General features: G+C 47.5%; 66 protein-coding genes and 4 pseudogenes (2 of these 70 running past the window's edge). 50 read left to right on the top strand and 20 right to left on the bottom strand.

Features of this window, described 5'->3' with window-relative positions; genetic code table 11:
• The 31 genes and pseudogenes from CXB77_RS10005 to CXB77_RS24620 form a co-directional block, all read left to right on the top strand.
• A protein-coding gene (locus tag CXB77_RS10005) for a beta strand repeat-containing protein (RefSeq protein ID WP_105073767.1) crosses the window boundary here: on the top strand, window positions 1-1,973 show its 3' portion. Its footprint begins 811 nt before the window's first position; 1,973 of the gene's 2,784 nt are visible here — the last part of the coding sequence; the start codon falls outside the window, past its left edge; it ends in the stop codon at window positions 1,971-1,973.
• Window positions 1,933-2,616 (top strand): hypothetical protein, encoded by a 684-nt coding sequence (locus CXB77_RS10010; protein WP_105073768.1) that lies wholly within the window; start codon window positions 1,933-1,935, stop codon window positions 2,614-2,616. Before CXB77_RS10005 ends, CXB77_RS10010 begins: the two co-directional genes overlap by 41 nt.
• Entirely contained in the window at window positions 2,544-3,461 is a 918-nt protein-coding gene (locus CXB77_RS10015; protein WP_146108786.1) for a hypothetical protein, read from the top strand. Before CXB77_RS10010 ends, CXB77_RS10015 begins: the two co-directional genes overlap by 73 nt.
• Window positions 3,462-3,588: 127 nt before the next feature.
• A complete protein-coding gene (locus CXB77_RS10020) occupies window positions 3,589-3,873 on the top strand; it encodes a hypothetical protein (RefSeq protein ID WP_105073770.1) in 285 nt (94 codons plus the stop codon).
• 161 nt (window positions 3,874-4,034) lie between these two features.
• On the top strand, window positions 4,035-4,319 hold the full coding sequence (locus CXB77_RS10025) for a virulence factor (protein WP_105073771.1): 285 nt from the start codon (window positions 4,035-4,037) through the stop codon (window positions 4,317-4,319).
• A 139-nt stretch (window positions 4,320-4,458) separates the two neighbouring features.
• The gene (locus CXB77_RS10030; protein ID WP_105073772.1) at window positions 4,459-4,686 is read left to right on the top strand and encodes a hypothetical protein; all 228 of its coding nucleotides are present in this window, start codon (window positions 4,459-4,461) and stop codon (window positions 4,684-4,686) included.
• The gene (locus tag CXB77_RS10035) at window positions 4,683-4,907 is read left to right on the top strand and encodes a hypothetical protein (RefSeq protein WP_105073773.1); all 225 of its coding nucleotides are present in this window, start codon (window positions 4,683-4,685) and stop codon (window positions 4,905-4,907) included. The genes CXB77_RS10030 and CXB77_RS10035 overlap by 4 nt, the downstream gene beginning before the upstream one ends.
• 162 nt (window positions 4,908-5,069) lie before the next feature.
• On the top strand, window positions 5,070-5,603 hold the full coding sequence (locus tag CXB77_RS10040; RefSeq protein WP_105073774.1) for a hypothetical protein: 534 nt from the start codon (window positions 5,070-5,072) through the stop codon (window positions 5,601-5,603).
• 491 nt (window positions 5,604-6,094) lie between these two features.
• Window positions 6,095-6,229, top strand: coding sequence for a BrnT family toxin (locus tag CXB77_RS20325; RefSeq protein WP_197711036.1), 135 nt, complete (start codon window positions 6,095-6,097; stop codon window positions 6,227-6,229).
• 9 nt (window positions 6,230-6,238) lie between these two features.
• On the top strand, window positions 6,239-6,370 hold the full coding sequence (locus CXB77_RS23795) for a BrnT family toxin (protein WP_347338117.1): 132 nt from the start codon (window positions 6,239-6,241) through the stop codon (window positions 6,368-6,370).
• Window positions 6,354-6,587, top strand: a complete 234-nt coding sequence (locus CXB77_RS10050; RefSeq protein ID WP_105073775.1) for a BrnA antitoxin family protein — start codon at window positions 6,354-6,356, stop codon at window positions 6,585-6,587. Before CXB77_RS23795 ends, CXB77_RS10050 begins: the two co-directional genes overlap by 17 nt.
• Before the next feature lie 176 nt (window positions 6,588-6,763).
• The gene (locus CXB77_RS10055) at window positions 6,764-7,102 is read left to right on the top strand and encodes a type II toxin-antitoxin system RelE/ParE family toxin (protein WP_105073776.1); all 339 of its coding nucleotides are present in this window, start codon (window positions 6,764-6,766) and stop codon (window positions 7,100-7,102) included.
• Window positions 7,099-7,290, top strand: a complete 192-nt coding sequence (locus CXB77_RS10060) for a hypothetical protein (protein ID WP_105073777.1) — start codon at window positions 7,099-7,101, stop codon at window positions 7,288-7,290. The genes CXB77_RS10055 and CXB77_RS10060 overlap by 4 nt, the downstream gene beginning before the upstream one ends.
• A gap of 122 nt (window positions 7,291-7,412) precedes the next feature.
• Window positions 7,413-7,673 (top strand): hypothetical protein, encoded by a 261-nt coding sequence (locus CXB77_RS10065; protein WP_197711051.1) that lies wholly within the window; start codon window positions 7,413-7,415, stop codon window positions 7,671-7,673.
• Window positions 7,670-7,885, top strand: coding sequence for a DUF2283 domain-containing protein (locus CXB77_RS10070; RefSeq protein WP_105073778.1), 216 nt, complete (start codon window positions 7,670-7,672; stop codon window positions 7,883-7,885). Before CXB77_RS10065 ends, CXB77_RS10070 begins: the two co-directional genes overlap by 4 nt.
• Window positions 7,886-8,227: 342 nt before the next feature.
• Window positions 8,228-8,593 carry an endonuclease domain-containing protein gene (locus tag CXB77_RS10075; RefSeq protein WP_105073779.1) on the top strand — a complete coding sequence of 122 codons (366 nt, stop codon included), beginning with the start codon at window positions 8,228-8,230 and terminating at the stop codon, window positions 8,591-8,593.
• Between the two features lie 204 nt (window positions 8,594-8,797).
• Complete coding sequence (locus CXB77_RS10080; protein ID WP_105073780.1) at window positions 8,798-9,028, top strand: DUF4160 domain-containing protein; 231 nt, start codon at window positions 8,798-8,800, stop codon at window positions 9,026-9,028.
• Window positions 9,009-9,248 carry a DUF2442 domain-containing protein gene (locus tag CXB77_RS10085; protein ID WP_105073781.1) on the top strand — a complete coding sequence of 80 codons (240 nt, stop codon included), beginning with the start codon at window positions 9,009-9,011 and terminating at the stop codon, window positions 9,246-9,248. Before CXB77_RS10080 ends, CXB77_RS10085 begins: the two co-directional genes overlap by 20 nt.
• A gap of 144 nt (window positions 9,249-9,392) precedes the next feature.
• On the top strand, window positions 9,393-9,935 hold the full coding sequence (locus CXB77_RS10090) for a hypothetical protein (RefSeq protein WP_105073782.1): 543 nt from the start codon (window positions 9,393-9,395) through the stop codon (window positions 9,933-9,935).
• A gap of 146 nt (window positions 9,936-10,081) precedes the next feature.
• Window positions 10,082-10,336 carry a type II toxin-antitoxin system HicA family toxin gene (locus CXB77_RS10095; protein ID WP_105073783.1) on the top strand — a complete coding sequence of 85 codons (255 nt, stop codon included), beginning with the start codon at window positions 10,082-10,084 and terminating at the stop codon, window positions 10,334-10,336.
• Window positions 10,333-10,554, top strand: coding sequence for a type II toxin-antitoxin system HicB family antitoxin (locus CXB77_RS21800; RefSeq protein WP_242445615.1), 222 nt, complete (start codon window positions 10,333-10,335; stop codon window positions 10,552-10,554). Before CXB77_RS10095 ends, CXB77_RS21800 begins: the two co-directional genes overlap by 4 nt.
• Before the next feature lie 134 nt (window positions 10,555-10,688).
• Window positions 10,689-10,958: a DUF4160 domain-containing protein gene (locus CXB77_RS10105; RefSeq protein WP_105073784.1), complete on the top strand. Its 270-nt coding sequence runs from the start codon at window positions 10,689-10,691 to the stop codon at window positions 10,956-10,958.
• 84 nt (window positions 10,959-11,042) lie between these two features.
• Window positions 11,043-11,255 (top strand): annotated as a pseudogene (locus tag CXB77_RS10110) (hypothetical protein); the annotation flags it as partial.
• 107 nt (window positions 11,256-11,362) lie between these two features.
• Window positions 11,363-11,635, top strand: coding sequence for a DUF4160 domain-containing protein (locus CXB77_RS10115; RefSeq protein ID WP_172452627.1), 273 nt, complete (start codon window positions 11,363-11,365; stop codon window positions 11,633-11,635).
• Complete coding sequence (locus CXB77_RS10120) at window positions 11,632-11,898, top strand: DUF2442 domain-containing protein (RefSeq protein ID WP_105073786.1); 267 nt, start codon at window positions 11,632-11,634, stop codon at window positions 11,896-11,898. The genes CXB77_RS10115 and CXB77_RS10120 overlap by 4 nt, the downstream gene beginning before the upstream one ends.
• Before the next feature lie 287 nt (window positions 11,899-12,185).
• Entirely contained in the window at window positions 12,186-12,383 is a 198-nt protein-coding gene (locus CXB77_RS10130) for a DUF2283 domain-containing protein (protein WP_105073788.1), read from the top strand.
• A gap of 177 nt (window positions 12,384-12,560) precedes the next feature.
• Window positions 12,561-12,653, top strand: coding sequence for a DUF4160 domain-containing protein (locus tag CXB77_RS21805; RefSeq protein WP_277949398.1), 93 nt, complete (start codon window positions 12,561-12,563; stop codon window positions 12,651-12,653).
• Window positions 12,654-12,716: 63 nt separating this feature from the next.
• A complete protein-coding gene (locus CXB77_RS10135; RefSeq protein WP_105073789.1) occupies window positions 12,717-13,703 on the top strand; it encodes an IS5 family transposase in 987 nt (328 codons plus the stop codon).
• 140 nt (window positions 13,704-13,843) lie between these two features.
• Entirely contained in the window at window positions 13,844-14,044 is a 201-nt protein-coding gene (locus CXB77_RS10140; protein ID WP_105073790.1) for a DUF4160 domain-containing protein, read from the top strand.
• Between the two features lie 12 nt (window positions 14,045-14,056).
• Window positions 14,057-14,287: a DUF2442 domain-containing protein gene (locus CXB77_RS10145; RefSeq protein WP_105073791.1), complete on the top strand. Its 231-nt coding sequence runs from the start codon at window positions 14,057-14,059 to the stop codon at window positions 14,285-14,287.
• Window positions 14,288-14,442: 155 nt separating this feature from the next.
• Entirely contained in the window at window positions 14,443-14,766 is a 324-nt protein-coding gene (locus CXB77_RS24620) for an endonuclease domain-containing protein (protein ID WP_105073792.1), read from the top strand.
• On the opposite strand, the pseudogene CXB77_RS10155 reads toward CXB77_RS24620, so the two are convergent.
• The 5 genes and pseudogenes from CXB77_RS10155 to CXB77_RS10170 form a co-directional block, all read right to left on the bottom strand.
• Window positions 14,699-15,438 (bottom strand): annotated as a pseudogene (locus CXB77_RS10155) (IS1 family transposase). The gene CXB77_RS24620 and the pseudogene CXB77_RS10155 sit on opposite strands and share 68 nt — an antisense overlap.
• A 60-nt stretch (window positions 15,439-15,498) precedes the next feature.
• Complete coding sequence (locus CXB77_RS19240; protein WP_146108788.1) at window positions 15,499-15,771, bottom strand: lamin tail domain-containing protein; 273 nt, start codon at window positions 15,769-15,771, stop codon at window positions 15,499-15,501.
• Between the two features lie 45 nt (window positions 15,772-15,816).
• Window positions 15,817-17,058 (bottom strand): flavodoxin-dependent (E)-4-hydroxy-3-methylbut-2-enyl-diphosphate synthase, encoded by a 1,242-nt coding sequence (ispG, locus tag CXB77_RS10160; protein WP_105073793.1) that lies wholly within the window; start codon window positions 17,056-17,058, stop codon window positions 15,817-15,819.
• A gap of 160 nt (window positions 17,059-17,218) precedes the next feature.
• Window positions 17,219-18,883: a DNA methyltransferase gene (locus CXB77_RS10165; protein ID WP_105073794.1), complete on the bottom strand. Its 1,665-nt coding sequence runs from the start codon at window positions 18,881-18,883 to the stop codon at window positions 17,219-17,221.
• Window positions 18,884-19,026: 143 nt separating this feature from the next.
• On the bottom strand, window positions 19,027-19,881 hold the full coding sequence (locus CXB77_RS10170) for a DUF4743 domain-containing protein (RefSeq protein WP_105073795.1): 855 nt from the start codon (window positions 19,879-19,881) through the stop codon (window positions 19,027-19,029).
• Between the two features lie 110 nt (window positions 19,882-19,991).
• Here CXB77_RS10170 and ilvD point away from each other — a divergent pair, with 110 nt between their 5' ends.
• Both ilvD and lon read left to right on the top strand, forming a co-directional pair.
• Window positions 19,992-21,842: a dihydroxy-acid dehydratase gene (ilvD, locus tag CXB77_RS10175; protein WP_105073796.1), complete on the top strand. Its 1,851-nt coding sequence runs from the start codon at window positions 19,992-19,994 to the stop codon at window positions 21,840-21,842.
• 80 nt (window positions 21,843-21,922) lie between these two features.
• Window positions 21,923-24,307 carry an endopeptidase La gene (gene lon, locus CXB77_RS10180; RefSeq protein WP_105073797.1) on the top strand — a complete coding sequence of 795 codons (2,385 nt, stop codon included), beginning with the start codon at window positions 21,923-21,925 and terminating at the stop codon, window positions 24,305-24,307.
• A 155-nt stretch (window positions 24,308-24,462) separates the two neighbouring features.
• Here the strand turns inward: lon and CXB77_RS10185 are convergent, their stop codons facing one another.
• Window positions 24,463-27,444: a class I SAM-dependent DNA methyltransferase gene (locus CXB77_RS10185; protein ID WP_105073798.1), complete on the bottom strand. Its 2,982-nt coding sequence runs from the start codon at window positions 27,442-27,444 to the stop codon at window positions 24,463-24,465.
• Window positions 27,445-27,665: 221 nt separating this feature from the next.
• On the opposite strand from CXB77_RS10185, the gene CXB77_RS21810 reads away from it, so the two are divergent.
• Window positions 27,666-27,830, top strand: coding sequence for a hypothetical protein (locus CXB77_RS21810; RefSeq protein WP_242445618.1), 165 nt, complete (start codon window positions 27,666-27,668; stop codon window positions 27,828-27,830).
• 262 nt (window positions 27,831-28,092) lie between these two features.
• Here CXB77_RS21810 and CXB77_RS10195 read toward each other — a convergent pair whose 3' ends face one another.
• Window positions 28,093-28,941, bottom strand: a complete 849-nt coding sequence (locus CXB77_RS10195) for a phage antirepressor N-terminal domain-containing protein (protein ID WP_105073799.1) — start codon at window positions 28,939-28,941, stop codon at window positions 28,093-28,095.
• Between the two features lie 282 nt (window positions 28,942-29,223).
• Window positions 29,224-32,205, bottom strand: coding sequence for a class I SAM-dependent DNA methyltransferase (locus CXB77_RS10200; RefSeq protein WP_105073800.1), 2,982 nt, complete (start codon window positions 32,203-32,205; stop codon window positions 29,224-29,226).
• A 168-nt stretch (window positions 32,206-32,373) separates the two neighbouring features.
• Here CXB77_RS10200 and CXB77_RS10205 point away from each other — a divergent pair, with 168 nt between their 5' ends.
• Window positions 32,374-33,453: an alkene reductase gene (locus tag CXB77_RS10205; protein ID WP_172452628.1), complete on the top strand. Its 1,080-nt coding sequence runs from the start codon at window positions 32,374-32,376 to the stop codon at window positions 33,451-33,453.
• Window positions 33,454-33,482: 29 nt separating this feature from the next.
• Window positions 33,483-34,166, top strand: coding sequence for an N-acetylmuramate alpha-1-phosphate uridylyltransferase MurU (gene murU / locus CXB77_RS10210; protein WP_105073802.1), 684 nt, complete (start codon window positions 33,483-33,485; stop codon window positions 34,164-34,166).
• A gap of 39 nt (window positions 34,167-34,205) precedes the next feature.
• On the opposite strand, the gene CXB77_RS10215 is transcribed toward murU, so the two are convergent.
• Window positions 34,206-35,636, bottom strand: coding sequence for a BCD family MFS transporter (locus CXB77_RS10215; RefSeq protein WP_105073803.1), 1,431 nt, complete (start codon window positions 35,634-35,636; stop codon window positions 34,206-34,208).
• Window positions 35,637-35,779: 143 nt separating this feature from the next.
• Between CXB77_RS10215 and CXB77_RS10220 the strand changes: the two genes are divergently transcribed.
• The 10 genes from CXB77_RS10220 (at window position 35,780) to CXB77_RS10265 (ending at window position 45,411) form a co-directional block, all read left to right on the top strand.
• Window positions 35,780-36,565 carry a hypothetical protein gene (locus tag CXB77_RS10220; RefSeq protein WP_105073804.1) on the top strand — a complete coding sequence of 262 codons (786 nt, stop codon included), beginning with the start codon at window positions 35,780-35,782 and terminating at the stop codon, window positions 36,563-36,565.
• 209 nt (window positions 36,566-36,774) lie between these two features.
• Window positions 36,775-36,987, top strand: a complete 213-nt coding sequence (locus CXB77_RS19245) for a hypothetical protein (protein ID WP_146108789.1) — start codon at window positions 36,775-36,777, stop codon at window positions 36,985-36,987.
• Window positions 36,942-38,315: a hypothetical protein gene (locus CXB77_RS10230; protein WP_146108790.1), complete on the top strand. Its 1,374-nt coding sequence runs from the start codon at window positions 36,942-36,944 to the stop codon at window positions 38,313-38,315. The genes CXB77_RS19245 and CXB77_RS10230 overlap by 46 nt, the downstream gene beginning before the upstream one ends.
• A complete protein-coding gene (locus CXB77_RS10235; RefSeq protein ID WP_146108791.1) occupies window positions 38,275-38,928 on the top strand; it encodes a hypothetical protein in 654 nt (217 codons plus the stop codon). The genes CXB77_RS10230 and CXB77_RS10235 overlap by 41 nt, the downstream gene beginning before the upstream one ends.
• A 45-nt stretch (window positions 38,929-38,973) precedes the next feature.
• Window positions 38,974-39,954 (top strand): polysaccharide deacetylase family protein, encoded by a 981-nt coding sequence (locus tag CXB77_RS10240; RefSeq protein WP_172452629.1) that lies wholly within the window; start codon window positions 38,974-38,976, stop codon window positions 39,952-39,954.
• Window positions 39,951-40,472 (top strand): GNAT family N-acetyltransferase, encoded by a 522-nt coding sequence (locus CXB77_RS10245; RefSeq protein WP_105073809.1) that lies wholly within the window; start codon window positions 39,951-39,953, stop codon window positions 40,470-40,472. Before CXB77_RS10240 ends, CXB77_RS10245 begins: the two co-directional genes overlap by 4 nt.
• 29 nt (window positions 40,473-40,501) lie before the next feature.
• Entirely contained in the window at window positions 40,502-41,008 is a 507-nt protein-coding gene (locus CXB77_RS10250) for a CNP1-like family protein (RefSeq protein ID WP_242445619.1), read from the top strand.
• A 42-nt stretch (window positions 41,009-41,050) separates the two neighbouring features.
• Window positions 41,051-43,084 (top strand): oligopeptidase A, encoded by a 2,034-nt coding sequence (gene prlC / locus CXB77_RS10255; protein ID WP_105073811.1) that lies wholly within the window; start codon window positions 41,051-41,053, stop codon window positions 43,082-43,084.
• A 38-nt stretch (window positions 43,085-43,122) separates the two neighbouring features.
• Window positions 43,123-44,094 carry a polysaccharide deacetylase family protein gene (locus CXB77_RS10260; protein ID WP_105074035.1) on the top strand — a complete coding sequence of 324 codons (972 nt, stop codon included), beginning with the start codon at window positions 43,123-43,125 and terminating at the stop codon, window positions 44,092-44,094.
• Window positions 44,095-44,151: 57 nt separating this feature from the next.
• Window positions 44,152-45,411 carry a hypothetical protein gene (locus CXB77_RS10265; RefSeq protein WP_105073812.1) on the top strand — a complete coding sequence of 420 codons (1,260 nt, stop codon included), beginning with the start codon at window positions 44,152-44,154 and terminating at the stop codon, window positions 45,409-45,411.
• A gap of 53 nt (window positions 45,412-45,464) precedes the next feature.
• Here the strand turns inward: CXB77_RS10265 and rho are convergent, their stop codons facing one another.
• On the bottom strand, window positions 45,465-46,724 hold the full coding sequence (gene rho, locus CXB77_RS10270; RefSeq protein WP_105073813.1) for a transcription termination factor Rho: 1,260 nt from the start codon (window positions 46,722-46,724) through the stop codon (window positions 45,465-45,467).
• A gap of 192 nt (window positions 46,725-46,916) precedes the next feature.
• Window positions 46,917-47,243 (bottom strand): thioredoxin TrxA, encoded by a 327-nt coding sequence (gene trxA / locus CXB77_RS10275; RefSeq protein ID WP_105073814.1) that lies wholly within the window; start codon window positions 47,241-47,243, stop codon window positions 46,917-46,919.
• 363 nt (window positions 47,244-47,606) lie between these two features.
• Between trxA and panD the strand changes: the two genes are divergently transcribed.
• Entirely contained in the window at window positions 47,607-47,987 is a 381-nt protein-coding gene (panD, locus tag CXB77_RS10280; protein WP_105073815.1) for an aspartate 1-decarboxylase, read from the top strand.
• Window positions 47,988-47,992: 5 nt separating this feature from the next.
• Here the strand turns inward: panD and CXB77_RS23800 are convergent, their stop codons facing one another.
• Genes CXB77_RS23800 through CXB77_RS10285 form a run of 3 tightly spaced genes read right to left on the bottom strand, consistent with a single transcriptional unit; the run spans window position 47,993 to window position 49,556 of the window.
• Window positions 47,993-48,142 carry a hypothetical protein gene (locus CXB77_RS23800; RefSeq protein WP_347338098.1) on the bottom strand — a complete coding sequence of 50 codons (150 nt, stop codon included), beginning with the start codon at window positions 48,140-48,142 and terminating at the stop codon, window positions 47,993-47,995.
• A 17-nt stretch (window positions 48,143-48,159) separates the two neighbouring features.
• Window positions 48,160-48,342: a hypothetical protein gene (locus tag CXB77_RS23805; protein WP_347338099.1), complete on the bottom strand. Its 183-nt coding sequence runs from the start codon at window positions 48,340-48,342 to the stop codon at window positions 48,160-48,162.
• On the bottom strand, window positions 48,342-49,556 hold the full coding sequence (locus tag CXB77_RS10285; RefSeq protein ID WP_242445621.1) for a glycogen synthase: 1,215 nt from the start codon (window positions 49,554-49,556) through the stop codon (window positions 48,342-48,344). The genes CXB77_RS23805 and CXB77_RS10285 overlap by 1 nt, the downstream gene beginning before the upstream one ends.
• Window positions 49,557-49,738: 182 nt before the next feature.
• Here CXB77_RS10285 and zwf point away from each other — a divergent pair.
• A pseudogene (gene zwf / locus CXB77_RS10290) lies at window positions 49,739-51,212 on the top strand (glucose-6-phosphate dehydrogenase).
• A 7-nt stretch (window positions 51,213-51,219) separates the two neighbouring features.
• Here the strand turns inward: zwf and CXB77_RS24625 are convergent.
• From CXB77_RS24625 to CXB77_RS21835, 5 genes and pseudogenes are all read right to left on the bottom strand, one after another.
• A complete protein-coding gene (locus CXB77_RS24625; RefSeq protein WP_146108792.1) occupies window positions 51,220-51,408 on the bottom strand; it encodes an aminomethyltransferase beta-barrel domain-containing protein in 189 nt (62 codons plus the stop codon).
• A 51-nt stretch (window positions 51,409-51,459) separates the two neighbouring features.
• Window positions 51,460-52,209, bottom strand: coding sequence for a tRNA 2-thiouridine(34) synthase MnmA (locus tag CXB77_RS23090; RefSeq protein WP_172452598.1), 750 nt, complete (start codon window positions 52,207-52,209; stop codon window positions 51,460-51,462).
• Between the two features lie 132 nt (window positions 52,210-52,341).
• Entirely contained in the window at window positions 52,342-53,202 is an 861-nt protein-coding gene (locus tag CXB77_RS10300; protein WP_105073816.1) for an HpcH/HpaI aldolase/citrate lyase family protein, read from the bottom strand.
• Window positions 53,196-53,426, bottom strand: coding sequence for an RNA-binding protein (locus CXB77_RS21830; RefSeq protein ID WP_242445664.1), 231 nt, complete (start codon window positions 53,424-53,426; stop codon window positions 53,196-53,198). Before CXB77_RS21830 ends, CXB77_RS10300 begins: the two co-directional genes overlap by 7 nt.
• Window positions 53,427-53,588: 162 nt before the next feature.
• A pseudogene (locus CXB77_RS21835) lies at window positions 53,589-54,294 on the bottom strand (cysteine protease StiP domain-containing protein); the annotation flags it as partial.
• A gap of 60 nt (window positions 54,295-54,354) precedes the next feature.
• Between CXB77_RS21835 and CXB77_RS23810 the strand changes: the two are divergent.
• Window positions 54,355-55,023, top strand: coding sequence for a lipopolysaccharide biosynthesis protein (locus tag CXB77_RS23810; RefSeq protein WP_347338100.1), 669 nt, complete (start codon window positions 54,355-54,357; stop codon window positions 55,021-55,023).
• 40 nt (window positions 55,024-55,063) lie between these two features.
• Window positions 55,064-55,840 carry an oligosaccharide flippase family protein gene (locus CXB77_RS23815; RefSeq protein ID WP_347338101.1) on the top strand — a complete coding sequence of 259 codons (777 nt, stop codon included), beginning with the start codon at window positions 55,064-55,066 and terminating at the stop codon, window positions 55,838-55,840.
• 7 nt (window positions 55,841-55,847) lie between these two features.
• Here CXB77_RS23815 and pgl read toward each other — a convergent pair whose 3' ends face one another.
• A protein-coding gene (gene pgl, locus CXB77_RS10315; RefSeq protein WP_105073817.1) for a 6-phosphogluconolactonase crosses the window boundary here: on the bottom strand, window positions 55,848-56,005 show its end. Its footprint extends 538 nt past the window's final position; the window shows 158 of its 696 coding nt (coding positions 539-696); its start codon lies beyond the right edge, outside the window; its stop codon occupies window positions 55,848-55,850.

Consider the following 56,005-nt stretch of genomic DNA (forward strand, 5'->3'; position numbering starts at 1 on the left):
CGCCAACGCAGGAAGGCAATACGATCAATTTCACCGTGACACCGTCGGGTGTGGTGGTGAGTCCGACGACGATGACGATCAACGTCGTGGGTAACGACTCAAGCCCTTTGACAAATGCAACGGCGCCTGATTTCAATCCCAGTTCGACCACTGTGACTTTCGCTGCCGGTGAAACCGCTCCGAAAACAGTGAGCATTACGGTTGCTACCGATACGATGTCGGAAGGGTTAGAGGACTACGCCGCAACTCTCTACGACGGCTCCTTTCTTCCAATAACGGGTGCCGTCGTCACCGGCACGATTAACGATCCAGTCCCGGCGTTGACCTTGGCAGCAGATAAAACCGCAGTCGATGAAGGCGGCAGTGTGGTCTATACCGTGACTTCGACGCTGGCTGCACCCACCGTTGGCATCACTGTGCCGTACACGTTGGCGGGTTCAGCAGTAGCGGGAACGGATCACACCGGCACAGCAACCGGCACGATCACCATCGCCGCAGGTTCTAAAACCGGCTCGGTAACGGTGAACACCATCGCCGATAACGCGACTGATGGCACCGATACGCTGATCATGACTCTGGGCACGCCGTCCAATGGCACGATCACCACCGGCTCGGCGACGACGACCATCGCTGACACCAGTTTGAGTCTCGGCGCAGCCGAAATCGCGTTGTCGGGTGCGGCAAGCGTCGATGAAGGCGGCGATCTGGTTTATACGGTGACACGCGGTTCGGCAGTGGCAACGGGTTCAACCTTGACCATTCCTTACACGTTGACCGGTAACGCTGCCAACGGCACGGATTACACCGGCAGCGCCCCGACCGGCAATTTTGTGATGGCAGCAGGCACCAGTTCCGCTTCGGTGACGCTGAAAGTGACCGCCGATAGCCTGACGGAAGCCACCGCTGAAAACATCATTATGACGTTGGGCGCTCTGCCCACTGGCACTACCGCTGCTGCTGGGCGTGGCGCTCCGATTACCACGTCGATTATTGACACCAGTCTCACGGTGGTTGGTGACACCGGAACGCTGACTTTGTCGGCAACTGATACTGCAACCAACAAGACGATTGTCAACGGTGTGTTGGATACCGTTGCTCCGGCGACCAATCGCACTTGGCATGTTTCCGATACCATTTCTGGTACTGCGGCTGCATCCGATGCGCTGAATGCGCTCGTGCTGGGTAACACTGCTAACATCACAGTTGACTCCTATGCCGGTCTGACTACCACGCTGATTGAGAATTTCAATTTCCGCTACATCGATAACAACGATAGTGCTACTGCTACCGGTGCGACGATTGATGCGACGACTTTAAACGGCGCAACGAAGTTGGCAGTCAAAAGCAGCACGGTCAACGGAACGACGAACAGCGATACCTTCACCATTAACGGCGCAGTGGCGACGGCGGCGTTGGAAGTTGCCGACAATTCCAGTTTGTTGAATGTGAAGTTTGATAACGCGGGCACGGTATCAACCGCAGATTCCATGAAGTTGATCACCAGCGGTGGCAGCACCGGCATCGTGACGCTTGATGACGCGGTGAACAATGGTTTTGTGACGGTCAATGTGACCACCGAAACCGCTGCGTCAACGCTGAAAGGTTTGGATGCTGGCAGTTCGTTGACAACGTTGAATGTGAGCGGCAATCAGGGTCTGACGATCATCAATCCGCTGCCAACTACGCTGACGACGCTCAACGCAGGTGCGAATTCGGGCGCAGTGAATTTGACGACGGCTTCCAGCACGTTGACCGCTACCGGCGGCACCGGCACGACGGATGTGTTGACGCTGAACACGATTCCAACCGGTACGATTTCCGGCTTTGAAACGGTGGTTGCCGGTGCGAAAGATTCGGCGCTCAGTCTGGCAACTGTGACCGGTGCGACTAAATTGGGCGTGGCGACTGGCTTGACCAGTGCGGCGTTTACCAATGCGCGCGGCAACGACCAATACCATCGGTCTGTCTGGTAACTATCAGCCCAATGGTGCGGCGCTCACCACCAGCACGAGTTTGACCACCGGCAAGCTTGCTTATACGCCAGTGAGTTTGGCAACGGTGGCGACGGATACGTTGACGATTGCGGTGGATAACGGCGGTACGGCGAACACAGGCACTTACACGGCTGGCGCGATCACGGCAACTAACGTGGAAAGCCTGACGCTGACTACTGCTGACTGGACGGCGGTAACGTTGGGCGGAATCACCCAGACGGTTGCCACAACTGCGGCAGCGAGTATGACCGCTTCCGGTGCCTCGAACTTGACCTTGGGCACGATTTTAGACGTTGCCAGCCTGAGCGATACCACCGGCGTTGATACTTACAACTTCGGCGGTGTGGCTGGTACGTTGTCGGCGACAATCGCTGCGAATGGCAGTGTGAGTGTGACCGGTGCGGCTGGCATAGACACGATTACCGCCAGTGCCGATATGACCCGTAGCACCAGTGCCAGAACCCAGACCTATAACTTGGCAATGGCGATGACAGCATCACCTTCCAGTCGGGAAATACTGGGCTGGGCGCTAATGTCGCCAATAAGTTGGTGCTCAATGGCGAGGCGGGTAACGATAAATTCAGCTATGCCACCACGACTACCAACGCCAATATCGATCTAGTAACGATTGCGGGCGGAGCGGGAACCGACACGCTGTATATTTCGGGCGGAGCGGTGTTTGGTCTGACGGCGACGGTTTCTGGTGTGGAGGCGATCACTTTCGCTAACACGATTGCGGGGGCAACCACTCTCGCTTGGACGGGCGGTTCGACTGACATCGTTACCATTACCGAACTAAACACTGACGCGGAAATGTTAACCATCACGACAGTCGCCGGTTCGGGTGTACTCAACACGAGCAACTGGTCGTGGTTGGGTTGGGCAGCGGGAGATAAGCTCTCGCTGACTGGCGACACCGGAAACGATGTGCTGACCGGTACGATTGGTTTGGATACGATCACTGGCGGCGCTGGGAACGATGCGATTAACGTTGGTGCTACGGATGGCGTCAGTGATCGTGTTGTGTTCTCGGCACCTGCAAGTAATGGCTCAGACACTATAACCAACTTTAACGCGGTTACTGGTGCTACTGGTGACATTCTGTATAGCCGTGACTTTACTTTTGTTGCAGGTACGGCGGCAGATACAGCACTTAATGCGGCAAATACAGCTGCGTGCGATAATGTTAGTGAGTTTGCTGATAACGTTGTTGCTGTAAATGCAACTGAGGGTGTCACGGCTGTCACTTGGCAGGCAGCGGCTAATACTGGTAATATTGATACGACGTTATTCTCACGTCTTTTGGTCTTGGATATTGGTGCTACTGCAAACATCTATTACGTCGAAAACACGACGGTTGCAGACGATAACAGTGTTTCAATAACGCTGCTGGGAACATTCTCGGATATTGGAACTATCACTGGTGGCATTACATTCGTGGCAGCCAACTTCGACTTTATTGCTTAATCCCACGCTGTCGGTTGGGTTGCGCTTGCGGCGTGACCTGAAAGCAGTAGATTAAACCCTGCTCCGCTATTGATGGCGGAGTGGGGTTTTCTTTTAATTAGGATTCAATAAAATAGGACAAGCACCAATGGATACGCAAATAATTTACTCTTATCCTCTGCATTGCCTGCGAATTGCAAGAGTTGAGGCTTACTATAAAACCGTTTCGGGTGAGATCATTGGTCTTGATGCAGATTTCATTGATGCCATCGAATCCCAGCAGCCTTATGTGCTGGTTGAATTCATGCCAAATTATGATCCCGCAAGAGTTAAAGTTTCGGAAGACGGTCAAGATTGGCGACGTTATGAATCCCGTGATCCAATAAAACATGGAACTTATGACGCTCTCAGATTGCGACAAATTGATGATTAGGGTTGCCGCTGTTGGCAACCCAACTTCTCACCCACCGCTTCAACCTGACTGAATGAAAATGCCCGCTGCTTGATTTTGAATTGGGCGGCGGGTTTTATTGGGGTTGCTCGGTAAAAAACAAGTTGTACTTAAATCCTGAATATCTTAAGAAGGAACATGCAATGTACGCAATTAGCTTTGATTTAGACACTAACCAGTTACAACAACAATATCCGAATCCATCTTGGCAAAATGCATACTACGATATTAAAAAAATGTTGCTATCACTGGGTTTTCAATGGCAGCAAGGAAGTATGTATTTTGGCGACACCACCATGAATGCTGTGACTTGTGTACTAGCAGTGCAGAAACTCAGTCAAACTTACCCATGGTTTAAAGTATGTGTCCGTGATATACGCATGTTGCGTATTGAAGAATTCAATGATCTATCACCAGTATTATTATAACCGCGTCGGTTGGGTTGCCGACGTTTGGCGACCCAACTTCTCACCCACCGCTTCAACCTGAATGAATGAAAATGCCCGCTTGATGTTGAATTGGGCGGCGGGTTTTTTGTTAGGTGTGGGATTGTGGTAAAATTATCCAATGATAAAAATAATTGGCGACATCGTTGGCGTTGAGATAATTGCCGAAAATCACAGTATTCGAGAATTGGTACAATTGCGTGAACGGTATGGTTATGGTCAATGGAAAAAGAAAAAAGGGATTGCATTACTCGAATGCACTGATGGCAGCACCGCCTATGCTGAATTGCATTGGTATGAAGCGCATGGGATTGGTCGCGTTAAAATAAAACTAAAGAGGTGGCTATGAAATTCGTGGTGTGTTTCCAGAAAGAGGAGTTAGGCGACATCACTGGCGATGATCTAACACTGGGTCGTTGTTACGAAGTGATTGATGAACCTGATGCACATGGCATGTTGCGTGTGATTGATGATTCAGGCGAAGATTATTTATATCCAACTGCATTATTTGCGCCGGTAGACATGGCACCAGCCATTGCCGTTCGCTTACATACGGCATTAGCGGCGTAGGTTGGGTTGCCGCTGTTTGGCGACCTGACTTCTCACCCACCGCTTCAACCTGACTGAATGAAAATGCCCGCCGCTTGATTTTGAATTGAGCGGCGGGTTTTTTGTGGGTGGAGTGGTTTATAATTAAGTCACAGCAATTGCCACCAACTGGAGTGATCCACTATGTCAGTGACTTATGAAGAAATTCTCGGTCTATTTCGGGAAGTTGCCGAAGCGCAGAAAGAAACTGAGCGCAAGTTTCAGGACACTGATCGCAAACTGAATCAGCTTGAAAAACTGTTTACCAGTCAATGGGGCAAATTGATGGAATCGCTGATTGAAGGCGATTTAGTTGCTTTGCTACGCGATCGCGGCATTCTCATTGCGGATACCACGATGCGGCTCAAAGGTAAATGTCCAGACGGCGGCAATTACGAATTCGACATCATTGCGCACAATGGCGCTGAAGTGGTTGTGGTCGAAGTGAAAACGACATTAAGACCGCAGGATGTTAAAAATTTTATTGAGCGTCTCAATCAATTAAAAGGTTGGATTCCGCGTTATGCCCAAAATCAGATTTATGGTGCAATGGCATGGCTCACTGCGGATGCGGGCGCTGAACAAATGCTCGAAAAGCGTGGCTTATTTAGTATTCGTGCGACGGGCAATTCCGCATCAATTCAAAACCCAACTGAGTTTATTCCACATCAATGGTAAATAGCAGCGTAGGTTGGGTTGCCGCTGTTGGCAACCCAACTTCTCACCCACCGATTCAACCTGACTGAATGAAAATGCCCGTTGCTTGATTGAAAAATCGGGCGGCGGGTTTTTTGTGAGCCCCCCTTTGGAAAAGGGGGGTTGGGGGGATTTAATCAAAAACGGGGTAAGTAACAGCTTGCAATAATCTATACATATCTACATAAATCTATACTTATGGAAAAATTAGGTGAAAGTGTGTTACGCTTTGACCAAGAAAGTGAAAGGGTCAAACCGTCGAGCGAAAACCAAGCTCAAGATTGTAAAACTTCATTTTCGTATCGAAAGACATGGTCTGGACACGTTACAGCCTGACCTTAAATGCACACCAGAGCAAAGTTAGACCATAGTTTCATCATGGCTTTTGCGTTGATGGTGTGAATATATCAAAGCAAGATTTGTACGCTTTTGTATAGATTTTGTTAGATATTTAGTAGCGGTTATCATTTGGTATGGAAATCGAATTTGATCCTGAAAAAGCCGCCGCGAATCCTATCAACCATGAAGGAGTGACGTTTGAAGAAGCAAGTCAAGCATTATTTGATCCGTATGCTCTGACTCGTGAAGATAGTGATACCGAACAATAGCAGCGATTTATCACACTCGGCATGGGTGCCAAATCGCGTATTTTGGTCGTTGTGTGGACATTACGCGGCGAGCGTATTCGCTTGATTTCGGCGTGGAAAGCCAATCAACCCCAACGGAGGCGCTATGAGCAACAATTCTGATCCTCTCTTTGTACGCTATGCCGAGATGGATTTTGCCGATGCACAACCCGTCGCGGCAGTGCCTGCATTAGCACAGTTACAAGCGGAAACGGTTGGCAAAACCTGTGTGACTTTGCTATTAGAAAATGAGGTATTGGCTTCTCTCAAATTGCGTGCCGAAATAAATGGATGCCATTATCAAACGCTGATCAATGAAATACTGATACGCGCTGCGTAGGTTGGATTGCCGCTGTTGGCAACCCAACTTCTCACCCACCGCTTCAACCTGACTGAATGAAAATACCCGCCGCTTGATTGAAAAATCGGGCGGCGGGTTTTTTGTGGGTGGAGGAATTGGGTTTATACTCATCGCAACAATCTTGTGTCTGTCCGTAAATTGCCTACACTGAAACAATGAAAGCAGTTTTTATTGAACTACCCGCTTTTTCCCGTTACCGGAGCGACTATTTGGATGATGAGGGATTTCGTAGCTTACAGCGGGCTATGATGAAAAAACCCGAAGCCGGAGACGTGATCGAAGGAACAGGTGGTCTGCGCAAACTGCGGCATGGCGATGCACGTCGAGGCAAAGGCAAACGTGGTGGTTTGCGTATCATCTATTATTGGTGGGATGGCAGATCACAATTCTGGCTGTTCACGCTATATGACAAAAACGACATGCAGGACTTGACTGCTGACGAAAAAAAAGCACTCAAAAGTATGTTGAACGCGGAACTGGAGATGCGACGATGAATAAGCGAAACCTGTTTACAGAAATTGTTGAAGGCTTTGAGGCGTTAGTGAATATGCGCAACGGTCAGCAAACGCTGCGCACACACGAGATGGAAATCACACTGTCAGATATGACTGCCAACGAACCATGTCAAGCGGATTGCAACCGTCTGTCCACCCAACAGCCAGCTCATCCGACTGTGAGATAAGCAGCTTCGGTTGGGTTGCCACTGTTTGGCGACCTGACTGGGTGAGATGAGAATGAAAATGCCCGCCGCTTGATTGAAAAATCGGGCGGCGGGTTTATTTTAATGGGAGGAACAACTATTTAATGCGCGATGAATATGATGTTAACGACTGTCAAATGACTGACTACTTTCGCAACGATGTTTTAATTAAACGTCCTTATATTCAATTGCATTGGTGTCTCGCCGAAATTCAAATGCCGATACGATGTGAAATACAAGCAGACGATGGGCGTATTCGCTACTGGTGGTTTGTCCCTGAATTACAACGTTATTTACGCGTGGTCACGCTTGCGGATGGTGTGACGTTGCATAATGCTTTTCCTGATAGGAGATTTAAGCCATGAGACTTGCTTATGATCCAAACACCGATTCTCTTTATATTCATCTGTGTGAACGAACCGCAGTTGATTCTGACGAAGTGACGGATGGCGTGGTGCTTGATTTTGATGCAGATAGCAATTTAGTTGGCATTGATGTGCAACACGCGAGTCAAAAAGCTGATTTAAGTTGTTTAATGGTGAATCACAGTCCATTTGAACAGTTAAAAGCCGCGTAGGTTGGGTTGCCGCTGTTGGGCGACCTGACTGGGTGAGATGAGAATGAAACTGCCCGCCGCTTGATTGGAGAATTGGGCGGCGGGTTTTTTGTGAGCCCCCCTTTGGAAAAGGGGGGTTGGGGGGATTTAATCAAATAGGGCGGTTAAGTGAATTAATCTAAAGATGTTTTAATGCAGCGTTGGTTGTTTGGCAATACAACTGCCTTATCTCATCAATCCCCCCAACCCCCCTTTTCCAAAGGGGGGCTATTTTGAGTATTTTAATAGAGCGCGGAGTGAAAGACTGGAAAGCCCCCCCTTTTCCAAAGGGGGGTTGGGGGGATTTGCAATAGGGCTTTTTCAATGCTACCTTATCGTAAAGAAAATAAGCTATTAGCACGAGAATTGCGCAATCATGCCACTGAAGCTGAACGTCTATTATGGGAACGGTTACGGCGTAAACAGATATTAAATGCGCCTTTTTACCGGCAAAAAACATTAGCCAATTTCATTGTTGATTTTTACTGTGCTGCGGCGCAATTAGTGATTGAACTTGATGGTTCACAACACTACGCACCCAATGCGCTGGTTTATGATGTCGAGCGAACGCGGATTTTAGAAGCAATGGGATTGCTGGTTTTGCGCTTTGATAATCGACAGGTCATGCAGGAATTAGATGCGGTGGTACAGATTATTGCGGATGCTGTGCGGGTACGTCTTATTTCATAACATCCCAACCGCCTTATCTCATAAATCCCCCAACCCCCCTTTTTCAAAGGGGGGCTAAAAGCAGCATCGGTTGCGCTGCGAGGCGTGACCCGTTGATTGAATGAAAATGCCCGCTGCTTGATTGGAGAATTGGTCGGCGGGTTTTTTGTGGGTGGAGGAATTGGGTTTATACTCAGTCAAGGTTATTGAGTGAGCAGATAAGCAATGCCAACACTATTAAATCAAAATGGGTTTAAATTTATTTTCTATGCCAATGAACATCCGCCACACCATGTTCATGTTTTAAAAGGCGATACATGGGCTAAAATTGAAATGCGTACCGCACAAGTGATCACCTCAACGCTTAAACCAAAAGATGAGAAAATGGCGGTGGCATTGGTCAAACAACATCAGCACACATTTCTGGAGGTTTGGAATGACTGGTTTAGCCGGTAAAGCGGTTCGCTTTGACAACCAACATCTTCATGTTGAACTCGCTGACGGACGCATTATTTCAACACCGTTGTGTTGGTATCCGGAGCTTGAACAAACATCAATTAAAACACTCAATCGGTATCGTTTTATTTGCAATGCCACTGGAATTGAATGGGACGAACTAGATTATCATCTCAGCATTGAAGCTATGCTGCAGATTTCAGTAGAACAGGCGGCGTAGGTTAGCTTGCCGCTGTTTGGCGACCTGACTGGGTGAGATGAGAATGAAAATGCCCGCCGCTTGATTGAAAAATCGGGCGGCGGGTTTTTTGTGGGTGGAGTGGTTTATACTCATCGCAACAATCACTAACCGGAGTGAACCACCATGTCCAATCCGAATCCTACTTTAGATGATGTTTGGCGCTTATTTGCCGAAACCGATCGCAAGTTTCAGGAAACTGACCGCAAGTTTCAGGACACCGACCGCAAACTGAATCAGCTTGAAAAACTGTTTACCAGTCAATGGGGCAAATTGATGGAATCGCTGATTGAAGGCGATTTAGTGGTCTTATTGCGGGATCGCGGTATTCTCATTGCCGATACCACGATGCGACTCAAAGGTAAATGTCCAGACGGCGGCAATTACGAATTCGACATCATTGCGCACAATGGCGCTGAAGTGGTTGTGGTCGAAGTGAAAACGACATTAAGACCGCAGGATGTTAAAAATTTTATTGAGCGTCTCAATCAATTAAAAGGTTGGATTCCGCGTTATGCCCATAATCAGATTTATGGTGCAATGGCATGGCTCACTGCGGATGCGGGCGCTGAACAAATGCTCGAAAAGCGGGGCTTATTTAGTATTCGTGCGACTGGCAACTCCGCATCAATTCAAAATCCAACCGAGTTTATTCCACATCAATGGTAAATAGCAGCAAAGGTTGGGTTACCGCTGTTGGCAACCCAACTTCTCACCCACCGCTTCAACCTGACTGAATGAAAATGCCCGCTGCTTGATTGGAGAATTGGTCGGCGGGTTTTTTGTGGGTGTGAGTTGGGAGAAACTGCAATGTTATGAAACAAAAATATCAACGCACATTGGAATTAATCTTTGCTCGATCCACATCAGCCAATATCCGTTGGAGTGAAATTGAGGCGTTATTTCGGGAACTTGGCGCAATGATTGAAGAACGTGAAGGCTCACGTGTTTCGATTTACTTATTCGGTGTCGTGCGTGTGTTTCATCGTCCTCATCCCTCGCCTAATGTTGATAAAGGTGCGCTCACAACCATTCGTAAATGGCTTGCTGCAAATGGAGTGGAACCATGAATACCTTAATCATTAACGGTTATCGTGCCGTTATCACGTTTGATCCTGAGCTTGAAATGTTTCGTGGTGAATTTATTGGTCTTAATGGCGGTGCTGATTTTTATGCGGTCGATGTTGCCGGACTGAAACGGGAAGGCGAAATGTCTTTGCGAGTTTTCCAAGAAGCCTGTGAAAACTATCATCTCGAACCTTGCAACAAGATCGTTGCAGCCGCGTAGGTTGGATTGCCGCTGTTTGGCGACCTGACGGGGTGAGATGAGAATGAAAATGCCCGCCGCTTGATTTTGAATTGGGCAGCGGGTTTTTTGTGGGTATAATTAAGTCACAGCAATTGCCGCAACGGAGTTGACGAATGCCGACGATTAGCATGTTTTATGGTGTGATTGTCTCGATGTTTTTCGAGATCAGAGAAAAACATCATTTGCCTCATATTCATGTTCGCTATCAGGGATTTCAGGCATCGATTGCTATCAACGATGGTGTCGTGTTGGCGGGTGATTTCCCACCACGACAATTGCGCATGGTGCAAGTGTGGACAGATTTGCATCGAGAGGAATTGCTGGCAGATTGGGAACTTGCCAAAGAAGGTGTTGAACCTTTTCGTATTGATCCGCTCAAATAATGGAATATCATCATGTTACTTGATGTCATTCATGTGACGGCTAAGGCTGATTTCAGCCTTTTACTTGAATTTGAGAACGGGGAACGCCGCTACTTTGAGATGGCGCCCTACATGGATCAAAAGCCTTGGGTGCGCCTAAAATCTAGTCATGCTTTTCTAGGTGCCTATGTCGAAAACGGCACTGTCACTTGGCCCGGAAATATTGATATTGATCCTGAAACTCTCTACGAATGCTCACTTCCTGAAAAATCATTTCTGACTGTTTGTCCTGATATAGCAATCACCGCTTCAACCTGACTGAATGAAAATGCCCGCTGCTTGATTGAAAAATCGGGCGGCGGGTTTTTTTGTGGGTGGAGTGGTTTATAATTAAGTCACAGCAATTGCCGCAACGGAGTTGACGAATGCCGACGATTAGCATGTTTTATGGGATTCTTATTCGGATGTTTTTTTATGATACCGATTGCCATCATGTCCCTCACATCCATGCCGATTATCAAGGTCAGGTGGCGGTTTACGCTATTGCGGATGGTGTAGTGCTTGCGGGTTCTTTACTAGTTAAAAAACATAAAATTGTTGTTGCTTGGATAGCCATTCATCAAGATGATTTATTAGCTGACTGGCAGCTCGCTGTTAATGGCAAGAAACCTTTCACAATTAGAGGTTTAGATCAATGAAAATTCTATCGGTAACGCCACGCAAAGATCATCAATTAGAAGTGATTACAGATGATGGAACCTGTGGTCTTTTTGATGTTCGTCCTTATTTGAATGCAGAAGCATTTACGCCGTTACAGGAGATGACTGCTTTTTGTCACATTTATAATGGCGGTTATTTTATTGAATGGGATTGCGGCGCTGATTTATCTGCGGACACGATTGCAGCACATTGGCAACCTCGCTGCGTAGCCGCTGTTTGGCGATCTGACTGGGTGAGATGAGAATGAAAATACCCGCCGCTTGGTTTTGAATTGAGCGGCGGGTTTTTTTAATGAACTTGGATGATTAAATGAAATGTACACAATACTTTTTATCAACTCGTCAGCGTGCAGATCGCGCTTGCATTGAGTTTGTTATTCAACATCCAGCGCAAGAGTTGATTCAACAAGATGGCAGAATTCGGCGTTGGGCATCAATTTCAGAAGCCAATGGTAAATATCTTCGGGTTGTGTTGCTGCCTGATGGTGAGACTGTTCACAATGCTTTTTTTTGATCGAGGGTTTGCATGATGAAAATAAAATACTTTCAGGATACGGACACACTCTATATTGAATTACGCAGCGTAGATATTGCAGAAACGCGAGATTTAGATGAAAACACGTTAATTGATGTGGATGCTACTGGGAACATTTGTGGCATTACGGTAGAACATGCGCAACAACGCGCAAATTACCCAAACTTTTCGTTTGAACAAATTGCCGCATAACAGCAAAAGCAGCATTGGTTGGGTTGCCGCTCTTGGGCGACCTGACTGGGTAAGATGAGAATGAAAATGCCCGCCGCTTGATTGAAAAATTGGGCGGCGGGTTTTTTGTGGGTGGAGTGGTTTATAATTAAGTCACAGCAATTGCCGCAACGGAGTTGACGAATGCCGACCATTAGCATGTTTTATGGGATATTGGTGTCTATGTATACATTGGATACTCAAAAACATCATCTGCCTCATATTCATGTTAGGGAAACACTGATTAAATAGCCAGCATCGTTGCGATCTAAATGATAAAATAGGCATCAGTCGTAATGTAAATATGATACCAGCATGAAACAATTTTCTTTTGCACAATCAGAATTTTTAGCAAAAAAGAAAACGACGCGCCGTGAACGTTTTCTCAATGATATGGAAAAAATTGTTCCATGGTCAACTTTGGTTAAAGCATTGACACCTTATTACTACCCTGATAGTCAAGGTAAGCGTGGTCGTCCGCCAATAGGATTAGAGCGGATGTTAAGGATGTACTTTGTACAGCAATGGTATCATCTTGCTGATGAGGCACTGGAAGATGCAATTTACGATAGTCAATCATTACTGCAATTCATAGGTATTGATTTGAGTGTTGAAGCGGTACCAGATGCAACAACACTGTTGAAATTTCGCCATTTACTCGAACGTCATGCACTGACTACAGTGATTTTTTCTACAATCAATGCGCAGTTACGCGAGAAAGGATTGTTGTTAAATCAAGGGACAATCGTTGATGCGACCATTATCAATGCCCCTTCTTCAACAAAAAACGAAGCAAAAGAACGCGATCCAGAAATGCATTCTACTCGCAAGGGAAATCAATGGTATTTCGGAATGAAAGCACACATTGGTGTTGACGTTAATTCTGGGTTAGTGCATACCGTGGTTGGCACGGCGGCAAATGAGCATGATGTCACTCAAGTTGAAAACATTTTACATGGTCAAGAACAAAAAGTTTTTGGTGATGCTGGCTACACTGGTGCAGATAAACGCGAAAAAGTTAAAAACAAATTTAATGAAAAAGTAGTCAGTTGGAATATCGCTGAAAAACGTTCTAAAGTTGAAAAAATGGATGATGGTTTGTTGAAAAATCTCACGCAACAGATTGAAAAAATTAAGGCGCAAATACGCGCGCGTGTTGAACATCCATTTCACATTATTAAAAATCTATTTATGCACCGTAAGGTACGTTATAAAGGGCTTGCGAAAAACACTGCGCAACTACAAACTTTGTTTGCTCTGGCTAATCTCTTAATAGCAAAAAAGGCGCTGTTAAAAGCCTAATATAGAGTTCACAGCATAAGAGTACCTTAATTTTACCTAATAAAGAGGTTGACTATTTTGAATCACTAAAGCAAAAACTATTTATTTAATATCCCCTCTATAAAAATATGCTTTTAAAAAGGCAACGTGGAGAACATTAAATAGATCAGCGGTTCCTTAGGTACAATGAATACAAAATCGTGTTGGCAATTCCTAATGGTGAGATACTGGAAGGTCAATTACCGAACCGCCAAATGAAATTGTTGCAAGCGTGGATTGAATTGCATCAGGATGAGTTGATGGCAGATTGGTTTTTAGCGTCCAGCGGGCAAACTCCATTTAAAATAGATCCATTACGTTAAGGAGATTCAGAAATGGCACCAGATGCTATTCAGGTCAAACCATTACCTGATTTTCGTCTTGAAGTTGATTTCGCAACAGGCGAACATCGCGTTTTTGATATGAAGCCGTATCTTTCATATCCCGCATTCGCGCCACTAGCTGATGATAATTTATTTATGAAAGCATTCATTGTTCATGGCGTCATCACTTGGAACGATGAAATCGATCTTTCTCCTGATACGCTTTATTTATTAGCCGCGTAGGTTGGGTTGCTGCTGTTTGGCGACTTGACTGGGTGAGATTGAGCTTGAGAATGAAAATGTCCGCCGCTTGATTGGAGAATTGGGCGGCGGGTTTTTTGTGAGCCCCCCTTTGGAAAAGGGGGGTTAGGGGGATTTAATCAAATAGGGCTTTTTCAATGCTACCTTATCGTAAAGAAAATAAGCTATTAGCACGAGAATTGCGCAATCATGCCACCGAAGCTGAACGTCTATTATGGGAACAGTTACGGTGGAAACAGATATTAAATGTGCCTTTTTACCGGCAAAAATCGTTAGCCAATTTCATTGTTGATTTTTACTGTGCTGCGGCGTCTTATTTCATAATATCCCAACCGCTTTATCTCATAAATCCCCCCAACCACCCTAACCCCCCTTTTTCGGTAGTGATCCTATTTATAGGGTACATTTGCGAACTCTACCTATTTTTCTGGTTGATAGCGTTGCATTATAGTGATGTATGAAATACCAAATTTCTCCGATATGGTTGGTAAGTTTTTTAGAAAATGATAAGGTTTTTCTCACTAATCGAGAGATGCGTTGTCGAAACGTACAGTTCAATCGCTCAATATGATTTGTTCGTTCACTTTTTTTGCCAACAGATCGATGGCGTTTTGATGGAAGTATCATTCCATAAGCTGCCCAAAAATCGGTATAACTTACTGCGCATTGGCGATAAACAGGAGGCAAAGAATTCCATAATCCACGTGCAGATTTTTCACTTCTATCTCCAATGTACGCGCCAACAATTTCACGTGTGCGAGTATCGATCGCCAACCAAAGTCATTGTTTATTCTTGAGTTTATGTACAAATGACCACATTTCATCACACTCAATCGTGATTCGTCCCCGGCGCTTTTTACTCACTTCAACGTGACGTGGAACTGATTCGTATTTTTTGTTTACATAGCGTTGTAGCCAAGATTTTGAGATGCCAACGATTCGAGTAATAGCGGCTAAAGAAACCCCTCTAAAAGTAAGCGATCAATCAAAGATTTCTTTTCATCAGAGATCTCGCCCTTAGCAGGGTTTAATACAAATTGCCGTCCACAGTCTTTACATCGGTACATTTGCTTATTGGTAGCGTTAAAACCGTTTTTGACGAAAAATTGAGAGTGGCATTCGGGACAGTGCATAAAAATAACTCCAACTGAAGTACATGGCGGTATTTTAATTTTATCCTATAGATAGAATTACTACCCCCACAAAACCGTTGCTTTGATTGGCAATGATATTTGATGAAGTGAAGGTGTAAGTGTCATATTGCTTACTATCATTGCCGTTATAAAACAACAACAACAACCCGTTAAATCTGTTCCCTCAATACCGGTAATTTCCACAAATTCATTAGTATCTATTCCTGTATTGTCATAATGAATCTCGTTGATAAATACGATTGGCGTTGCATAAACGCTATTGACGCATAAAATCGTTATTGCACTCAAAACAATCATTTTTAAATGTGTCATTGATAATCTCGGCAGTGTTGATTTAGGAATGCACCAAGCACGTTCTTAATTGGCAGAACCTCGCCCATAATGCGCATCAACGTATTCATCAACCATGCGCTTGAATTGTTCGGCAATGCCTTCGCCTTTTAATGTTGCCACCTTTTCACCATCAATAAATACCGGCGCGGCGGGATGTTCACCGCTGCCCGGTAAACTAATACCGATATTGGCGTGTTTACTTTCGCCGGGACCATTCACAACGCAGCCCATTACTGCAACCTGCATCGTCTCCACTCCGGGATATTGACTGCGCCATGTCGGCATCTGCTCGCGCAAATAACCCTGAATGTTTTGCGCCAGATGTTGAAACGTATCGCTGGAAGTGCGCCCACAGCCGGGGCAAGCCGTGACCATCGGCGCAAAAGAACGCAGCCCCATCGTCTGCAAAATCTCTTGTGCAACAATCACTTCCCGCGTTCGCGCCTCGCCCGGCGCGGGCGTCAACGAGACGCGAATCGTGTCGCCAATCCCTTCCTGCAACAGCACCGCCAGCGCCGCCGTCGAGCCAACAATTCCTTTTGAACCCATGCCCGCCTCGGTCAAACCGAGATGCAGCGCGTAATCGCTCCGCGCTGCGAGCTGGCGATAAACTGCAATTAAATCCTGTACCCCACTCATTTTGCAGGATAAAATGATCTGGTCTTGTGATAAACCGAGGGCGACGGCACGCTCGGCACTGGAGATCGCCGACTCCACCATCGCCGCGTGCATCACCGCGCTCACCTCTCGCGGCGCGGCGGCACGAGCGTTTTCATCCATCAATCGCGCAATCAATTCCTGATCCAAACTGCCCCAATTGACGCCGATCCGCACCGGACGCTGATAACGACACGCCAATTCAATCATCGTCGCAAATTGACTATCGCGTTTTTCGCCGGTACCGACGTTGCCGGGATTGATACGATATTTCGCGAGTGCTTGAGCACACTCAGGATAATCGGTTAATAACCGATGTCCATTAAAATGAAAATCTCCAATCAATGGTACTGCGCAGCCCTGCGCATCAAGTGCATCACGAATAAAAGGCACCGCTTTAGCTGCGGCTTCGTGATTGACGGTAATTCGCACCAATTCCGATCCAGCGCGTGCTAAATCAGCAACTTGGCGCACAGTTGCCGCAATATCGGCAGTATCCGTATTCGTCATTGATTGAATGACAATTGGATAATTTCCGCCCACCTGAATTGCACCGATAGCGACGGGAATTGTGGCATGGCGAGTGATTAAAGTTGGCGCTGTATTCATAACAAGTTCTGCACATTTATTGGTTGTGTGAATTTCCCACTTTGAAAAAAGGGGGTGAGGGGTGATTTAAGATGTCGCATCAAGTATAAACCAGCGCATCATATTTATAAACAGTCGTGCGATTTTTAATCCGTCTGCTCGCAGCGACGACGATGGTTATTTATTCGTCAGGTTCTGTCTCATCCAATGAGATATTAAACTGTTCCTCAGTGTTCGATTTGGCGGCAGTTTTCAACACCGAATGCAACAGCGGTAAATCAATCAGTTCTCGCTTTTCAATCATATCCTGCACGGTCACAATGCGAATCACCGGATCATCACGATGAAATAGCACATGATGATAAAAACCGGCATCCAGCGCCTCTTTTTTCATGTCAGCAGTGGGCTTTTGCAGCGTGATAAAAATGCCCATCACGGCTTTTTCACGGATGCGGTCACTGTTCAATTTAGCAATATCGCCGCGACCAACTTTGCCCGATTTCACCTGAAAGACAACGGGCGCAGTGCAATTGGAATCAGTGGCAATATAAACAATGCCATCAATGCCGCGATCTGCGCCTTTCTTTTCATTGATGATTGCGTGATTTTTGCTGTAAGTTAATATCGCCCATTTTTCAAACTCTTTGCGCACCCGATCATCTTTTTTATTCGCCAGCGCAATCGCTGATTCCATATCACGCGGAATTCCGTTTAACGTGATCGTATTGAGAAGCGCAGCACCGAATTGGTCTTCTAAGCGTTTGAGTACGACAGCAATGCTCTGATAAGTAATATCAATTCCAATCCACTGGCGCTTTAATCGCTGCGCAACTGCAACTGTCGTTCCGCAGCCGCAATACGCATCCAGAATGACATCGCCTTTATTGCTGCTGGCTTGAATGATGCGCTCCAATAACGCCTCTGGCTTTTGCGTGGGATAACCGAGGCGTTCTCTGCTAGTGTTGCCAATGCGTTCAATCTCAACCCAATTGCTGTCAATTGGCTTACCTGGTCGTTCATCAAGATATACTTTTAATCCATCTAAACGTGGTCTGCCATCAAGTTTCGTTAGAATTTTCCCTTCTTCCCATAATCTTTCAAGTTGTTTCTCACTAAATGCCCATCCTCTGTTTTTAGCCGGTCTGGTGCCGCGCCAAATGAAATTGCGACTGGTATTGCCAGAAAGTGTTAAATCTTGACCTGTAAATAAACGACCGTTTTCATCTGGTTTATAGCGTTTGAGCTGCGCAGGAGAATAAATATTATGGAGTTTATTCCACACAAAGTCCTGACTTTTCGTGTAAAAAAGGATGATGTCATTTGAGCGTACATAACCACGAGTTTTCATGTTATGCGCATTAGTGCGTGGCCATACTATCTCGTTTAAATAATCTCCACCCCGCGCACAAAACACGCTATCTAAAATCAGCTTCAAATAATGCGACGCGGTGGGATCGCAGTGCAAATAAAAGCTGCCAGTGGGTTTCAATACGCGCTGAATCTCATTCACCCGCTGCGTCATACTCACGAGATAGGATAATAAGCCGCTGCGCCCCAACACTGCATCCAATCCTTTAATCAATTCAATGGTCTGGCGCGTATAACGTCCGCCTTCATTGCCAATGATCTCCATTAAAGCGCGATCCGCCAACGCATTCCACGTCCAAGTATCAATAAAGGCTTGCGCTTGCGCCTGATCTTCCTTGCCGACATTGGTATAAATCTGAAAATAATTGCGCTTGGAGTTAAATGGCGGGTCGATATAACACAGATCAATGCTGTCTTTTTCAAGTTTATTGCGCAGCACGTCCAGATTGTCGCCATAATACAGTTCGCTGTTATTCATGCTTTTCACTCTGTAGTTTGTTGGATGTTGCCGCTGTTGGCAATGGCGATAAATAATACTAACATCATTGTCACTGAATTAAAAGTTAGCGAATAAAAGCGGCGATAATGTTGGGTTGATTGCATCAACCCAACCTACAATTGTTATGGCAGTTTTGCTCGCAAACCATGCACCAATTCTAAATAATCCTGCTCTTCTGGCGTAATGAAACCATGCCGAATTAAGAAATCAATGAGAACCAAATTGCAGTTGAGTTTGAACGCATCGCTATCACAGACTAATTCCAATACATCTCGCACCGGAATACGCCGGAAATTTTCTACTTCGCCATCAGTGCAGCGCGGCACAAAATCTTCTTGTAATTCAAGATCGTAGCAATACATCACATCCGGTTTTAATCCTCGTGCTGAATCTTGACAATAACTTACGGCACTCACAGCAATTGCTTGATTTGCTAATACCGCTGCCATTCCCGCTTCTTCTGCACATTCTTTACGAAGATTCTCCGCTAGACTTAATTCCGCCGGCAGCCCGCCCGCAACGAGATGATCGAGATAACCCGGATAATGACGGCGCGTCGCCGAGCGTTGTCCAATCCACATTTCAATTCCATGCGCAGTGCGCACAAATCCGTTGAGATGTTGCCCAAACGCCCGCATTCCGAAAAATGGCGCAGCAGCACGATCAATTAAACAGCGTGACTGCGCTCGCGTGCTGGCCGTTACTGGATACAATTCACCGTGACAATGGGTAATCAAGCCATTCGCCACCAATTGATCGACTACTTCCGCCAGTGTTGCCGTGCGTTCGGCAGCACACGCTGGAGCATTGATCCAGTGCACTGCATCTGTCGTCACCGCAAACCACTGCGGCCACCGTCGCAGTTGTGCCGCAGCGCCACGATGCAAATTTCCGATGCGCTCGCCATTGAGCGTAAATGGTAGAAAATCCAGAGGATTCCACGTGTTACAAGCGCGTATCTTGCCAAGAAAACCCATTATCGAACCTCGTTTTAATTTCCAAATGAAGACTTTAAGCGTTTTTCTCGCTGCGATGTTTCTCGTATTCTTATCATCGCAACCTCTCTTAACCTTTTGGAACCGCTGATATGCCGCACTATCGTTCTCGCACCACGACACATGGTCGCAATATGGCTGGCGCTCGCGCTTTATGGCGAGCAACCGGAATGACCGACGCTGATTTTAATAAACCAATTATCGCAGTTGTTAATTCGTTTACGCAATTCGTACCCGGTCACGTTCATTTGAAAGATTTGGGACAATTGATTGCGCGTGAAATTGAAGCAGCCGGTGGCGTCGCCAAAGAATTCAACACGATTGCGATTGATGACGGCATTGCGATGGGACATGGCGGAATGCTCTATTCGCTGCCATCCCGCGATTTAATTGCAGATTCGGTGGAATACATGGCAAATGCGCATTGTGCTGATGCGCTGGTGTGTTTATCCAATTGCGATAAAATTACGCCCGGCATGTTAATGGCATCGCTGCGGTTGAACATTCCGACAGTATTCATTTCTGGTGGTCCAATGGAAGCCGGTAAAATCCTGCGCAGTGATGGTGAACACGCGCTTGATTTAATTGATGCGATGATTGCGGCGGCCAATCCCAATGAAAGCGATGCTGATGTTGCGCAATTAGAACGCTCGGCTTGTCCAACCTGCGGCTCGTGCTCCGGCATGTTCACTGCCAATTCGATGAATTGTTTAATTGAAGCATTGGGTTTTGGTTTGCCCGGCAACGGTTCATTAGTTGCTACTCATGCTGACCGCGAGACTTTATTTTTAGAAGCTGGGCGTTTAATTGTGGAATTGACGCGCCGTTATTACGAACAGGATGATGCCAGCATATTGCCGCGTTCAATTGCCACTTTTGCTGCATTTGAAAATGCAATGAGTTTGGATATTGCAATGGGCGGCTCCACCAATACGGTGTTGCATTTATTAGCTGCGGCGCATGAAGCTGGCGTTAATTTCACGATGACCGATATTGATCGTTTAAGTCGGCAAGTGCCGAATCTGTGCAAAGTAGCGCCGGCGACGCAGCTTTATCACATGGAAGATGTGCATCGCGCCGGTGGCGTGATCGGTATTTTGGGCGAATTGGCGCGTGCCGGGTTACTGCATCTTGATTGTCCAACCGTGCATTCAGCGACGCTTGGCGCAGCACTGGCGCAGTGGGATATTGCTGGAAAAACAGCGACTTCCACCGCGCAGCAGCGGTATCTCGCAGCGCCGGGCGGAGTGCCGACGCAGGTCGCGTTTAGTCAACATGCGCAGTGGCCAACGTTAGATGCAGATCGCGCCAGCGGGTGCATCCGTGATCTCGAACATGCGTACAGTCGTGACGGCGGGCTGGCGGTGTTGTTCGGCAATCTGGCGGCGGATGGCTGCATCGTGAAAACTGCGGGCGTGGATGCAGCAAACTTGCGATTTAGCGGTCCAGCGCGGATTTTTGAAAGCCAAGAAGATGCCGTCACCGCAATTTTGACTGAGCAGATTCAAGCTGGCGACGTGGTGGTGATTCGTTATGAAGGACCAAAAGGCGGTCCTGGAATGCAGGAAATGTTGTATCCAACCAGCTACTTAAAATCGAAAGGGCTGGGCAAAGCCTGTGCGCTGATTACTGACGGGCGCTTTTCCGGCGGCACTTCTGGGCTGTCAATTGGACATGTTTCGCCGGAGGCAGCGGAAGGTGGCACGATTGGTTTAATTGAAGATGGCGACCGAATTGAGATTGATATTCCGGCGCGGCGTATTGAAGTCATGCTGAATGACGAAACGCTGGCTGCTCGCCGTGACGCAATGCTGGCGCGAGGTGCGAATGCGTGGCAACCGCAAACCCGGCAGCGGGTCGTATCGGCTGCGTTGCAAGCTTACGCTGCAATGACAACGAGCGCCGCGCATGGCGCAGTGCGTGATTTGTCGCAGCTGCGTTAAATCCACTCAACCCCCCTTTTTTCATAAAAGGGGGAATTGGTGTTTATCCATAAAAAAATAGAGATTTGCTGAGGTATTCCATGTCAGATGCAGAAGCACTTAATCACGATGATGACAATACGGAAGAGGCGTCGATTCAACTCGCTCGCGCTAATGACGTATTACCCACGGAGATTCACATTTTACCGGTGGCATCGCGCCCGTTTTTTCCGGGACAAGCCGTACCGTTGATGATGGATGCCGCGCACTGGTCGCCGACGATGCGTGCAGTCGCCGACACCGAACACAAAATGCTCGGCGTGATTTTGGTCGATAGCGAAACTTCAGAAGAAGCAACTTCTGCACAATTTCGCGCTATTGGCACCGCCTGTCGCGTGCATCGCATTCATCAACAAGACGGACATTTGCAAGTATTAGTCGAATGTTTACAACGGTTTCGCGTTACGGGCTGGCTAAATGAAACCGCACCATTTTGTGCTCGCGTGACCTATTTACCAGAGCCAATTGGCGCACCGAGCAGCGATATCAAAGCCTATGCAATGGCGGTCATCAATACGATTAAAGAATTGCTGCCGCTCAATCCGCTATACGTTGAAGAATTGCGGATGTTTTTAGATCGTTTCGGTCCAGATGATCCATCACATTTGTCTGATTTTGCTGCAAGTCTCACCACTTCAACGAAAGATCAATTACAAGAAGTATTAGAAATTCTGCCATTGCTGCCGCGCATGGAAAAAGTGCTGGTTTTATTAAATAACGAACTGGAATTGGCGCGAGCACAACAGAAGATTCGGCGCACTGTTGAAGATAAAATGCAGAAGCAACAGCGCGAATTCTTTTTGCGCGAGCAATTGAAAGCAATTCAGAAAGAACTCGGCATTGCGAAAGACGATCGCACCGCTGAAATCGACAAATTTCGATTGCGATTAAAAGAGCTGACGCTAACAGAACAAGCGCAAAAACGGGTTGAAGAAGAATTAGAAAAAATGGGAATGCTGGAGACTGGTTCGCCAGAATACGCCGTTACCCGCAACTATTTAGATTGGATTACGCTTTTACCTTGGGGCAAACATTCTAAAGATAAACTTGATTTGAAACGCGCTCGCCGCGTCCTCGATCACGATCATTACGGATTGGAAGATGTTAAATTGCGCATTCTTGAATTCCTTGCAGTGGGTATTCACAAAGGCGAAATTGCCGGGTCGATTATTTTATTAGTTGGACCGCCAGGTGTGGGCAAAACATCAATTGGTCGTTCTATTGCAGATGCGCTGGGTCGGCGCTTTTATCGCTTTTCCGTTGGTGGCATTCGTGATGAAGCAGAAATAAAAGGTCATCGTCGTACTTATATCGGTGCAATGCCCGGTAAATTTTTGCAAGCGATAAAAGAAACTGAAACTTCCAATCCAGTAATTCTGTTAGATGAGATCGACAAAATTGGTGCGTCTTATCACGGCGATCCAGCATCTGCATTATTAGAAGTGCTTGATCCAGAACAGAATGTTGATTTTCTTGATCATTATCTTGATCTGCGTTTTGATTTGTCAAAAGTGCTGTTCGTGTGCACTGCGAATCAATTAGATAGTATTCCCGCGCCGCTGCTTGATCGCATGGAAGTCATTCAATTATCGGGCTACATTGCTGAAGAAAAATTGCAAATTGCGAAAAAGTATCTATTACCTCGGCAATTGGAACGAGCAGGTTTAGCAAAAGACAGCGTGAAAATGGATACCAAAACGCTCCGTGCGTTAATTGATGGTTATGCGCGAGATGCAGGAGTGCGACGCTTAGAGAAACAGCTCGGAAAAATTGTGCGCAAAATTGCCGTACAATTATTAGAAGGTAAATTAACGCCAATTCGTGTCCGCGATGATGATTTGAAAAGTTATCTCGGCGGCGCAGTATTCCGCGATGAACGCAAATTATCTGGTCCAGGTGTCATTACCGGGCTGGCGTGGACAGCAATGGGTGGCGCGACCTTATCAATTGAAGCGGTGCGAACGCATAGCTTTACTCGCGGCTTTAAATTGACTGGGCAGCTCGGCGAGGTAATGAAGGAATCAGCCGAAATTGCGTATGGTTATTTAATTGGTCATGCCCAAGAGTTTGGCGCTAATCCGAGCTTTTTTGAAAATGCGTTCATTCATGTTCATGTTCCCGCTGGTGCGACACCAAAAGATGGACCATCTGCAGGAATTACTTTGGTCAGTGCGCTATTGTCATTAGCCCGCAATCAACCAGTGCGGCGCATTGCAATGACTGGTGAAATTACCTTGACTGGTGAAGTATTTCCGGTCGGTGGTATTCGTGAGAAATTAATTGCTGCGCGGCGAGCGGGAATAAAAGAAATCATTTTGCCGGAAGATAATCGCAGCGATTTTGAAGAAGTGCCGGAGCATGTACGGAAAGGTTTAAAGGTGCATTTTGCATCGCGCTACAACGATGTGCTGCCATTGTTGTTTTAATTGAGTTTCATTGCAAACTTGATTAGTTCCGCGATTTGAAAGTAATGCAAATCGCGGAATGATAATTTGCTTCACAGTTGTTAATTTAATCTGTTGCAAATTATGCGCATTACTATCAATCAATTCTCGCGCTGCTGCCGTATAAGTTTTAATCGTTATTTACGGCTATTCCGCGCTAAATTCAACGCCAATAACCGCTGCAATATCTCCGCTTCATTGAATTCGGCTGCGTCATTTTCCCAACCATACGCTGCGGCAACAGCTAAATCCAATTGCCGATGCGCATTTGCCAGCGACGCTGGATGTTCATTATACAAATTAGTCAAAGTACGCTTTTTTAATTTTGCAGCGTATTCTGGTTTAGGGAGAATGCGATCAAGATAACCAGCAACAACTTCTGGCTGGCGTTCAATCCATTCCGGCGGATTTAACCATTCTTCACGCAATTGATTTAATTGAAATACAGCCTCAGCAATCGCTTTAGCATTGTCTTGATATTCGGCTGCGACTGTCGGAATGACTGCACCACTATCCAATGTTTCAATTGCACCACCAGTATCCGCTGGCGTTAAACCTATTGGAAAAGGAAAGGTTTCAAATGTCGTGGTTGGCGTATAACGCGGCGTTGCGCCTAAACTGGTTCCCATTCGCAATGCCCATATTTCATGGAAATGCGAATGTAAAATACCGAATGTGGTGTCATCGGCGCGAGCGATAACAATTAACTGTTGATCTGGAAAAACACGTTTATCAAGCCATACAAATAGCCGATGCTTGGCAACCATTGGTGTTGCAATATAACGAGCAAGTGGATTTAACGCTGTGCGAATTTCAATGCCAGAACGTCCCAATCGCCACCAATATGTTTTGCGTTTTTCATCTCGTTGCGCTTCTCGCTGTGCTTTAACGTGCTCCAAAACATATTCAAATGGTGCTTCATAAAATGCTGCTTGATTCTCTGATAGAGAATTGCCATAATCAATTAACCAATTATCAGATGATCGACGGGCAATATCCATACCATTTGCCCAAGGTTTTAATACATCTAAGTTTGATTTTCCATGTGCGTTTGGTAAATTAAGCCACTGTCTAGCAAGATCGCCCGGAACATCAAACTGTCCAACTTTGGCAAGTCCTCTAATGCAAGCACCGCTGTTTTCTTTTAATGATTTCGCTGTCGTTAAATCCGCTTTCGTTTCATTATTTATACCCGTCAAATCTGCATAAATTTCTGCAACTGCTTCGCCATTCAAAACTGGTTTTAATTTCGTATTCCCAAAGCAAATTAAACTGACGCGCACTGCTGCGCCGCTGTTAATCCAAGGTTCATCTGACCACGCATTAAAAATGGTCGTTGTTGCACAAATGCGTTCTAATACTTTGCGATTTGCGCCGCCGCGAATTGAATTCGTTGATACTAAACCGGCAGCTTTAGCTTTTCCAATTTCAATTTGCATTCGCGCCTTTTCAAACCAATACGTCACGAAATCCGCACCACCGGAAATACGCCCAGCATAAATTGTTTCCAATGTTGAAAAATAATCATCACCCAATACACTGCGCTTTTTACTGCCGCCCAAAAACGGTGGATTGCCGACAATGACATCAGCGGCTGGCCAATGCGGTTCAGCGCCATCTGCATTCACCACTGCATCACGTTGGTCAATGATGTTAATCTTCTTCAGAATTGGATTTTTTGCTAATGAGAAGCCGTGATTTAACATCCATTGAATTTCACCAATCCACACTGTCACCCGCGCCAATTCAGCAGCATAAGCATTCAATTCAATGCCCAGCACATTCTCCGGCCCAACTTTGGGAAAACTGGCGGGTAAACCCAAACGCTCGGCATCTAAAATCACCTCGTGCTCTAAATCTTTTAATCCGCGCAACGCCAATAATAAAAAGTTTCCCGAACCGCAAGCCGGATCAATAATACGAAAATTTTGCAGCCGCATTAAAAAATCCCGACAGCGTTTTTCAATCTGCTTTTTCGCTTTCGCTTCGGCATTGCTGGCATCAGTTCGCACTTTTCCGACTTTATTCGCAGCTTCAGTCGTTAGCGCAGTCGTATTTGCGGTCGCAATTGCTTTATCAGCCTTACTTTTTAATCCCGCCACCTTTTCAAGTAATGCCGCAATTGCAGTTTGTTGAGTGCGCCATTCTGCCCGCAATGGCTCAAGCACCACCGGATTGACCAGCCGCATAATTGATGCCGGATCGGTATAATGCGCTCCGAGTTGTTCACGCTGATTTGGATCCAATCCGCGCTCAAATAAGGTTCCCAAAATACTTGGCTCAATCGCTGACCAATTCAACTGCGCCAATTCCCGCAACGTGACCACATCAGCGCGATTTAATGGCAGCGGCGTTGCGGCATCAAATAATCCGCCATTAAACCAATCAACTGGGTCATTACCAAAAAAGCCGCCGGTTGCCATCGTATTAAATAAATTGGTCAATGTTGCCGGTAAATGTTCCAAGCGTTGCTGCCCAATTTCCAATAACTTGCTGAATAACTGATTGGGCAATAAACCAATATCTTCCGCAAAGAAACAAAACAAAATCTGCTGGCAAAAATGCGCAACCTGTGTGGTGTCGTGACCACGTTCGCATAATGTTTGCGCCAATTCACCAAATTGTCGCGCCGCCTTTTCCGTTAATTCCGCAGTGGTGAGCGTGGGGCGCAAACGTTCTGGTTCGGTAAATGCCCATTTCAATAACCGCAATTGCGCGGGATCGCGTAAATCATTTAGCGCCAATTGATGCTTATCAGGCACAGTGCCATTAAATGCCGTATGAATAATGATGTGTTCCATATCGGAAACAATTAACAGCGGCGGATTTCCCAATGCTGGTGCGTAGCGATGCAGTTGGACAAAGGCTTCATTTAAGTTTTTGCGTTTGCCTTTGTATTCCCAGCCAAAGCAATTGCGTTTCCACACATCCGCCCAACCATCGCTGCCGGTGGTTTTCTTTGCGCCGCGTTCAAAGCAATAAAACTCGCCGTTTGGATCAATTTCTGCTGGTGTTGGTTCATTTAATAACCGACATAAATCAATAAAATGCTCCTGCGCTGCCGAGCGTTCTTTAAGCGTGGTGGCTTGCCATTTAGCAATAAATTGGTCTGGCGTCATGGGTGGTATTCTCTGCAACGAAATAACTAAAAATACCGAAGATAAAAAAGCTCGTTTTGCAAACGGATTTCAATGGTATCATCAAATGGCGCAAAAGTAAGAATTACAAACTGCGTCATTTACTTTAATCTATTAGCACAGGGCGTTATTTATCTCATAACAATCTATAAAAAATCAGAACGCAACAATATCAACGTTAATGACATTAAAAAGGTGCTGCTGTGAACATTGATAAAATCGCCGCCGCCATCGAAACGGATGCCGGAATTGATTTGCCTGATTTACGCGCCAGCCTTGCAGAAATGCAGGCGGACATTGTTGGACGACTGTCAACACCTGAGCAATTGCTAGTGAGAGCAGCGCGTCATCACTTAAACCTGTCATAACAGCAATTTGCCGATTTAATTCAAACCCCAGTTGCCACGCTGCGCGATTAGGAGTAGGGACGATTTAAGCCACCAGGAGCTGCATTGTGTTTGTTAAAAATCACGCTGAAGCGTCCCGAATTATTAACCGAATTAGCGGCTTAATTCCTGCCACCTTTGTTCAAAAGGGAAAGAAAAGCCTTTTTCACAGAATGAAATAATCGCCTGCGTTTTCGCTAAAGAGAGAAATAAAAACCCCCTTTGAAAAAGGGGGTTGGTGGATTTAAACAGGTTTAACGCCAGTGTACGCTTCCAATCGTTTCAATAACTCAGGAAAACGCTCCACGAAAAACAGCGGCTGCGTCTCGCGGGGATTATTCGGGCTGGTTTCATTGCGCCCGTATTGCAAACCCTCCTCGGTCAAACTCCAGAACCATTTAATTGTGTTGCCAGTGCTCTTGCGTGAAAGATGTTCCAGAATGCCCATTGCTTCTAATGCGGGATTGACGATCTTGGCAACGCGATGACCGAGCGGATGTTCGATCTCTTTCAATAGCGGAGTGATCGCTCTGACCAATGGCTCATCGACATAATCCGGTAAAAAAGCGGGTGAAATGTGTTCACTCTCAGCGATCTTCGTCAGCATCCGAATCTTACTGGTGTCTGACATGCGCAACATTCGCGCTGCTGCTTCAGCAATATAAATCGCAATAGCCAGTTCTCTGCTAATGAAAGCGTGATCTGATGCTGTATTGCGTGGATTGATTGCCTGCCCCTGCGTCCAATAATCCCAGAGCGCATCATCACATTCATTCTGATAAGCAATGACGGTCTCGCGGATGTCTGGCTTGACTTTATTCGGGTGAATAGTCATCAGCCAACCGGGGAGTTTGCGGAGTGGGAGGCATGAAACAGCACGACGTTGATCGTCACCCGGCATCTGCATGGTGATTTCCACCATGCAGGTAGAAAAGCGTTGATTTTGCGTTATTTTTACGTGCTGAGATTTCCAATCAAGCCCCATACCCTCAACGACAGGCTTCATCGGTGTGTACGGAACGCCGTCGATGTCAACGAGGAAAAGGGTTGTATTGCGGAATGGAACGGGAATGAGAGAATTGCGGTTATTCATAATGAAATCCTGCTAGTTTTTCTGAAACAATAAACTGCCTAAAAATCAGGCATCCCGCAGGAGCTTCAGACCGCTAACAGACGGCGGGTTTATTCGTGAGCTTGTTGCCATGCCCCTTATTTCACCGCACTCCAACGGAATGCCTTCAACCGTGGTGCTGTAGTGCACAAAAAAGTAGGCATTAAAAAAACCGCTAACTCTCGTGTGCGGTAACGCTGTCAGGTGTGTCTGAAGCACCTGTCAATAGCAAAACACGCCAACAAACCAATGTCAACCACTAAATCAATTCTCTTTTTTCCGCGCCAGATTCAACGCTAATAATCGCTGTAAAATCTCCGCTTCATTCAATTCCGCTGCGTCATTTTCCCAGCTATAAGCTGCGGCGACTGCCTGATCTAATTTGACATGTGCATTCACCAGCCACGCCGGTTTTTTATTATACAAATTGGTCAGAGTGCGCTGTTTTAATTGCGCTGAGAATTCAGGTTTAGGAATGATGCGATCAGGATAATCGGCGACGATTTCCGGCTGGCGTTCAATCCATTCCGGCGGATTTAACCAATTCTCACGTAATTGATTGAGTTGAAATGCTGCCTCCGCAATAGCGATTGCATGATCTCGATATTCTGCTGCAACCGTCGGAATGATCGCGCCACTTTCCAATGTTTCAATTGCGCCGCCAGTATTTGCTGGCGTTAAACCAATTGGAAAAGGGAAAGTTTCAAATGTCGTGGTTGGCGTATAGCGCGGCGTTGGCCCTAAACTCGTTCCCATCCGCAATGACCATAATTCATGGAAACGAGAATGCAAAATGCCGAAAGTAGTGTCATCAGCGCGGGAAATAGCAATTAATTGTTGATCTGGAAGAACGGTAACATTTAACCAAGAAAAATTACGATATTTAGCCATTGTTGGCGTGGCGATATATCGATAAAGATATTTCAACGCACTTCGCATTCCCGGTCTTGCTTCAGCATGTCGCCACCAATATCGTCGATAAGATTCCCTGTTATTATTTTCCCTGATTGGTTTGACTTTTTCTGTTAAATAAGTAAATGGCATTTCATAAAATGCTGCATCATTTTCTGATATATCAATTCCAAAATCGATAATCCAAACGTCTCGATCACGCCTCGTAAGATCAATTCCATTGCATAGAGGGCGCAAAACTATTGCATTAGATTTGCCATTTGGATTAGGCAAAGTCAGCCATTGACGCGCCAAATTGCCAGCAATATCAAAAGCACCCTTTTTTGATGCACCCATACAACAGGCATTGGCATTTTCAATCAGCGGCTTTGCTGTAGTTATATCCGACCCAGCTTCAATACTGCCAGCTGTCAAATCTGCATAAATTGCTGCAACTTCTGCATTATTCAAAACTGGCTTTAATTTCGTATTCCCGAAGCAAATTAAACTCACGCGAACGGCTGCGCCGCTGTTAATCCAAGGCTCATCTGACCACGCATTAAAAATCGTCGTCGTCTTACAAATGCGCTCTAATACTTGACGATTTGCTCCGCCACGAATGGAATTGGTTGACACCAAACCAGCAGCGTTGGCTTTTTCCAATTCAATCTGTGTTCGCGCCTTTTCAAACCAATACGTCACCAAATCCGCACCTGCTGGAATGCGCCCAGCATAAATCGTTTCTAGTGCCGTAAAATAATCATCACCCAATACGCTGCGTTTTTTGCTGCCACCTAAAAACGGCGGATTGCCGACAATGACATCAGCGGTTGGCCAATTCGGCTCGCTGCCGTCCGCATTTACCACTGCATCACGTTGATCAATGATATTGATAGTTTTCAGAATTGGATTTTTTGCCAATGAAAAACCGTGATTCAGCATCCATTGAATTTCACCAATCCAAACTGTGACCCGTGCCAATTCCGCTGCATAAATGTTTAATTCAATTCCGAGCACATTTTCTGGTCCAACCTTGGGAAAACTGGCGGGCAAACCCAATCGCTCTGCATCTAAAATAACCTCGTGTTCTAAATCCTTCAAACCGCGCAATGCTAATAATAAAAAGTTCCCAGAACCACACGCAGGATCAAGCACACGGAAATTTTGCAACCGCATTAAAAAATCCCGACAGCGTTTTGCAATCTGTCTTTGCGCTGCTGTCTCAGCGTCTCTGGCTTTTTCTCTGATTTCTCTTATATCTTCAACTAATTTAGTGGTTAATTTCGCCGTACTCGCCGTTGAAATTGCCTTATTAACTTTGCTTTTTCGCGCAGCAATTTTATCAACCAATTTTGTAATCGCAGCCTGCTGAAGACGCCATTCTTCGCGCAATGGATCAAGCACTACTGGATTGACCAGCCGCATAATTGAAGCCGGATCGGTATAATGCGCACCAAGTTGTTCACGCTGATTTGGATCCAATCCGCGCTCGAATAACGTGCCGAAAATACTTGGTTCAATTGCCGACCAATTCAATTGCGCCAATTCTCGCAGCAATTTCACATCATTGCGAGTTAACGGCAACGGCGATGCGGCATCAAATAATCCGCCATTAAACCAATCAACCGGATCATTCCCAAAGAATCCACCAGTTGCCATCGTATTAAACAGATTAGTCAGCGTTGGTGGCAAATGTTCCAAACGCTGCTGCCCGATTTCCAATAATTTACCAAACAATTTATTGGGCAATAAACCAATGTCATCAGCGAAAAAACAAAATAGAATTTGCTGACAAAAATGCGCAACTTGCTGGGTATCGTGACCACGTTCGCACAAGGTTTGCGCCAATTCGCCAAATTGACGCGCTGCTTTTTCGGTTAATACCGCAGTAGTGAGCTTTGGGCGCAAGCGTTCTGGTTCGGTAAATGCCCATTTTAATAACCGCAAGTTATCGGGATTGCGCAAATCTTCCAGCGCCAATGAATACTTATCAGGGACAGTGCCATTAAATGCCGTATGAATAATGATTTGTTCCATATCAGAAACAATCAGCAGCGGCGGATTTCCCAATGCTGGCGCGTAGCGATGGAGCTGAACAAATGCGTCATTCAAGTTTTTGCGCTTGCCTTTGTATTCCCAGCCAAAGCAATTGCGTTTCCACACATCCGCCCAACCATCGCTGCCGGTGGTTTTCTTTGCGCCGCGTTCAAAGCAATAAAACTCGCCGTTTGGATCAATTTCTGCTGGCGTTGGTTCATTTAATAATCGACACAAATCAATAAAATGCTCCTGCGCTGCCGAGCGTTCTTTTAACGTGGATGCTTGCCATTTAGCAATAAATTGGTCAGGTGTCATGGGCGGTATTCTCTGGAATTCCTAAATTGCCGAACATTCTTGCACTACTAACTGCATTAGCATAACATGATTCAATAATTAACTGCTGGTTCCACGATGTATTTTTAACCGTTACACTTCAGTCACTACAGATAACGCACGTCATCGCAAAAAATTAGGATGAAATCCATGACTGACCTTTTTCAACCGTATCAATTGGGTAATTTGAAACTTGCTAATCGCATTGTGATGGCGCCATTAACCCGCAGCCGCGCTGGTGCGGGCGATGTCCCAACGCCATTGATGGCGACCTATTACTGCCAACGCGCCAGCGCCGGTTTAATCATCTCGGAAGCGTCGCAAATCTCGCCGCAGGGCAAGGGCTACATTCAAACGCCGGGCATTTATAGCGCCGAGCAAATCGCGGGCTGGCGGCAAATCACCGATGCAGTGCACGCGGCTGGCAGCAAAATCGTGATTCAGTTGTGGCACGTCGGGCGGATTTCGCACCCAGAACTGCAACCGAATGGCGCGTTACCGGTTGCGCCGTCCGCAGTGTTGCCGGTTGGTCAGGTATTTACTGGGCGCGGAATGGTGGATTTAGTGACGCCTCGCGCTTTGGAACTCGCTGAAATTCCTAGCTTAATCGCTGATTATCGGCAAGCAGCAAGCAATGCGCGTGACGCAGGTTTTGACGGCGTGGAGATTCACGCGGCCAACGGCTATTTGCTGGATCAATTTCTGCGCGACAAAACCAATCGGCGCAGCGATGAATACGGCGGCAGCATTGAAAATCGCGCTCGCCTGCTGCTCGAAGTGACTGATGCAGTGCTGGAAGTGTCGGAAAAAGAACGGGTTGGCGTGCGGCTGTCGCCGTTATCGCCGGTCAACGATATTGATGACAGCGACCCAGAGCCGCTGTTTACCCACGTTGTGCGGGAATTATCGCAGCGCGGAATTGGTTTTCTGCACGTCATCGAAGGCATCACTGGCGGAGCGCGTGATACCGGACATTCGTTCCAACTCAATCGGTTACGCGAATTGTTTGCCGGAACTTACATCGCCAACAATGGCTACACCCGCGAGCTGGCGCTGGCAGCTCGTGAGACCAACAGCGCCGATCTCATCGCCTTCGGAAAAGCGTTCATTGCCAATCCCGATTTGGTGGAGCGGTTGCAGCAAAATGCGCCACTGAATGAACCTGATCCCGCAACGTTTTATGGCGGCGCAGAAGTCGGTTACACCGATTATCCGGCGCTGTTTGTGTGAGGAATGCGCCCGTGAGCGACTGCGTAGCGATGATTTTAGCGGCGGGACGCGGCGAACGAATGCGTCCGTTGACCGATCACACGCCCAAACCATTGCTGCCGGTTGCTGGTAAACCGTTGATTGTGCATCACATTGAACGGCTGGCAGCGGCTGGCTTCCGCCAGTTGGTCATCAATCACGCGCATCTTGGCGAGCAAATCGTCGCTGCACTTGGCGACGGCGCAGCGTTCGGGGTGCAAATTCGTTATTCCGCCGAAGCGCCAGCGGCATTGGAAACCGGCGGCGGGATTTTTCAGGCACTACCGCTGCTCGGTGCTGCGCCGTTTTTAGTCATCAACGGCGACATTTGGACGGATTGCGATCTGAGCACGCTGGCGCTAAATGCCGACGATTTAGCGCAGCTCGTATTGGTAAATAATCCGCCGCAGCATCCGCTGGGCGATTTTCATTTAACGGAGAATGGGCGAGTGCTGGCGGATGGTACGCCGCGCCTGACGTTTAGCGGAATTGGCTTGTATCGACCGGCATTATTTGCGAATTGCCAGCCCGGTGCATTTCCATTAGCGCCGCTGCTGCGAACGGCAATGGCGAATAAACAAGTCGGCGGTCAATTCCATTGCGGGCGTTGGTTTGATATTGGTACGCCGGAGCGATTGGCGGAATTGAATCAATTGCTGCGGCGGAATGAAAATGCGCGTGTCGAGCAACAATAAAGTGGTTGCTCGACCGATGCGCTTGCCGCATTGCTCATTTCACGGCATTTGATCGAGACCAATTGCCGATGAAGCGCGAGGCGTTTTATTGGTTGTACGCAACAGCAATGGCATCATGACGATTAACGTCCCTAATAACAGCACAATCTCAAATGCGTAAACGGATTCATAACCAATGACCATATCGCCGATTTTAATCCCCAGTGATCCCGTACTTGCTAAATTGGAAATAAGATCGCGCATTCCGCCACCAAATGCCATCGCCACGCCATTTGCTGTTGCCTGTACTGCGCCCCATGCGCCAAGCGCCAAACCGCTGTGTCCACCTTCCGCTAAATCCATTGCCGCAGTTAATGTGCCAATGGCAAATAAACCCGCACCAAATCCAATTAACGTGGTGCCGACGCGAAATAACGCAGTTGATTCAAGTGCCGCAGCGAAAATGACGGCGGCAAATGCAAATAAGCCAACTGCTGCGCCACTTGCGGATAAACGATAAGTATTGCCACCACGTCCGAGTACTCGCGCTGCCAGCGCAAATGCCACCAACGTTCCGCCAGACAGCAGCGCCGTCAACGCAGTCGTTTGCGACACGGTCATTCCGAGCACTTGTCCGCCGTAGGGTTCCAGCAAAATGTCCTGCATCGTGAATCCTGCTGTGCCCAAACCTACTGCCACTAATAAACGGCTGGCGCGTCCGCCCTGCGAAAAGTCGCGCCAAGTCTCCATAAATGGCGGACGCGGTGGCGGTGCGGCAGCGCGGGTGCGATCAATCGCTTCTTGTCGCCACAGCGCAATAACGTTGAGCAGCAAAGTTGCTGCTGCTGCGCCTTGAATCAGTTGAATTAACAATTGCGGCGTGAAATGGGTCAATAATTTGCCGAACAGCAGCGAACTCAACAGCATTCCAACGAGCAGCGTCACGTACAGCAGCGCCACCACGCGAGGACGTTTTTCCGCTGGCGCGAGATCAGTTGCCAGCGCCAGCCCTGCTGTTTGCGTGGTGTGCAAGCCCGCGCCCACCAGTAAAAATGCGCCCGCTGCGCCAATTTTTCCCAGAAAATTCATGTCGTTGGCGGTATCTGATAACAGCAGCAGCGCAAATGGCATGATGGAAAAACCGCCAAATTGCAGCAGACTGCCGATCCAAATATAGGGAATGCGCCGCAACCCAAATGCCGAACGGTGATAATCGGAGCGATAGCCGATCAATGCGCGTAATGGCGCGAACACCAGCGGCAGTGCGACCATTGTCGCCACCAGCCACGTTGGAACGTGAAGCTCAACCACCATGACGCGGTTAAGTGTGCCGGTCAGCAATACCATTGCCATGCCGACCGAGACTTGAAACAGTGACAGTCGCAATAAACGGCTCAATGGCAAATCCGGCGTGGCGACATCGGCAAAGGGCAAAATCCGGCGCAAAAATTGCCGCCAAGTGAGTAACTGTGGGTTCTGGGAATGATTCATCGCGTTCCTGAAAATGGGTGTAAATGCTTGATTGTAGAGTCTGCTGATTTTAAGGCCGAATATCGCTTTTCAGTTGTTAGTGACCACGGTGTTTCCTGCTGACAACCGAAAACTTCTAAAATCATTCCGCAGCAGGTGGCACGATGCACACGCAAACGCTTGATAATTTTGATGATCTTTCCGTGTGGTCGCCGATCACTTCCGGGCAAGCGCAGTTGATTCTCACGCCGATTGCCGCGCCAGCGAGTCTGGCGATGCAACTCGCATTTGATTTTGCGGGTGGCGGTGGATTCGTCGTCGCTCGCCGCGAGCTGGCGCTGAAGTTGCCGGACAGTTACGCGCTGTTGCTGGATGTCCGCGCTGCCGCGCCAGCCAATGCGTTTGAATTCAAAGTGATTGATCCCAGCGGCGCGAATGTGTGGCGTTATCGAGATGATGCCTTTGATTTCACGACGGATTGGCGAACGCTGCGCATTCCCAGCAAAGCGTTGACCTTCGGTTGGGGACCGGCTGGCGGTGGTGTCGCGCATGAAGTCGGCGCAATTGAAATCGTGATTGCAGCGGGTCCGGGCGGTTGTGGCGAATTGACGGTTGCCAATTTGCGTTTGGAAAACCGCACACCAACGCAGATGCCGTTAATCAGCGCCAGCTCTGCGCAATCCGATCACGCCGCAGTGTGCGCGATGGACGGTGATGCAGCGACTTGTTGGCGAGCTGCGCAGTTGCCCGCTGTTTTAGACCTTGATTTTCAGGATGAACGCGATTACGGCGGCGTGATTTTGCGCTGGGCAGAACCGACAGCGCGGCAGTTTGCCTGTGCGCCAGCGACGACGGCACAACTTGGCGCAGTCTTTATGTCGCACCTCGCGCTGCCGGTGATTGCAACGCAGTCTATTTGCCCGACGGCTGTTCGCGGTGGCTGCGGCTGATGGTTGATCAATCCCAGCCTGTTGATAAATCTCCCCAACCCGCCGGTTTCATCAAATCCCCCAACCCCCCTTTTTCAAAGGGGGGCTTTCAGCTTCTTCTTTTGAGCAAGGGCTTTCTGCTTCTCCCCACTTTGAAAAAGACACCTCTTCATCTCCCCCCTTTGAAAAAGGGGGGCAGGGGGGGATTTCTTCTACTGGCGTGATCGCAATTGAGCTGCAGCCGGAAGGTTTCGCCGTTCAATCAACGATTTCTTTCACAATTGGCTGCCGCTGCGCCGCGAGGTCGTTATCCGCGCTGGCTGTATCGAGAGCAGAGTTATTGGACGCCGGTCGATGTGCCAAATGGAACGTGGCGGCGCTGTTTAATGAAGAAGGCATGGTCGAAATTCGCCGCGCTGGGTTCGCAGTGGAACCGGTGCTGATCGTCGGCGAAAAGACGCTGGTGACGTGGGCAGATTGCACGATTGAGCAGCAACTGGTGCAGCAACCGCTGCCGTTGCCGCGAGCAATATGGCGCTGGCGCGATCCGACGAGCGCGACCAGTTTGCAATTAACCGTGACCGCCAGCGCCAGCAACGTCGCCGCTGCAACCTGCTTTCAACTCAGTTATCAGCTTGAAAATCAAAGCGATACGCCGATAACCGTGCAGCTCGGCGTACTGGTGCGCCCGTTTCAAGTGTCACCGCCTTGGCAACATTGGCGCGACATCGGCGGCGTGAGTCCGATTCACACGCTGGCGTATCGGGACGGCGCAGTTTGGGTGAATGACGCGCTGGCGCTCGTGCCGGTCACGCCGCCGAGCGCGTTTGGCGCAGCGGCATTTGATGAAGGCGCAATCACCGAGGCGCTGGCAGCGGACGCATTGCCCAGCGCCCACGCCGTCAATGACCCATTTGGTTATGCTTCCGGCGCATTGTTATTTGCCATGACGCTGGCAGCGGGCGAATGCCGTGAAATTGTAGTGAATGCACCGAGTAATGAAAGTTATCAATTGACAATTGAGAGCTTTCAATTCACAGATAATTCATTAAACGCTGCGCAAAAACAATGGACGCGGGCGCTTGGCGCAGTGCATTTTCAATTGCCGTTAATCGCACAGGATTATCTCCACGCTGCGTTGGGTTCATTGGCACATATTTTGATTACGCGCAGTGGCGCAGCATTACAGCCCGGCGCTCGGCGCTATACCCGTTCGTGGATTCGAGACGGCGCAGGCATGGTCGCCGCATTATTACGCTTTGGTCGCCCACAGGATGCTGAAGCATTTATTCGTTGGTATGCACCATTTCAATTGCCAGATGGCAATGTTCCGTGCTGTGTTGACGATGAAGGCGCAGATTGGTTGCCGGAGCATGACAGTCACGGTCAATTGATTTTTGTGATTGCTGAGTATTACCGCTTCACTGGCGATCTTCAATTCATTCAAGAATTCTGGCCGACCATTCAACGCGCCGTGAACTATTTAGAACAACTCCGCACCGAACGCCTCACTGCGTATTATCAAGCGGATGAACATCGTGCCTGTTTTGGTTTATTGCCAGAATCAGTCAGCCACGAAGGTTATTTAGCGCATCCAGTGCATTCTTATTGGGATGATTTCTGGGCACTGCGCGGATTAAAAGATGCTGTATTGCTGGCGCAGGTAATGAATAAAACGGAAGAAGCAGCACATTTCACCGCATTGCATGACGATTTTAATTGCACACTTCATGCCTCGCTTACAACGCACCATGACCGAACGCGGCATTGATTTTTTACCCGGTTCGGTTGAATGGGCTGATCCCGATCCAACGGCCACCGCAAATGCGCTCACGTTAATTGATGACCTGCATCAATTACCGATTGCCATATTAAACCGTAGCTTTGATTTATTTATGGAACGTTTTCGCGCCATGCACGGCGAATCACCAGTTGCGTGGACGAATTACACGCCGTATGAAATTCGCATTATTGGCGCATTAATACGCTTAGGGCGACGCGATGACGCGCATGAATTAGCGCGGTTTTTTCTCAATGAACGTCGCCCGCCAGTTTGGAATCAATGGCCAGAAATTGCATGGCGCAATCCGCGAGCGCCTGGTCATCAAGGCGATTTACCACACGCGTGGATTAGCGCCGAATACTGTCTGGTCTTTCGTGATTTTTTTGTTTACGAACGCGACAGCGATCAATCATTAGTCATTGGCGCAGGTATTCTCTCAGCATGGCTTGATGCGGGTGACATCATCATCAACGCATTGCCAACAGCTTATGGTCTCATTGATCTGCAATTCCAACGTCAAGCAAATGGCAGCGTTACCGCACAAATTGGCGGATCATTCCGCTCTCCACCCGGCGGAATTCAGCTTGCATTACCAGCATAATTCATTGAGAAAAAACCGATGTATATCATAAAAAGATCATTCACTATGCAAAGAATCATTGCTCTGCTGCTTTTATTTTCAATCGCGTCTGTTGCACCAGCACAAGAGACCGCCTTATTAAATCGTTGTTGGTCGCCAGAACAACTGCATAGCACACCCAAAGAACGCATTATTCGCAAGCATCAGCCTATTAACAACAATCCACCAGAGCAACTACTTTATCATCAGCCACGCCAGCCACTCGCGCCGAATTTCGCGCAATCTATTCGTGCTGTTACGCCCGCAAATCGCGAGAAACTGATTGCATTAACTTTTGATTTATGTGAACAAGCAGGCGAAGTTGCGGGCTATGATGGCGCAATTGTGGATTTGCTTCGTGCTGAAAATGTTCATGCCACTTTTTATGCAGGTGGTCAATGGATGCGCTCTCATCCAGAACGCACCATGCAATTAATGGCTGATCCCCGTTTTGAAATCGGTAATCACGCTTGGACACATGGCAATTTACGGGTTTTGCGCGGACAAGAAATTGATGAACAAATTGAATGGACGCAAGCGCAATATGAATTGCTAAGAAATCAACTTTTAGCCCGCGCTTGTGCTACTGAATTACCAGAAAATGTTGCAGCAATGATCCCCAAATCACCTGCTACATTTCGTTTCCCTTATGGAACCTGTGATGCAATTGCATTAAAACAGGTTGCGCAAGCTGGATTATTTCCAATTCAATGGAATATCGTTACTGGTGATCCTAGTAAAGGACAAACTGCAAAACAAATTGTAACTGCCGTATTAAATCAATTGCGTCCTGGTTCAATTGTCGTTGCTCATGCCAATGGGCGTGGCTGGCACACCTATGAAGCAATGAAAATACTTATTCCTGAACTGAATAAACGCGGTTATCATTTTGTCACGGTGAGCCAACTGTTAAATTCTGGTGAAATCATTACTGCTGAAAGTTGCTATGAAAATCATCCGAATGATAATCTAAGTTATGACAAATTATTTGGGCGAGGAACACAATGAACGATCATCAATCTTTTGCGCTTGACACCTACCATTTAAGTCCTGAACTTAAATTAGCACTACTCACAAAAAGTGATGCAGCAGAGATTGCGATACAATTAACCAATATGGAGCCTTGGCAATCACTCGGATTCACAGCAATGGGACTTGCGCGTTACCTCGTTCGTATTGATCCCAATTTCCATTGCTATTGTGTGTTCGTTGCTGATAAGTTAGCTGGTGTTATCGCCGTGCGTTATCCTTGGTTGCGCGGAAGTTATTTGGAGTTATTGGCAATTTTTACGGAATATCAAAAACACGGCATTGGCAAACAACTGATTGCTTGGCTCGTTCATGAAACAGCGAAACAAAATGCAAATGTTTGGACGACTGTTTCTAATGATAATAATCGTGCACATCACTTCTATTTGCAGAACGGATTTTTACCAATTGGCGATATTCCCGATTTGATTCAATTGGGATGTCACGAAACATTGCTGCGTTTACCCATTACATTAGCGGAGAGCAATCAAACATGATAAAGCCTATTTATTTATTAACGTTGTTATTGATTATATTAACGCAAGATTTAATAGCTGATGATGTGTTTATTCCGAATATGCGGTCACGTCCTAAAGAAGTAGAAACGCAACCAACGGTATCTTGGCATGAATTAACCATGCCGTCACCGCCTTTGCCAAACAATACTGATTTAATTGAGTTAACAATTAACAGAGTGGAATCTCCTTTTCGTTATTTTATTGATAGCAAACATTTACTTGTTAGCGATGATGCAGTGGTGCGTTACACTTTGGTCATTGAAAGCCGCAGTGGTAGCCGCAATCTTTCCTATGAAGGCATTCGTTGCACACCTCAGGGTCAATATAAAGTGTTCGCTTACGGTGTAAATGACCAATTCATTGCATTAAATGAAGCAACGTGGCAACCAATTTCTGATTCTAGTTCAGAGCGTTATCGCAGCGAGCTTTGGCAATTTTATTTCTGTACAAAATCCGAATTTAAGCCGCGCCAGAAATCGGATATACTCAGATTATTAAAAGCAGAAAGTCGATAATATCGATTTTCACCATTCCAAAAATCAGTGACTTCTCTATTTATGTCAAATCCACTCTTGAATGATTCAAAACTTCCTGCATTTTCTGCCATTTACCCAGAGCATATTGAGCCAGCAATTGATGCGCGATTGGCAGCTTGCCGCGAGCACATTGCTGAATTAACAGCAACAATTACTGCGCCAACTTGGGATAATTTTATTGAGCCACTTGATTTTGTGGATGATCAATTAAATCGCACTTGGTCTCCAGTCGGTCATCTCAATGGTGTACTTAATTCCGATGCGCTGCGGGCAGCGTATAACGCTTGTTTACCAAAATTAAGCGATTACGGAACTGAAGTAGGTCAAAATGAAGCCTTATTTAAGGCTTATCAAACTGTTATTCTTCAACCTGATTTAAATGCGCCGCAACGCAAGTTACTTACAAATGCACTGCGTGATTTTCATTTGTCTGGTGTTGATTTACCTGCTGAGAAAAAAGCCCGTTATAAAGCGATTAGTCAAGAATTATCGCAATTAACTAGCGCCTTTGCAGAAAATGTACTTGATGCAACAAATGCGTGGAATAAGTTAATCACAGATTCTGCGCAATTATCAGGATTGCCAGAATCAGCATTGGCTTTAGCACATCAAAACGCTATTCAACATGGTGAGGATGGTTGGCGTTTAACACTTGATATGCCGTCATATTTACCAGTAATGACCTATGCTGAGAATCGAGATTTGCGCTTTGAGTTGTATCAGGCATTTTGTACTCGCGCTTCTAATCAAGGACCACAGGCTGGGCAATGGGATAATAGTGAGAATTTGGAACGTATTCTGGCGCTGCGTCACGAATTGGCGCAATTGCTCGATTTTAATAACTTTGCTGAACGTTCGCTGGCAACAAAAATGGCGCGTTCTCCTTCTGCGGTTTTAGATTTTCTGAATGATCTCGCAAAACATTCAGTGACGCAGGCGCAGCGCGAATTGGCAGAATTAACTGCTTTTGCCCATGATCAATACGGTGCAAATGAATTACAACCTTGGGATATTAGCTATTATTCTGAAAAACTGCGCATGAATCGCTATCAAATTAGCCAAGAAGAATTGCGCCCTTATTTTCCAATTTCACGCGTATTGACTGGATTATTTAGTGTTGTAGAACGGCTATTTGATATTTGTGTTCAGGAATTGAAAGTTTTTGAAACCTATCATCCTGATGTGCGTTTTTTTGAAATACGCGACCGTGCCAGCGGCAATTTACGCGGGCAGTTTTATCTCGATCCTTTTGCGCGTCAACATAAACGCGGTGGCGCATGGATGGATGTGTGTGTTAATCGAATGCGCAATGCAACTCACGAACAACTCCCAGTCGCTTATTTGGTATGTAATTTCACGCCACCAGTAGGAGATACTCCATCATTATTAACGCATCAAGAAGTAGAAACGCTATTCCATGAATTCGGTCATGGGTTGCATCATTTATTAACTAAAATTGATTATCTTGGTGTTGCTGGCATCAATGGTGTGCCGTGGGATGCAGTGGAATTGCCGAGTCAATTTTTGGAAAATTGGTGCTGGGAGCGTGAATCACTTGATTTATTTGCGGCGCATTGGCAAACAGGCGAACCACTACCTGCATCGTTATTTGAACGCATGATTGCTGCCAAGAATTTTCAATCGGGAATGCAAATGGCGCGGCAATTGGAATTTGCGCTATTTGATTTTCGAGTGCATTTAGAATACGACCCAGCACGAGGTGGGCGTATTGCTGAAATCATTGAACAAGTCCGCGAGCAAGTAGCAGTGATTTGTCCGCCAGCATTTAATCGCTTTGCGCACAGCTTTTCGCACATTTTCGCTGGTGGCTATGCCGCAGGTTATTACAGCTATAAATGGGCTGAAGTATTATCAGCTGATGCGTTTTCATTATTTGAAGAACGCGGTGTTTTTGATACGGAAACCGGTCGCGCTTTTTGCGAGCATATTTTAGAAAAAGGCGGTTCTGATGATGCAATGGTGCTGTATATTAATTTCCGTGGTCGTGAACCAAACACTGCGGCATTATTAAGACATAGCGGAATAGCAGCTTAATTGCTCAATCGCTTTCATTAGGTGTGACGGTCAAAAAAATGCTCTCTCATTTATTTCGTTTCGCTGCGAATCGTTTATCGCCCGCTGGAACATCAGCGCACCTCACAATTTTGATTTATCACCGTATTCTGTCTGCACCTGATCCGTTGCAGCCAGAGATTCTCGACGCGGAAACATTTGATAAACAAGTGAAATTAGTGAAATCGCTGTTTCAGGTGCTACCGTTGCCGCAAGCGGTCGCGGCGCTCAAAACGGGACATTTACCTGCTCGCAGCGCCTGCATCACATTCGATGATGGCTATGCCGATAATCTGTTGTGTGCGCTGCCGGTATTGCAGCAAAACGCTGTTTCTGCAACGTTTTTTATTGCAACCGATTACCTTGACGGTGGACGGATGTTTAATGACACCGTGATTGAGGCGGTACGGCGAGCGCCTGCCGGATACCACGATTTGCGCGAACTTGGGCTTGAATCGCTGACGTTAAGCACATTGGAAAATCGGCAGCGGTCAATCGCTAACCTATTGTCTCAAATCAAATATCTGCCGCAGTCAGAACGCTCGGCGCGGGTGACGGCACTGGTTGAGCAATTGAGCAACCAGCCATTGCCAAATAATTTGATGTTGACAACAGCGCAACTGCTTGATTTACATCGTGCTGGCATGATTATTGGCGCACACACCGCGAGTCATCCAATTCTATCGACGTTGACAGATGCTGAAGCACTGGCAGACATCGCTCGCGGCAAGTTGCAACTGGAAGCAATTTTAGGTGAGGAAATTCAATTGTTTGCGTATCCAAACGGCAAGCCGAATGTGGATTACACGCAGCGCGATGTTGAATTAGTGCAGTCGCTTGGATTTTTAGGTGCAGTATCAACGGCTTGGGGCGCAGCGCAGCCATCCGATGATCCGTATCAATTGCCGCGCTTTTCACCTTGGGCATCGCAACCACTGCGAATGCAGGCGCAAATGTTGCGGAATTTACAGCATCCAATTACGTTTTGTTAACTAAACGTATTAGGTTTTTCTATTCTTTCAATTACTTGATAAACAGGATTGTATGCAATGCGCAATATCCATTTATTTAAACTACTTTGCGCCATTATTTTAATTGGCGGTGTTAATTTATCATTCGCTGAAGAATCGCCAACGTCTGCGGAAGCATGGCAACGCACCCGCGCCACCGCCAGCGATTGGTGGCAACAATCGCGTGAATACGCAGATCGGGCGCTGCAAGATGCACAGGGATTGTTAAACGAGCCTAAACCACAGAATTTCGGTCAGGTTTGGGATCAAGCACTGCCTAAATTGGAAGATGCGCTGGTGTTGGAAGAGCGCCAAGCGACGCTGCCACAATCGGCATGGTTTGGCACAAGTCAGACATCAAATCGTGATGAAATCAATCAGTTACTCGATCAAACAGTGAAGATTTTAGCGGTATCGCCGACGTTGCATCAGCGTGAACGTATTCAAACGTTGCAAATAGAAATTGACCGTTTGCGCGGAGAAATTGCGGATGCGCGTCAAAAGCGAGTGTCTGCGCCAACGGATTCAACCCTGACTAACACTGTGAAAAACTACGATGATTTAATTGCCAATCGTGAAGATGAAATTGCACAACGCAATCAAGAAATAACGCAATTAAAACAGGAATTCGCAACTGAATTACGCGCAACAGGTTTGGAATTGAATGATGCGCAGGTGGAGTTTTTACTCTCGACTGTCGTTGGTGATAGTTTGGTTGATCTTGGTATTCTATTTGATAATGTGAAATCAATAACGCAGCAATTGGAAAAGCTGGTCATTGATAGCGGTGAAGATTTACAACATGCGCGGCGTTATTATGGACTTTATGTGGTGCTATTGCGGGCATTTGCGCGAATGCACGTGCAAATTGAAGCCGCCATTCAAGAGCAATATGTACCGCAAATTGATAGTATCGTGGCGCAAGCAGAAACGCTGTCCAGTGAAACGCGCCGTTTATTAAATGTGTCACCTGAAAAACGAGATTTATTGAATGCGAATCTCGCAGCGCAGCAACTTACCATTGAAGTTGCTGGCGTTTATCGTCAATATCTCGATGAGCAGCGCCGTCAAGTGAAAACTGCCCGCGAAGCATTGGATAAGGATATTGAGGCAGCGTGGAATACGTATGAAACAGTGCGGGTTTCGGGCGAATTGGTTGGGCTGGTGAAATCCAGTCAACAGCTTTTAGAAGGGTTAATGAAACGCCAGATTCCGGCATTGCGTCCATTTGCAAATTTGGAAATGCAGCGTGAATTCCAAAAACTCACGCAACAATTGCGTAAACCTGCAACGAATTGAATTGAACAATTCAGCGACTGCGGGCGCAACCATCGCCCGCGAATGGATTGGAATTAACCGCCACGCATAGATGAAAAGAATTCATCATTGGTTTTAGTGGCTTTGAGTTTATCGAATAAAAACTCCATCGCCGCCAATTCGTCCATTGGATGTAAAATCTTCCGCAGAATCCACATCTTTTGCAATTCAGCTTGTCCCATCAATAATTCTTCGCGCCGCGTACCAGAGCGATTGATATTAATTGCGGGGAAAATTCGCCGTTCGGCAATACGCCGATCCATGTGAATTTCCATATTGCCAGTGCCCTTAAATTCTTCATAAATCACGTCATCCATGCGTGAGCCGGTGTCCACCAGCGCGGTTGCCAAAATGGTGAGACTGCCGCCTTCTTCGACGTTACGCGCCGTGCCAAAAAACCGTTTCGGACGTTGCAGCGCGTTGGCATCCACGCCGCCGGTCAACACCTTGCCCGACGAGGGAACGACGGTGTTGTATGCCCGCGCCAACCGCGTAATGGAATCGAGCAAAATCACCACGTCGAGCTTGTGTTCGACCAGCCGTTTGGCTTTTTCAATCACCATTTCAGCCACTTGCACATGGCGCGTGGCTGGCTCGTCGAAAGTTGATGAAATCACTTCGCCGCGCACCGACCGCGCCATTTCTGTCACTTCTTCCGGGCGTTCGTCGATCAACAGCACGATGAGATGACAATCCGGGTGATTGTGACCGATGGACTGCGCGATGTTTTGCAACATCATGGTTTTGCCCGCTTTTGGCGGCGACACAATCAGACCGCGCTGACCCTTGCCGATAGGCGCAACCAAGTCGATGGTGCGGGCGGTGATGTCCTCGGTGCTGCCGTTGCCGATCTCCAGCGTGAGCCGTTTTTGGGCAAACAGCGGCGTAAAATTCTCAAATAAAATCTTAGACTTGGCGTTTTCTGGGCGATCAAAGTTAATGTCGTTAACTTTCAGCAGCGCGAAATAACGTTCACCATCTTTCGGCGGACGAATCTTGCCGGAAATGGTGTCGCCGGTGCGCAGCGCGAAACGCCGAATTTGGCTGGGTGAGACATAAATATCATCAGGACCAGCGAGATAGGACGCATCGGCGGAACGCAGAAAGCCGAAGCCATCCGACAGAATCTCCAGCACTCCATCGCCAGAAATATCCTCGCCGCGTTTGGCCTGCGCCTTGAGAATGGCAAAAATCAAATCCTGTTTGCGGGAGCGCCCCACGCCTTCAATTTCCATCGTTTGCGCCAACGCAACCAGTTCAGGCACTGGCGTCTTCTTGAGTTCGGTTAGATTCATCGGGATTATCGTGTTAGGACAGAGGTCATGGCTGGTCGGCAGCGCCCCGTGTTGGGATTAAGGTCGCGCAGGAAGGCGACTGCGGGGCGGCAACTTACCGGAGAGAGGATGCCCGGCTGGGCATCCCATGTGGGCTAACGGTTGAAGTCCTGAATGACACGGCATTTGGTGCAGCGCTTCAGGTCTTTCAGTTTAGAGATTGCTATCAATGAAAGCGGTTAACTGCGATTTGGACACCGCACCAACCTTGGTCGCTTCCACTTCACCAGCCCGAAACAGCATCAGCGTTGGAATTCCGCGAATGCCATAACGTGGCGGCGTCGCTTGATTTTCATCAATGTTCAGTTTGGCAACCTTAATGCGACCGGCGTATTCCTCGGCGATATCATCAAGGATAGGCGCAATCATCTTGCATGGTCCGCACCAATCCGCCCAGTAATCCACAAGCACGGGTTCGGGGGAATTTAAAACCTCTTCTTCGAAAGAGTCATCGGTCACATGGACGATGCTATCGCTCACTGAAGTTGTCTCCCATTAGTTTATTTGTCATTGATTGAAAAGGGGTAAAGCGTTGTGAAAACAGCGGATATGGACGGGCAAATTGGCGTTCAATTCGCCGCTTGAGTAAGATGCTATTTGATCCAAAGCGTCGGCAATTTGCAAGCCTTGAGCGGTTAAGGTTCTCAAAGGTCGACAAATATCACGTTTTGATTGTCAAATCAGGTTAACGGCAGCGCAGCGTCACCAAGCGAATACAGCAAACGATTTTAACATCAATGCTGCATTGCAGCAGAGACTGCTGCTAAACTATTCAGTCACAAAATCAACGTCTTCATTCCGTATTGAAGACTCGGCACGAGCAGCTTTTGAGAGGAGAAAAACATGGATTTGACTGTGCTGAAGTGCAAGCTGCATCGCGCCTGCGTGACGCATTCCGAAGTGGATTACGAGGGTTCCTGCGCCATCGACGAGGCACTTTTGCAGTGTGCGGGCATTCGTGAATATGAGCAAATTCAAATTTATAACGTCACCAATGGCGAACGTTTCACGACTTACGCGATCCGCGCTGAAGCTGGATCGCGGGTGATTTCCGTCAACGGTGCTGCTGCACACCGCGCTGCGCCAGGCGATCGCGTCATTATTTGCGCCTACGCCAGCATGAGCGAAGCGCAGGTCGATCAGTTCAAACCCACGCTGGTTTACCTCAACGAACACAATCGCGTCATCCGCACTGGCGACGCGATTCCCGCGCAGGCTGCTTGAATCGCTCAAGCAGACACTGCTTGTTGGCGTTCAGCAAGCGCATCTGAATACAACTGCAAATACTGGCGGGCGCTGGCTTCCCAACTGAAGTCCTGTGTCATGCCAGTCGTTGCTAACCGCCGCCAACCGTCTGGATCATCCCGATACAGCCGCAATGCTTGCCAAATCGTGTTTAACAGCGCCAGCGGCTGCGCTTCATCGAACAGAAAACCGTTGCGCTTGCCTGCGCCAGCGTGTCCGGCGTACTGTTGACCACCGTATCTGCCAGTCCGCCGGTACGGTGCACAATCGGCACAGTGCCGTAACGCAAACTGTAAATTTGGTTGAGACCGCACGGCTCAAACCGCGACGGCATCAAAAACACGTCGCACCGGCTTCGATGCGATGCGCCGCGTTCGTCATAACCAATAAACACGCCGAATTTGGCGCGGATATTTCGCAGCAATGTCGAGCAGCTTGCTCGGTCAAACGTTCACCTGCTGCCACCACGATCAATTGCACACGCGGATCGCGCAGCAGTTCCGGCAAAATCGCCAGAATTAAATCCACGCCTTTTTGCTCCACCAAGCGCCCGATATAACCCAGCACAAACGCATCTTCACTGCGCGGCAGCCCAAATTCACGTTGTAAATCCAGCTTATTTTCCACTTTCAGCCCAAAATGCTCGCGGTTATAACGCTGCAAAATCAGTGGATCGCTGTCTGGATTCCACACCTCATAATCAATGCCGTTGAGAATTCCGCTAAAACGCCCGCCGATTTGCCGCAGCAGTCCGTCAAGTCCGCAGCCAAAACGCGGTGTGCGCACTTCCGCTGCATACGTCGGACTGACGGTGTTGACGCGATCCGAGAACACGATGCCGCCTTTGATAAACGACAGGCGTTGATGAAATTCCAGTCCTGACAGGCTCCACAGCGCGGGCGGTAAGCCGATGCGCTCGTAAGTTGCCCGATCAAATAAACCTTGATAAGCCAGATTGTGAATCGTGAACACCGTCGCAGGACGATTCGGCACATCTTGCAACAACGCAGGCGCAAGTCCGGTTTGCCAATCATTGCCGTGCAACACTTCGGGTTGCCAATTCATCGCCGGTAAACCCTGCGCAATCACCGCAATCACCCGACAAAACAGCAAAAATCGCTCGGCATTATCGCCCCAGTCGCGTCCACTCAAATCAGTGTAGGGATTGCCTTCGCGGGCGAAGGATTCCGGCGCATCGACCAAATACACTGGCAAATCGTGATCGGGATGCAGTCCAGCTAAAATTCGCACATTCGCTCGGCAACCCGGCATCCGCAGTTCACACACCGGTTTAGGTTCGCGCAATTGCCGCGCTGCTCGCGGATAGGCTGGCAAAATCAGCCGCGCATCACAACCGAGTTGGCGCAGCGCCGTCGGCAAACTGGCAGCAACATCCGCTAAACCGCCGGTTTTAATGAGCGGATGCGCTTCACTGCTGGCGACGAGGACGCGCAAACCCTGAGGCGTTGCAACATTGAAAGACGACGGCGACGACGATAACTGCTCCATGATAAAACCTTGAATTTGCTCAGGTGAATGCGGCGGCAATGCGACACAATTGAATTACTTTAGGCGTGACGCGGTTGAAAAAAGTTGTCGGTTGCCAGTGGTCACTAAGAAACACTGTTGTTACTGACAACTGACAACTAAATCAACAGTTTGTGTTTTCAAGTGCGTCACTTCTATAGACTTCACGTTAGCACATTTCGCTTAAATCGAGGCACACGACCATGCACAGCCCTTGCACGTTGCTGATTTTCGGCGCAACCGGTCATTTAGTGACCCACAAATTGCTGCCAGCGTTGTATCAATTGGAGGCAGCTAGCCAACTGCATTCCGCAACCCGCATCGTCGGATTTGGGCGGCGCTCGTGGGCGGATGACGACTGGCGGGAACAGGTGCGCCCGCTGCTGGTGGCGAATCTTCCCGCTGCGAAATTGAGTGAATCCGTGCTGGCGCGGTTGCTGGCGCGGCTCCATTTTGTGGAAGGTGATTTAGAACACATTGAGGGTTATCAACATTTTGCCGAGCGTTTGCGCAGTGCGGAAGGTTGGCCGGAATCGCTGCTGATTTATCTTGCAGTCGCGCCGCGTGATTACGCACAAATTGCCGCGCATCTCGCGGCAACTGAACTCAATCGTGAAGATGGCAACTGGTCGCGGCTGGTGGTGGAAAAGCCGTTTGGCTTTGATGTGGAAAGCGCCACGATTCTTGATCTCGCGCTGCGCCGCCATTTTCACGAAGAGCAGCTTTATCGCATCGACCACTATCTCGGCAAAAGCACGGTGCAAAAATTCTCGTGTTTCGTTTCGCCAATCTGTGCTGGAGCCGCTGTGGAATCGCAACTACATCGACCATGTGCAGATTTCTCATGCCGAAGCGCAGGGCATTGAAGCGCGGGCGGGGTTTTATGACGGCGTTGGGGCGCTGCGCGACATGATTCAAAGTCATCTGCTGCAAATGCTGACGTTGGTGGCGATGGAACCGCCGCCGAATTTGGATGCAGAAGCGTTACGCGATGAAAAAGTGAAGGTGTTGCGTTCCATTCGTCCGATTTCCCGCGAGGCGTTCATGCCCAAGCCTATCGCGCCCAATACGCCGCTGGGCAACTCGGCACGACGCGCTGCGCCAGTTATCGGGATGAATCAGGCGTTGCGCCAACAGCACGACGGAAACTTACGCTGCGCTCAAACTCTACATTGACAATTGGCGCTGGCGCGGCGTGCCGTTTTATCTGCGCACCGGCAAACGCTTGAAACACAGCGGTTCGCTCATTGCGATTCGGTTTAAGCATCCGCCGCAGCAACTTTTCAATTCACCACGATTGAACGTTTGAAACCGAATTGGCTGCTGCTCAATCTTCAGCCCAACGAATGTATGCGCTTGGAAATTCAAGTGAAACAGCCGGGGTTGGAACTGCGCACCCAGACCGAGCGGCTCGACGCCAGCAGTTGCACTCTGCCACCGGAACACATCGACGCTTACGCCGCGCTGCTGCTCGACGTGATTGCTGGCGACCACAGCCATTTTCTGCGCACCGACGAAGTGAACTGGGCATGGCAAGTCATTGATCCAGTGCTGAAATTGTGGGCGACGGAGCGCGATTTTATTCCGACTTATCCGGCAGGAAGCTGGGGACCAACGGAAGCCAATCGTCTGTTTGATCGTGATGATCAAGATTGGCGCAACAGTTTAGATGGTTGAAAGTGCGTTAATGATTGCGCCAACCTCGCTCAATCACCGCGCCGCCGAGACAGTCGTCGTCGCGGTAAAACACCACCGATTGCCCCGGCGTTACCGCCCGCTGCGGTGTCGCAAAACGCACCTGACAACCGTTGTCATCGGCGCTGAGAATGTCGCAATGCTGCAACGGCTGACGATGCCGCAGCGCGCCCGACATGAAAAAGGAAACGCGGCTGGCGCACTGCCGCGACCAATGCGGCGCAGCGCGTCAAGTCCGCTCGTCATTAGCAACGGATGTTGATGATCTTGCACTAAAATCAAGGTGTTGCGTTTTGATCCTTAGCGGCGACATACCACGCCGCTTCTCGCGCATGAGCGACACCGCCGATGCCCAAACCTTGCCGTTGTCCGAGCGTGTAATACGCCAAGCCCTGATGTTCGCCGAGATGAATACCTTCAGCCGTTTCAATTGGTCCCGGCGAATGCGGCAAATAATGCGCGAGAAAATCCCGAAAACGCCGCTCACCAATAAAACAAATGCCCGTGCTGTCTTTTTTATTGCATTTGGCAATCCCAATTGCTGCGCAATAGCGCGAATTTGCGGTTTCGTGTGTGCATGTAATGGAAATCGCGCTTGTGCAAGCTGCGCTTGATTGAGCAAATGCAAAAAATACGTTTGATCTTTTTCCGCATCAGCGCATAAACGCAAATGAAAACCCTGCGCATCTTGGGTAATCCGAGCGTAATGACCAGTCGCAATCGCATCAGCACCTAAATCAAGCGCGTAATCAAGAAAAGCCGCAAATTTAATTTCTCGATTACACAATACATCAGGGTTTGGTGTGCGCAATGCTTGGTATTCACTCAAGAATTCAGCGAAAACCCGATCCCAGTATTCAGTAGCAAAGTTAACTGTGTGTAACCGTATTCCTAATTGCTGCGCCACTGCCTGCGCATCAGCAAGATCAGCGGCAGCAGCGCAATAACCCACACGATCATCTTCTTCCCAATTCTTCATAAACAGAGCTTCAACCTGATAACCCTGTTCAATTAAAAGATGCGCAGCAACGCGGAATCAACGCCACCGGAAAGACCAATAATAATACGTTGTGGTGACTGCGGTGATCCTGTGTACATCAATTGATCCTAATTATCTGCTGCGTTCAATGATACGCTGCGCCCATACACGATGGGTCGCTAATTCGCACATTGAGCCGTTGAATTGAAATACTGCTCGCTGATCAAGCAAAATGCGCTGCGCAGCTTCTAAATCTGTTGAGGTGACACGAAAACCTTTTTCAATAATTGGTATTTGATCGGGGTGAATTGCCGTTTTTCCACAGAGTCCATGCGCAAGGTCTTCACTCAATTCTGCTTCCAAAATCTCTGGGCAATTCAAATGCTCAAACACTGGCGCAGTAATTTGAAAACCAAAGGGCTTAAATACAGTGACGATTTGCGCAATCGTATGACCTAATGGCGTACAGTAAATGGTGCGATCTGTCGGACGGCGAATTCCGAGAAGAGATAACAAATCATTGCCACCAATTCGCAGCGCCAAAATCCGTTGTTGATAACCAGAGCCGAGCAGATGATCACGTAATGAATTGAGTTTACTGGTCTCAAATACATCACGTGTTTCCAATGTAGGCATACATAAATACGGCGAATCATGAAGCAAATTCATATACGCATCAACGTTGCTTAAATCGAACTTTGGAAACACAAAACCATCAATTTTTTCAATACCAGGTAGCGCCAATAGCTGCGTCAAAATATCAGGATTGCGTACCCGCACAAAACGCAGCATTGCGCAATTTGTAGTCATGTGCGCTAAAGCATGACGGAGATTTTTAATTGCAGCTTCAAGCGCAGTTTCTAATACAGCATCTTCAGTGCAAAAAATCACTGAACGCAATTCTGGCCACCGTGTGCCATTCGCGATATTGAGCACATCGTGATGCGTTGCAGGAACGTAAAGAGAAGCGCCAAGACGATACGCATTTAACATAAAGAGAGGCTCTTAATGAGTGAAACCGCGTGGTAAGGTAAAGCAGAATCAGTGTCATAGTGAATCTGTTTTTCCTGCGCCAGTTGCAATAAATGTGCTACATCTGGGACGGTAGGGTCGCGCACGATCAATCGTTCAGGTATTCGCCGCAATAGTACCCGCGTTGCTTCACCAATACCAGGTTTAATAAGATTTTCATCGCGCACACCAAACCGCTTTTTCATTACTTTTAATAACTGTTGTGAACGGTTACGCGCCGGATCAGAAGCAACCGGCGTTGCGCAGGGTAAATAGCCATGATTAAGACAGGAAGCAATTTCTGCTCGTAACACATCAATAAACCATACTGAAAGATCATTATCGGCAAATTCGCGGTAAAATGCGCAGCTATGAAAATGAGTTGCAGCGCATTGTGCTGGGCAGACAGAACGACTGATTAAACCAGAAATGGTCGCATTCAAAATACTTGAAGGAATTAACACATCTTCATCAGTCGGCGCTACGCCTACACCAGCCAAATCAGTTAGTACGAATAGACGTGGATCAAGTGCAATGCGATGTGTTTGATTAAATTGTGTAATGGATTGTTTAAGCGTATGCGCAATTGCACCTTTTCCCGTCCAACCGTCAATGAAAACAACGCTCGCTGGATCGCGCAATTGATCGTGTATAATGAACTGTAGCGCATTGCAATCAATACCTCGGTCGCGCAGAATTGATACCGAATAATGCGCACCTCACGGGCAAAATGTGTTGTTAAAACATGCCATAACAACACGCCAATCGGTGTTCCGGCGCGAGCAAGCGACACCAGCGTGAGCGATCCAGTTGGACGTTGCGCAGTGATAATTGCTGCTAAATCAAGCATTTGCCGTGCTAACCGTTGCCGCGTCAACGCCAAAGTGTGATTAAAAATCTCCAATAGCGCGGAGAAGGCAGATTTTCCCGACTCAGCAATGTACTGTAATGACGCTGTCCACTTTGAATCAGACGCTCTTTTTCAATAACATCAACCATTTCTAACGCCAGCGGCGTCAGTAAAATTCGCACTTCTTCAGCGCGATAACTTCCTGAAAACACTGGGATTGACATGTAGTTTAATCCTTTTTACATCACATTAACAGTATTTCAAAAGCATTAACGGACATCACTTTGAACCCATTAAAAAAACTCGCTTCACAAACCGCCATTTACGGTGTCAGCAGTGTCTTTGGACGCTTCCTCAATTACCTCCTTGTTCCGCTTTTGACCTATAGCTTCGCGCCAGCCGAATACGGCGTCATCGCTGAGTTTTATGCCTACATGGGCTTTCTCGCCGTCGTGCTGATGTTCGGATTAGAAACTGGTTATTTCCGCTTCCGCGCTGGCGGTGAATGGTCAGCGGACAGCGTTTACAATACCGTACTGCGTGTATTGATTATAGTAAATGGTTTGTTTTTACTGTTGATTTATTTGCAGCGCGAACCACTGGCTGACCTATTGCGCCACGCCGATCATGCTAATTACGTTTGGTGGAGCGCCGCAATTTTGGCGCTCGATTCTATTGGCGCAATTGCGTTTGCACGGCTTCGCGCTGAAAACCACGCCGCGCAATTCGCCACCATTAAATTGATCGAAATCGGCGTTAATGTCGGGTTAACCGTATTTTTCATTAGTCTATGTCGCGGCGCATTTGAGACTGATCCTGATTCGTTATTTGGCGCATTATGGAATCCGAGCATTGGTGTTGGTTATGTATTTATTGCCAACCTTGCCGCCAGTTTACTCAAATTGGTGCTATTAACGCCACAATTTCGGATTGCATTTTTTAGGCAGCTTTGATCTCGTATTATTTCGACGGATACTGCGCTATTCCTTGCCGATGGTGGTGATTGGGTTTGCTGGCATCATTAACGAAATGCTCGACCGCGCAGCATTGAAATATCTATTGCCATTTGACGATGCAACCAATATGGCGCAACTCGGAATTTACAGTGCCTGTTATAAACTGTCTATTTTAATGGCGCTATTTATTCAAGCGTTTCGTTATGCTGCCGAGCCGTTTTTCTTTAATTACGCTAAACAGCAAGACGCTCGCCAAATCTATGCACTGGTGCTCAATTGGTTTGTAATTTGCTGCGTGTTTTTATTTCTGCTAGTGACGCTGTATATTGATGTCTTTCAATACTTCGTTGGCGCAGATTATCGAGAAGGAATGAACGTGGTTCCCGTGCTGTTATTAGCCAGCCTATTGCTTGGCATTTACGTCAATCTTTCGATTTGGTATAAATTGACTGATCGCACTTTATTGGGTGCTGGCGTGTCATTGATGGGTGCAGTAATTACCGTGATACTGCTGTTATGGTGGGTTCCAATTTATGGCTATCAGGGTGCAGCTTGGGCGCATTTAATGTGCTACGGCGCAATGGTGATACTGTCTTATTTACTCGGTCGTCATTATTATCCAGTGCCTTATCAGCTATGGCGCGTCATTGGTTATGTGGTTTTTGCGGTGGCACTTTATCTTGCCAATCAATGGTTAATTCAAGTGCTTCATTGGTCATCGTTATTCACCGCCACTGGCTTATTAACGCTGTTTTTATTCACTGTCGTTGTAGTGGATGGTGTGCCGTTATTGCGCCAATCACGGCAACGTTAATTCGTTATCAATTCAGCGCCGATGCTGCTGCATGATCACAAAATACTGTCACCTGTTGATGCAGCGCAGCAACGCGGCTGATCGGTAAATCTGCGCCCTGTTGCCAACGCGCCAGCGCCTCTGCTTTGCTCGCACCAGTGATGATAATCAATAAGTTATGTGTGG

Origin of the sequence: Chromatium okenii (assembly GCF_002958735.1) — a bacterium.
In the GTDB taxonomy this organism is placed as follows: Bacteria; Pseudomonadota; Gammaproteobacteria; order Chromatiales; family Chromatiaceae; genus Chromatium; species Chromatium okenii_A.

Excerpts from the sequence above, each read along its gene's own strand:
- murU (WP_105073802.1), top strand. The coding sequence starts at position 33,483 with ATGATTTTAGCGGCGGGACGCGGCGAACGAATGCGTCCGTTGACCGAT.
- CXB77_RS10065 (WP_197711051.1), top strand. The coding sequence starts at position 7,413 with ATGCGCGATGAATATGATGTTAACGACTGTCAAATGACTGACTACTTT.
- CXB77_RS10075 (WP_105073779.1), top strand. The coding sequence starts at position 8,228 with ATGCTACCTTATCGTAAAGAAAATAAGCTATTAGCACGAGAATTGCGC.
- CXB77_RS10245 (WP_105073809.1), top strand. The coding sequence starts at position 39,951 with ATGAACGATCATCAATCTTTTGCGCTTGACACCTACCATTTAAGTCCT.
- CXB77_RS10020 (WP_105073770.1), top strand. The coding sequence starts at position 3,589 with ATGGATACGCAAATAATTTACTCTTATCCTCTGCATTGCCTGCGAATT.
- CXB77_RS10010 (WP_105073768.1), top strand. The coding sequence starts at position 1,933 with ATGCGCGCGGCAACGACCAATACCATCGGTCTGTCTGGTAACTATCAG.
- CXB77_RS10025 (WP_105073771.1), top strand. The coding sequence starts at position 4,035 with ATGTACGCAATTAGCTTTGATTTAGACACTAACCAGTTACAACAACAA.
- CXB77_RS10300 (WP_105073816.1), bottom strand. The coding sequence starts at position 53,202 with ATGTTAAATGCGTATCGTCTTGGCGCTTCTCTTTACGTTCCTGCAACG.
- CXB77_RS10035 (WP_105073773.1), top strand. The coding sequence starts at position 4,683 with ATGAAATTCGTGGTGTGTTTCCAGAAAGAGGAGTTAGGCGACATCACT.
- ispG (WP_105073793.1), bottom strand. The coding sequence starts at position 17,058 with ATGAATACAGCGCCAACTTTAATCACTCGCCATGCCACAATTCCCGTC.
- CXB77_RS19240 (WP_146108788.1), bottom strand. The coding sequence starts at position 15,771 with ATGACACATTTAAAAATGATTGTTTTGAGTGCAATAACGATTTTATGC.
- CXB77_RS10050 (WP_105073775.1), top strand. The coding sequence starts at position 6,354 with ATGAGCAACAATTCTGATCCTCTCTTTGTACGCTATGCCGAGATGGAT.
- CXB77_RS10130 (WP_105073788.1), top strand. The coding sequence starts at position 12,186 with ATGAAAATAAAATACTTTCAGGATACGGACACACTCTATATTGAATTA.
- CXB77_RS10090 (WP_105073782.1), top strand. The coding sequence starts at position 9,393 with ATGTCCAATCCGAATCCTACTTTAGATGATGTTTGGCGCTTATTTGCC.
- ilvD (WP_105073796.1), top strand. The coding sequence starts at position 19,992 with ATGCCGCACTATCGTTCTCGCACCACGACACATGGTCGCAATATGGCT.
- CXB77_RS10265 (WP_105073812.1), top strand. The coding sequence starts at position 44,152 with ATGCGCAATATCCATTTATTTAAACTACTTTGCGCCATTATTTTAATT.
- CXB77_RS10205 (WP_172452628.1), top strand. The coding sequence starts at position 32,374 with ATGACTGACCTTTTTCAACCGTATCAATTGGGTAATTTGAAACTTGCT.
- CXB77_RS10105 (WP_105073784.1), top strand. The coding sequence starts at position 10,689 with ATGCCGACGATTAGCATGTTTTATGGTGTGATTGTCTCGATGTTTTTC.
- CXB77_RS23090 (WP_172452598.1), bottom strand. The coding sequence starts at position 52,209 with ATGAAGAATTGGGAAGAAGATGATCGTGTGGGTTATTGCGCTGCTGCC.
- CXB77_RS10115 (WP_172452627.1), top strand. The coding sequence starts at position 11,363 with ATGCCGACGATTAGCATGTTTTATGGGATTCTTATTCGGATGTTTTTT.
- CXB77_RS10170 (WP_105073795.1), bottom strand. The coding sequence starts at position 19,881 with ATGGGTTTTCTTGGCAAGATACGCGCTTGTAACACGTGGAATCCTCTG.
- CXB77_RS10145 (WP_105073791.1), top strand. The coding sequence starts at position 14,057 with ATGGCACCAGATGCTATTCAGGTCAAACCATTACCTGATTTTCGTCTT.
- CXB77_RS21800 (WP_242445615.1), top strand. The coding sequence starts at position 10,333 with ATGAATACCTTAATCATTAACGGTTATCGTGCCGTTATCACGTTTGAT.
- CXB77_RS10230 (WP_146108790.1), top strand. The coding sequence starts at position 36,942 with ATGGTCGAAATTCGCCGCGCTGGGTTCGCAGTGGAACCGGTGCTGATC.
- CXB77_RS10260 (WP_105074035.1), top strand. The coding sequence starts at position 43,123 with ATGCTCTCTCATTTATTTCGTTTCGCTGCGAATCGTTTATCGCCCGCT.
- CXB77_RS24620 (WP_105073792.1), top strand. The coding sequence starts at position 14,443 with ATGCTACCTTATCGTAAAGAAAATAAGCTATTAGCACGAGAATTGCGC.
- CXB77_RS10030 (WP_105073772.1), top strand. The coding sequence starts at position 4,459 with ATGATAAAAATAATTGGCGACATCGTTGGCGTTGAGATAATTGCCGAA.
- CXB77_RS10220 (WP_105073804.1), top strand. The coding sequence starts at position 35,780 with ATGCACACGCAAACGCTTGATAATTTTGATGATCTTTCCGTGTGGTCG.
- CXB77_RS10165 (WP_105073794.1), bottom strand. The coding sequence starts at position 18,883 with ATGAATAACAGCGAACTGTATTATGGCGACAATCTGGACGTGCTGCGC.
- CXB77_RS10135 (WP_105073789.1), top strand. The coding sequence starts at position 12,717 with ATGAAACAATTTTCTTTTGCACAATCAGAATTTTTAGCAAAAAAGAAA.
- CXB77_RS10185 (WP_105073798.1), bottom strand. The coding sequence starts at position 27,444 with ATGACGCCAGACCAATTTATTGCTAAATGGCAAGCCACCACGCTTAAA.
- CXB77_RS21805 (WP_277949398.1), top strand. The coding sequence starts at position 12,561 with ATGTTTTATGGGATATTGGTGTCTATGTATACATTGGATACTCAAAAA.
- CXB77_RS10085 (WP_105073781.1), top strand. The coding sequence starts at position 9,009 with ATGACTGGTTTAGCCGGTAAAGCGGTTCGCTTTGACAACCAACATCTT.
- CXB77_RS24625 (WP_146108792.1), bottom strand. The coding sequence starts at position 51,408 with ATGTCGGGCGCGCTGCGGCATCGTCAGCCGTTGCAGCATTGCGACATT.
- CXB77_RS10060 (WP_105073777.1), top strand. The coding sequence starts at position 7,099 with ATGAATAAGCGAAACCTGTTTACAGAAATTGTTGAAGGCTTTGAGGCG.
- CXB77_RS10040 (WP_105073774.1), top strand. The coding sequence starts at position 5,070 with ATGTCAGTGACTTATGAAGAAATTCTCGGTCTATTTCGGGAAGTTGCC.
- panD (WP_105073815.1), top strand. The coding sequence starts at position 47,607 with ATGGATTTGACTGTGCTGAAGTGCAAGCTGCATCGCGCCTGCGTGACG.
- CXB77_RS21830 (WP_242445664.1), bottom strand. The coding sequence starts at position 53,426 with ATGAAAAAGCGGTTTGGTGTGCGCGATGAAAATCTTATTAAACCTGGT.
- CXB77_RS23805 (WP_347338099.1), bottom strand. The coding sequence starts at position 48,342 with ATGCCGTCGCGGTTTGAGCCGTGCGGTCTCAACCAAATTTACAGTTTG.
- CXB77_RS10080 (WP_105073780.1), top strand. The coding sequence starts at position 8,798 with ATGCCAACACTATTAAATCAAAATGGGTTTAAATTTATTTTCTATGCC.
- CXB77_RS10200 (WP_105073800.1), bottom strand. The coding sequence starts at position 32,205 with ATGACACCTGACCAATTTATTGCTAAATGGCAAGCATCCACGTTAAAA.
- CXB77_RS10195 (WP_105073799.1), bottom strand. The coding sequence starts at position 28,941 with ATGAATAACCGCAATTCTCTCATTCCCGTTCCATTCCGCAATACAACC.
- CXB77_RS10215 (WP_105073803.1), bottom strand. The coding sequence starts at position 35,636 with ATGAATCATTCCCAGAACCCACAGTTACTCACTTGGCGGCAATTTTTG.
- CXB77_RS10095 (WP_105073783.1), top strand. The coding sequence starts at position 10,082 with ATGAAACAAAAATATCAACGCACATTGGAATTAATCTTTGCTCGATCC.
- CXB77_RS10070 (WP_105073778.1), top strand. The coding sequence starts at position 7,670 with ATGAGACTTGCTTATGATCCAAACACCGATTCTCTTTATATTCATCTG.
- CXB77_RS10235 (WP_146108791.1), top strand. The coding sequence starts at position 38,275 with ATGCCTCGCTTACAACGCACCATGACCGAACGCGGCATTGATTTTTTA.
- CXB77_RS10240 (WP_172452629.1), top strand. The coding sequence starts at position 38,974 with ATGCAAAGAATCATTGCTCTGCTGCTTTTATTTTCAATCGCGTCTGTT.
- rho (WP_105073813.1), bottom strand. The coding sequence starts at position 46,724 with ATGAATCTAACCGAACTCAAGAAGACGCCAGTGCCTGAACTGGTTGCG.
- CXB77_RS23815 (WP_347338101.1), top strand. The coding sequence starts at position 55,064 with ATGGTGGTGATTGGGTTTGCTGGCATCATTAACGAAATGCTCGACCGC.
- lon (WP_105073797.1), top strand. The coding sequence starts at position 21,923 with ATGTCAGATGCAGAAGCACTTAATCACGATGATGACAATACGGAAGAG.
- CXB77_RS10120 (WP_105073786.1), top strand. The coding sequence starts at position 11,632 with ATGAAAATTCTATCGGTAACGCCACGCAAAGATCATCAATTAGAAGTG.
- CXB77_RS20325 (WP_197711036.1), top strand. The coding sequence starts at position 6,095 with ATGGAAATCGAATTTGATCCTGAAAAAGCCGCCGCGAATCCTATCAAC.
- CXB77_RS10055 (WP_105073776.1), top strand. The coding sequence starts at position 6,764 with ATGAAAGCAGTTTTTATTGAACTACCCGCTTTTTCCCGTTACCGGAGC.
- prlC (WP_105073811.1), top strand. The coding sequence starts at position 41,051 with ATGTCAAATCCACTCTTGAATGATTCAAAACTTCCTGCATTTTCTGCC.